Annotated in this window: 61 protein-coding genes, 1 tRNA gene and 1 riboswitch (2 of these 63 cut by a window edge); of the genes, 46 read left to right on the plus strand and 16 right to left on the minus strand. The window is 64.1% G+C overall.

Features of this window, described 5'->3' with window-relative positions; translation table 11 throughout:
- The 7 genes from uca to ACEN98_RS17230 all read right to left on the minus strand — a co-directional run.
- Positions 1-275, minus strand: partial view of an urea carboxylase gene (gene uca, locus ACEN98_RS17200; protein WP_413386083.1) — the beginning only. Its footprint begins 3334 nt before the window's first position; 275 of the gene's 3609 nt are visible here — the first part of the coding sequence; its start codon is at positions 273-275; its stop codon lies beyond the left edge, outside the window.
- Positions 276-284: 9 nt separating this feature from the next.
- Positions 285-956 (minus strand): urea amidolyase associated protein UAAP2, encoded by a 672-nt coding sequence (locus ACEN98_RS17205; protein ID WP_413386084.1) that lies wholly within the window; start codon positions 954-956, stop codon positions 285-287.
- A 10-nt stretch (positions 957-966) separates the two neighbouring features.
- Positions 967-1722 carry an urea amidolyase associated protein UAAP1 gene (locus tag ACEN98_RS17210; RefSeq protein ID WP_413386086.1) on the minus strand — a complete coding sequence of 252 codons (756 nt, stop codon included), beginning with the start codon at positions 1720-1722 and terminating at the stop codon, positions 967-969.
- A 17-nt stretch (positions 1723-1739) separates the two neighbouring features.
- On the minus strand, positions 1740-2573 hold the full coding sequence (locus tag ACEN98_RS17215) for an ABC transporter ATP-binding protein (protein WP_413386088.1): 834 nt from the start codon (positions 2571-2573) through the stop codon (positions 1740-1742).
- Between the two features lie 3 nt (positions 2574-2576).
- Complete coding sequence (locus ACEN98_RS17220; RefSeq protein WP_413386090.1) at positions 2577-3413, minus strand: ABC transporter permease; 837 nt, start codon at positions 3411-3413, stop codon at positions 2577-2579.
- Positions 3414-3416: 3 nt separating this feature from the next.
- Positions 3417-4418 carry an ABC transporter substrate-binding protein gene (locus ACEN98_RS17225; protein ID WP_413386092.1) on the minus strand — a complete coding sequence of 334 codons (1002 nt, stop codon included), beginning with the start codon at positions 4416-4418 and terminating at the stop codon, positions 3417-3419.
- Positions 4419-4472: 54 nt separating this feature from the next.
- Positions 4473-4582: riboswitch (guanidine-I (ykkC/yxkD leader) on the minus strand.
- 400 nt (positions 4583-4982) lie between these two features.
- Complete coding sequence (locus tag ACEN98_RS17230; RefSeq protein ID WP_413386094.1) at positions 4983-6713, minus strand: phosphoethanolamine transferase; 1731 nt, start codon at positions 6711-6713, stop codon at positions 4983-4985.
- A gap of 377 nt (positions 6714-7090) precedes the next feature.
- Between ACEN98_RS17230 and rpsL the strand changes: the two genes are divergently transcribed.
- The 5 genes from rpsL (at position 7091) to rpsJ (ending at position 12135) form a co-directional block, all read left to right on the plus strand.
- Complete coding sequence (gene rpsL, locus ACEN98_RS17235; RefSeq protein ID WP_036240557.1) at positions 7091-7474, plus strand: 30S ribosomal protein S12; 384 nt, start codon at positions 7091-7093, stop codon at positions 7472-7474.
- A gap of 127 nt (positions 7475-7601) precedes the next feature.
- Complete coding sequence (rpsG, locus tag ACEN98_RS17240; RefSeq protein WP_036240559.1) at positions 7602-8072, plus strand: 30S ribosomal protein S7; 471 nt, start codon at positions 7602-7604, stop codon at positions 8070-8072.
- A gap of 135 nt (positions 8073-8207) precedes the next feature.
- Complete coding sequence (gene fusA, locus ACEN98_RS17245) at positions 8208-10313, plus strand: elongation factor G (protein WP_413386096.1); 2106 nt, start codon at positions 8208-8210, stop codon at positions 10311-10313.
- Positions 10314-10456: 143 nt separating this feature from the next.
- Positions 10457-11647, plus strand: a complete 1191-nt coding sequence (gene tuf, locus ACEN98_RS17250) for an elongation factor Tu (RefSeq protein ID WP_160406738.1) — start codon at positions 10457-10459, stop codon at positions 11645-11647.
- Positions 11648-11817: 170 nt separating this feature from the next.
- On the plus strand, positions 11818-12135 hold the full coding sequence (gene rpsJ, locus ACEN98_RS17255) for a 30S ribosomal protein S10 (protein ID WP_005663509.1): 318 nt from the start codon (positions 11818-11820) through the stop codon (positions 12133-12135).
- Between the two features lie 117 nt (positions 12136-12252).
- Here the strand turns inward: rpsJ and ACEN98_RS17260 are convergent, their stop codons facing one another.
- Positions 12253-13626 (minus strand): 8-oxoguanine deaminase, encoded by a 1374-nt coding sequence (locus ACEN98_RS17260; RefSeq protein ID WP_413386098.1) that lies wholly within the window; start codon positions 13624-13626, stop codon positions 12253-12255.
- Between the two features lie 77 nt (positions 13627-13703).
- Positions 13704-15056, minus strand: a complete 1353-nt coding sequence (locus tag ACEN98_RS17265; protein WP_413386100.1) for a nucleobase:cation symporter-2 family protein — start codon at positions 15054-15056, stop codon at positions 13704-13706.
- A gap of 434 nt (positions 15057-15490) precedes the next feature.
- On the opposite strand from ACEN98_RS17265, the gene ACEN98_RS17270 reads away from it, so the two are divergent.
- Together ACEN98_RS17270 and ACEN98_RS17275 are read left to right on the plus strand one after the other, a co-directional pair.
- Positions 15491-16510: a LacI family DNA-binding transcriptional regulator gene (locus ACEN98_RS17270; RefSeq protein ID WP_413386102.1), complete on the plus strand. Its 1020-nt coding sequence runs from the start codon at positions 15491-15493 to the stop codon at positions 16508-16510.
- A gap of 47 nt (positions 16511-16557) precedes the next feature.
- On the plus strand, positions 16558-17883 hold the full coding sequence (locus ACEN98_RS17275; protein WP_413382907.1) for an ISNCY family transposase: 1326 nt from the start codon (positions 16558-16560) through the stop codon (positions 17881-17883).
- Between the two features lie 134 nt (positions 17884-18017).
- On the opposite strand, the gene ACEN98_RS17280 is transcribed toward ACEN98_RS17275, so the two are convergent.
- Together ACEN98_RS17280 and ggpS are read right to left on the minus strand one after the other, a co-directional pair.
- Positions 18018-19058, minus strand: coding sequence for a mechanosensitive ion channel family protein (locus tag ACEN98_RS17280; protein ID WP_413386104.1), 1041 nt, complete (start codon positions 19056-19058; stop codon positions 18018-18020).
- 35 nt (positions 19059-19093) lie between these two features.
- On the minus strand, positions 19094-21400 hold the full coding sequence (ggpS, locus tag ACEN98_RS17285) for a glucosylglycerol-phosphate synthase (RefSeq protein ID WP_413386106.1): 2307 nt from the start codon (positions 21398-21400) through the stop codon (positions 19094-19096).
- A 342-nt stretch (positions 21401-21742) separates the two neighbouring features.
- On the opposite strand from ggpS, the gene ACEN98_RS17290 reads away from it, so the two are divergent.
- The 31 genes from ACEN98_RS17290 to dsbD all read left to right on the plus strand — a co-directional run bounded on the left by ACEN98_RS17290 (position 21743) and on the right by dsbD (position 40466).
- A tRNA-Val gene (locus ACEN98_RS17290) sits at positions 21743-21819 on the plus strand.
- Between the two features lie 288 nt (positions 21820-22107).
- Positions 22108-22764, plus strand: a complete 657-nt coding sequence (rplC, locus tag ACEN98_RS17295) for a 50S ribosomal protein L3 (protein ID WP_036240330.1) — start codon at positions 22108-22110, stop codon at positions 22762-22764.
- A gap of 3 nt (positions 22765-22767) precedes the next feature.
- Positions 22768-23388, plus strand: a complete 621-nt coding sequence (gene rplD, locus ACEN98_RS17300) for a 50S ribosomal protein L4 (protein WP_056126492.1) — start codon at positions 22768-22770, stop codon at positions 23386-23388.
- Entirely contained in the window at positions 23385-23702 is a 318-nt protein-coding gene (gene rplW / locus ACEN98_RS17305) for a 50S ribosomal protein L23 (RefSeq protein WP_036240333.1), read from the plus strand. The genes rplD and rplW overlap by 4 nt, the downstream gene beginning before the upstream one ends.
- Entirely contained in the window at positions 23702-24529 is an 828-nt protein-coding gene (gene rplB / locus ACEN98_RS17310) for a 50S ribosomal protein L2 (protein WP_105378895.1), read from the plus strand. Before rplW ends, rplB begins: the two co-directional genes overlap by 1 nt.
- Positions 24530-24538: 9 nt before the next feature.
- Positions 24539-24814, plus strand: coding sequence for a 30S ribosomal protein S19 (rpsS, locus tag ACEN98_RS17315; protein WP_056449183.1), 276 nt, complete (start codon positions 24539-24541; stop codon positions 24812-24814).
- Positions 24811-25143: a 50S ribosomal protein L22 gene (gene rplV, locus ACEN98_RS17320; protein ID WP_179966292.1), complete on the plus strand. Its 333-nt coding sequence runs from the start codon at positions 24811-24813 to the stop codon at positions 25141-25143. The genes rpsS and rplV overlap by 4 nt, the downstream gene beginning before the upstream one ends.
- An 11-nt stretch (positions 25144-25154) precedes the next feature.
- Positions 25155-25949 (plus strand): 30S ribosomal protein S3, encoded by a 795-nt coding sequence (gene rpsC, locus ACEN98_RS17325; RefSeq protein ID WP_036240339.1) that lies wholly within the window; start codon positions 25155-25157, stop codon positions 25947-25949.
- A 2-nt stretch (positions 25950-25951) separates the two neighbouring features.
- Positions 25952-26371: a 50S ribosomal protein L16 gene (gene rplP, locus ACEN98_RS17330; RefSeq protein ID WP_005663456.1), complete on the plus strand. Its 420-nt coding sequence runs from the start codon at positions 25952-25954 to the stop codon at positions 26369-26371.
- A 12-nt stretch (positions 26372-26383) separates the two neighbouring features.
- Positions 26384-26575 carry a 50S ribosomal protein L29 gene (gene rpmC, locus ACEN98_RS17335; protein WP_036240341.1) on the plus strand — a complete coding sequence of 64 codons (192 nt, stop codon included), beginning with the start codon at positions 26384-26386 and terminating at the stop codon, positions 26573-26575.
- Positions 26572-26844 (plus strand): 30S ribosomal protein S17, encoded by a 273-nt coding sequence (rpsQ, locus tag ACEN98_RS17340; protein WP_036240344.1) that lies wholly within the window; start codon positions 26572-26574, stop codon positions 26842-26844. The genes rpmC and rpsQ overlap by 4 nt, the downstream gene beginning before the upstream one ends.
- A gap of 288 nt (positions 26845-27132) precedes the next feature.
- Positions 27133-27501, plus strand: a complete 369-nt coding sequence (gene rplN / locus ACEN98_RS17345) for a 50S ribosomal protein L14 (RefSeq protein ID WP_056126494.1) — start codon at positions 27133-27135, stop codon at positions 27499-27501.
- 10 nt (positions 27502-27511) lie between these two features.
- Entirely contained in the window at positions 27512-27826 is a 315-nt protein-coding gene (gene rplX / locus ACEN98_RS17350) for a 50S ribosomal protein L24 (protein ID WP_036240348.1), read from the plus strand.
- Positions 27827-27832: 6 nt separating this feature from the next.
- Positions 27833-28372 (plus strand): 50S ribosomal protein L5, encoded by a 540-nt coding sequence (gene rplE, locus ACEN98_RS17355; protein ID WP_036240349.1) that lies wholly within the window; start codon positions 27833-27835, stop codon positions 28370-28372.
- Positions 28373-28376: 4 nt separating this feature from the next.
- Positions 28377-28682, plus strand: a complete 306-nt coding sequence (gene rpsN / locus ACEN98_RS17360) for a 30S ribosomal protein S14 (protein WP_036240351.1) — start codon at positions 28377-28379, stop codon at positions 28680-28682.
- A 14-nt stretch (positions 28683-28696) separates the two neighbouring features.
- Complete coding sequence (gene rpsH, locus ACEN98_RS17365) at positions 28697-29092, plus strand: 30S ribosomal protein S8 (RefSeq protein ID WP_036240352.1); 396 nt, start codon at positions 28697-28699, stop codon at positions 29090-29092.
- Positions 29093-29102: 10 nt separating this feature from the next.
- The gene (rplF, locus tag ACEN98_RS17370; protein WP_056126497.1) at positions 29103-29636 is read left to right on the plus strand and encodes a 50S ribosomal protein L6; all 534 of its coding nucleotides are present in this window, start codon (positions 29103-29105) and stop codon (positions 29634-29636) included.
- Between the two features lie 12 nt (positions 29637-29648).
- Positions 29649-30011: a 50S ribosomal protein L18 gene (rplR, locus tag ACEN98_RS17375; RefSeq protein ID WP_036240357.1), complete on the plus strand. Its 363-nt coding sequence runs from the start codon at positions 29649-29651 to the stop codon at positions 30009-30011.
- Between the two features lie 12 nt (positions 30012-30023).
- On the plus strand, positions 30024-30542 hold the full coding sequence (gene rpsE, locus ACEN98_RS17380; protein ID WP_036240359.1) for a 30S ribosomal protein S5: 519 nt from the start codon (positions 30024-30026) through the stop codon (positions 30540-30542).
- 11 nt (positions 30543-30553) lie between these two features.
- Positions 30554-30733, plus strand: coding sequence for a 50S ribosomal protein L30 (gene rpmD, locus ACEN98_RS17385; protein WP_036240361.1), 180 nt, complete (start codon positions 30554-30556; stop codon positions 30731-30733).
- A gap of 27 nt (positions 30734-30760) precedes the next feature.
- Positions 30761-31192, plus strand: coding sequence for a 50S ribosomal protein L15 (gene rplO, locus ACEN98_RS17390; protein ID WP_036240364.1), 432 nt, complete (start codon positions 30761-30763; stop codon positions 31190-31192).
- Positions 31193-31221: 29 nt separating this feature from the next.
- Positions 31222-32556 carry a preprotein translocase subunit SecY gene (secY, locus tag ACEN98_RS17395; RefSeq protein ID WP_413339836.1) on the plus strand — a complete coding sequence of 445 codons (1335 nt, stop codon included), beginning with the start codon at positions 31222-31224 and terminating at the stop codon, positions 32554-32556.
- Between the two features lie 32 nt (positions 32557-32588).
- Positions 32589-32807, plus strand: coding sequence for a translation initiation factor IF-1 (gene infA / locus ACEN98_RS17400; protein ID WP_005663428.1), 219 nt, complete (start codon positions 32589-32591; stop codon positions 32805-32807).
- Between the two features lie 37 nt (positions 32808-32844).
- Positions 32845-32958: a 50S ribosomal protein L36 gene (gene rpmJ, locus ACEN98_RS17405; protein ID WP_005663407.1), complete on the plus strand. Its 114-nt coding sequence runs from the start codon at positions 32845-32847 to the stop codon at positions 32956-32958.
- Between the two features lie 15 nt (positions 32959-32973).
- A complete protein-coding gene (gene rpsM, locus ACEN98_RS17410) occupies positions 32974-33339 on the plus strand; it encodes a 30S ribosomal protein S13 (RefSeq protein WP_036240369.1) in 366 nt (121 codons plus the stop codon).
- A gap of 14 nt (positions 33340-33353) precedes the next feature.
- Positions 33354-33758: a 30S ribosomal protein S11 gene (gene rpsK, locus ACEN98_RS17415; RefSeq protein WP_036172227.1), complete on the plus strand. Its 405-nt coding sequence runs from the start codon at positions 33354-33356 to the stop codon at positions 33756-33758.
- Between the two features lie 239 nt (positions 33759-33997).
- On the plus strand, positions 33998-34621 hold the full coding sequence (rpsD, locus tag ACEN98_RS17420) for a 30S ribosomal protein S4 (RefSeq protein WP_036240371.1): 624 nt from the start codon (positions 33998-34000) through the stop codon (positions 34619-34621).
- 242 nt (positions 34622-34863) lie between these two features.
- Positions 34864-35841: a DNA-directed RNA polymerase subunit alpha gene (locus ACEN98_RS17425; protein WP_056449152.1), complete on the plus strand. Its 978-nt coding sequence runs from the start codon at positions 34864-34866 to the stop codon at positions 35839-35841.
- Positions 35842-35955: 114 nt separating this feature from the next.
- The gene (gene rplQ, locus ACEN98_RS17430; protein WP_413344803.1) at positions 35956-36351 is read left to right on the plus strand and encodes a 50S ribosomal protein L17; all 396 of its coding nucleotides are present in this window, start codon (positions 35956-35958) and stop codon (positions 36349-36351) included.
- A 173-nt stretch (positions 36352-36524) separates the two neighbouring features.
- On the plus strand, positions 36525-38498 hold the full coding sequence (locus ACEN98_RS17435; RefSeq protein WP_413386108.1) for a methyl-accepting chemotaxis protein: 1974 nt from the start codon (positions 36525-36527) through the stop codon (positions 38496-38498).
- A gap of 96 nt (positions 38499-38594) precedes the next feature.
- Positions 38595-40466 carry a protein-disulfide reductase DsbD gene (gene dsbD / locus ACEN98_RS17440; RefSeq protein WP_413386110.1) on the plus strand — a complete coding sequence of 624 codons (1872 nt, stop codon included), beginning with the start codon at positions 38595-38597 and terminating at the stop codon, positions 40464-40466.
- An 80-nt stretch (positions 40467-40546) separates the two neighbouring features.
- Here the strand turns inward: dsbD and ACEN98_RS17445 are convergent, their stop codons facing one another.
- On the minus strand, positions 40547-41041 hold the full coding sequence (locus ACEN98_RS17445) for a Spy/CpxP family protein refolding chaperone (RefSeq protein WP_413386112.1): 495 nt from the start codon (positions 41039-41041) through the stop codon (positions 40547-40549).
- A gap of 228 nt (positions 41042-41269) precedes the next feature.
- On the opposite strand from ACEN98_RS17445, the gene ACEN98_RS17450 reads away from it, so the two are divergent.
- From ACEN98_RS17450 to ACEN98_RS17470, 5 genes are all read left to right on the plus strand, one after another.
- The gene (locus ACEN98_RS17450; RefSeq protein ID WP_413386114.1) at positions 41270-41998 is read left to right on the plus strand and encodes a response regulator; all 729 of its coding nucleotides are present in this window, start codon (positions 41270-41272) and stop codon (positions 41996-41998) included.
- The gene (locus ACEN98_RS17455) at positions 41995-43362 is read left to right on the plus strand and encodes an ATP-binding protein (RefSeq protein ID WP_413386116.1); all 1368 of its coding nucleotides are present in this window, start codon (positions 41995-41997) and stop codon (positions 43360-43362) included. Before ACEN98_RS17450 ends, ACEN98_RS17455 begins: the two co-directional genes overlap by 4 nt.
- Before the next feature lie 148 nt (positions 43363-43510).
- On the plus strand, positions 43511-44686 hold the full coding sequence (locus ACEN98_RS17460) for an efflux RND transporter periplasmic adaptor subunit (protein ID WP_413386117.1): 1176 nt from the start codon (positions 43511-43513) through the stop codon (positions 44684-44686).
- A 5-nt stretch (positions 44687-44691) separates the two neighbouring features.
- Positions 44692-47808 carry an efflux RND transporter permease subunit gene (locus ACEN98_RS17465; RefSeq protein ID WP_413340544.1) on the plus strand — a complete coding sequence of 1039 codons (3117 nt, stop codon included), beginning with the start codon at positions 44692-44694 and terminating at the stop codon, positions 47806-47808.
- Positions 47809-47973: 165 nt separating this feature from the next.
- Positions 47974-48870, plus strand: a complete 897-nt coding sequence (locus ACEN98_RS17470) for a cell envelope integrity protein TolA (protein ID WP_413386119.1) — start codon at positions 47974-47976, stop codon at positions 48868-48870.
- A gap of 19 nt (positions 48871-48889) precedes the next feature.
- Here the strand turns inward: ACEN98_RS17470 and ACEN98_RS17475 are convergent, their stop codons facing one another.
- Complete coding sequence (locus ACEN98_RS17475; RefSeq protein ID WP_413386121.1) at positions 48890-49387, minus strand: Lrp/AsnC family transcriptional regulator; 498 nt, start codon at positions 49385-49387, stop codon at positions 48890-48892.
- A gap of 92 nt (positions 49388-49479) precedes the next feature.
- Positions 49480-50865, minus strand: coding sequence for an aspartate aminotransferase family protein (locus ACEN98_RS17480; RefSeq protein WP_413386123.1), 1386 nt, complete (start codon positions 50863-50865; stop codon positions 49480-49482).
- Between the two features lie 185 nt (positions 50866-51050).
- Here ACEN98_RS17480 and ACEN98_RS17485 point away from each other — a divergent pair, with 185 nt between their 5' ends.
- Together ACEN98_RS17485 and ACEN98_RS17490 are read left to right on the plus strand one after the other, a co-directional pair.
- Complete coding sequence (locus tag ACEN98_RS17485) at positions 51051-52625, plus strand: methyl-accepting chemotaxis protein (RefSeq protein WP_413386125.1); 1575 nt, start codon at positions 51051-51053, stop codon at positions 52623-52625.
- 7 nt (positions 52626-52632) lie between these two features.
- The gene (locus ACEN98_RS17490) at positions 52633-53574 is read left to right on the plus strand and encodes a 2-hydroxyacid dehydrogenase (protein WP_413386126.1); all 942 of its coding nucleotides are present in this window, start codon (positions 52633-52635) and stop codon (positions 53572-53574) included.
- 4 nt (positions 53575-53578) lie between these two features.
- On the opposite strand, the gene ACEN98_RS17495 is transcribed toward ACEN98_RS17490, so the two are convergent.
- Together ACEN98_RS17495 and ACEN98_RS17500 are read right to left on the minus strand one after the other, a co-directional pair.
- On the minus strand, positions 53579-54424 hold the full coding sequence (locus tag ACEN98_RS17495) for a GNAT family N-acetyltransferase (protein ID WP_413386127.1): 846 nt from the start codon (positions 54422-54424) through the stop codon (positions 53579-53581).
- 15 nt (positions 54425-54439) lie between these two features.
- Positions 54440-55303, minus strand: coding sequence for a GNAT family N-acetyltransferase (locus ACEN98_RS17500; protein ID WP_413386129.1), 864 nt, complete (start codon positions 55301-55303; stop codon positions 54440-54442).
- 215 nt (positions 55304-55518) lie between these two features.
- Here ACEN98_RS17500 and ACEN98_RS17505 point away from each other — a divergent pair, with 215 nt between their 5' ends.
- A protein-coding gene (locus ACEN98_RS17505; protein ID WP_413386131.1) for an aldehyde dehydrogenase family protein crosses the window boundary here: on the plus strand, positions 55519-55826 show its start. 1177 nt of this gene lie beyond the right edge of the window; the window shows 308 of its 1485 coding nt (coding positions 1-308); the start codon lies at positions 55519-55521; its stop codon lies off the right edge, out of view.

Below are 55826 nucleotides of genomic sequence, written 5' to 3' on the forward strand. Positions count from 1 at the left end.
GCGAAGCCCGCGTTCTCGCTCATGAAGCCGTAGCCGGGGTGGATCGCTTGCGCGCCCGTGTTACGCGCCGCCGCCAGCACACGCTCGGCCGACAGATAGCTGTCGCTGGCGGCGGCCGGGCCCACGCACACGGCTTCGTCGGCCAGGCGCACGTGCAGCGATTCGACGTCGGCCTCGGAATAGATGGCCACCGTCTTCATGCCGAGGCGGCGCGCGGTGCGGATCACGCGGCAGGCGATTTCGCCGCGGTTGGCGATCAGGATCTTGTCGAACATGGCGGTCTTTCAGGCGGAGGGGGAGGACCCCCAGATCACGAAGCGGACCGGGGTGGGGTTGTAGGCATTGCACGGGTTGTTCAGCTGCGGGCAGTTCGACACGAGCACCAGCACGTCCATCTCGGCGCGCAGCTCGACGTACTTGCCCGGCGCGGACAGGCCGTCCTCGAACGACAGGCCGCCTTGTGCCGTCACCGGCACGTTCATGAAGAAGTTCACGTTGGGGACGAGGTCGCGCTTGTCCATGCCGCTTATTTCAGCTCCATTTTTGGCGCGGGCGAGGGCCAGGAGATAGTTGTCGCGGCAGCTGTGCATGAATTTCTTTTGCAGCGCGTAGCGCACCGTGTTGCTCTCGGCCGCGCAGGCGCCGCCCAGCGTGTCGTGGCGGCCGCACGTGTCGGCCACGATGGACAGCATGGGCCGGCCGCGGTTCGAATACAGCACGGAGCCGGCGGACAGGTAGATGCCGCCCTGGCGCTGCAGCGTGTCGGTGACGCTGTAGCTTTCGGCCGTGTCGGCGGCGTTGTAGAAGATCGTGTCCACGGCCTGGTTGCCTTCCAGGTCGACGATGCGCAGCGTCTGGCCGCGTTTGACTTCGTGCAGCCACGGTTCGCCGGCCGGCAGGTCGTGGATGGCCAGGGCGGCGGCGGGATCGAGCGTGCTCTCGCGCAGGGTGTGCATGACGGTCTCCTCAGCGGTAAATCAGTTCGGTGTTATGAAAGCCGCGGCCGTTTTCGGCGCACGACAGGCGGCACGCATCGTCGGCGCCGGCCGGGCCGGAATCCCAGGCCACGATGGCGACCTTGCCCGGCGCGTACTCGGGGCGCGGGTCGAGCGGATGCGGCGCGGTCGACACGAGGACCAGCGTGTCCATCTCGAAGCGCAGTTCGACGAAGTCGCCGGGCTTTGCGTGGTGTTCGGCGAAGCGGAAACGCCCGTCGGCATCGACCGCCACCCTGGAAAACAGGTTCACGTTCGGCACGAGGTCGCGCAGGCCCAGGCCCCATTTGCCCATCTCGACGAGCAGGCTGTCCTTGCCGTTGCGGTGCATGGCGTTGCGGTGTTCCTGGTAGCGCTTGACGCCGTGGCGGCGGGCGATGCCTTCGGCGTCCGACAGGCCGCACAGCGGGTCGTGCCAGCCCACCGTGTCGCGCGGGATCGACGCGAGGATGCGGCCCATGTCCGAGTACAGCACGTGGCCCGCGGTGAGATGTGCCGTGTGCTGGGCCTTCAGCGTGTCCGGCACGTTCAGGCGCTCCATGCGTTCGTCGGCGCGGTACAGCAGCACGGCCGCGTTGGCGCCGGCTTCCATCGCGATGAAGCGCAGCGTGGTGCCGCGCCGTACGCGGTACGACCAGTGCGCGCCGCCGGGGAAGCGTTCGGTCCACAGCACGCGGGCCGGGTCCAGGTCCGGTGCCAGTTCGAGAGTGTGTTCGGTGAGGGTCATGGTGGCTCCGTCAGTCGTTAGTCTTGTGCTGTGCGGGTGAGTTTTTCGAGCTGTTCCAGGTCGGTCTTGACGCCGGACGTCTCGCGGATGCGGTTCAGGATCCGGCGCTTCAATGCCGAGAATTCGGGCGCGAGCTTCAGGTCCTGGTGGCGCCTGGCGCCGAACGGCACGTCGACGATCGAATCGATGCGGCCCGGCCGCGGCGCCATCACGACGACGCGCTCGCCCAGGTAGATCGCTTCCTCGACGTCGTGCGTGACGAACACGATGGTGGTCTTTTCCAGGTGGTGGACATGGCGGATCAGGTCGTGCATCACCTCGCGCGTCTGCGCGTCGAGCGCGCCGAACGGCTCGTCCATCAGCAGCACGTCCGGCCGCGCCATCAGCGCCCGCGCGATCGCCACGCGCTGCTGCATGCCGCCCGAGAGTTCGGCCGGATACGCATGCGCCACGTGGGCGAGGCCCATCAGGCCGATGAGGGCGTCGGCGCGGCCGGATGCGATTTCGACGTCGCTCGACGTGGCGGCGGCGTGGTGCCCGAGGCGGCGGCAGAAGCGGATGTTGTCCTTCACCGTCAGCCACGGATACAGGCTGTAGCTCTGGAAGACCATGGCGCGGTCGGCGCCCGGGCCGTCGACGTCGCGGCCGTTGCAGACGATGCTGCCTTGTCCGTATTCCTCCAGGCCGCAGATCGTGCGCAGCAGCGTCGACTTGCCGCAGCCGGACGCGCCGACGAGGGTCACGAATTCGCCGGCGGCGATGTCCAGGTCCACGTGCTGCAGCGCGAGCGTGCGCCGGGCGCCGCGGCCATAGTGTTTGTACAGGCCGCGTACGGTTATCTTGGGTGTCATGGTTCAGCCTCGCAGGTGATGCCAGGGAAAGCAGCGCTTGTGCAGCCAGCGGAACGCCTGGTCCGTGAGCAGGCCCACGAGGCCGATCAGCAGGATGCCGGCGAAGATCTTGTCGGTCTGCAGGAAGCGCTGCGCCTTCAGGATCGCGTAGCCCAGGCCCGAGTTCGCGGCCACCAGTTCGGCCACGACGAGGTACGTCCACGCCAGGCACATCGCGCCGCGCAGCGTCGTCAGGATCGCGGGACGGGCGGCCGGGATCAGCACGTACTTGATGATCTCCTCGTTGGTCGCGCCCATCGTGCGCGCCGCTTCGATCGGCGCGTCCGGCACGCGCGCCACGTCGGCGGCGACGAGCAGCAGCATCTGGAAGAACACGCCGACCCAGATCACGGCGACCTTCGCGCTTTCCTCGATGCCGACCCACAGCATGATCAGGGGGATGAACGCGACGGCCGGCAGGTAGCGGGTGAATTCCGTCAGCGGCTCGAGGAACGCGCGCACCGGCGCATACGTCCCGACCAGCACGCCGAGCGGCACGGCGACGAGGGCCGCGACGCAGAAGCCGCCCAGCACGCGGCCGATGCTGACGATGACGTCGCCCAGCAGGTCGCCGTCGCGGTACCACTCGCCCAGCTGGGCCAGCACCTGCCACGGCGGCGGCAGGAACACGGGATCGGCCCAGCCGTTCAGCGAGACGAGGATCCACACGGCGAGCGGCAGCACGAAGCCGGCGACGGCCAGCGCGAGCGCGCTGCGGCGGCGCAGGTCGCCGCGCACGTCCCAGGGGGAGCGGCGGTTGCGCGTGACCGCGCGATCGGGAGGGGACAGGTCGTCGCGCATGGCTTACTTCTTGAGGGCGTCGGCCAGCAGCGAGGCATCGATGCCGGCGGCGTAGTCGACCGGGCCGGCGACCAGCTTGTTCGTGCTGAGGAATTTGTGGATCTCGGGACCGGCCGCGACGAGCGACTGCGGTTTGCCGGCATCGAGCGCGGCCTGGTTGTCGGCGCGGTCGAAGAAGCGCGTGCCCGGCAGGAAGACCTTGTACTCGGCCGGCTTGATGCCGACGACTTTCGCCATGATCTGCACCGCTTCGTCCGGATGGTCGTGGATGAAGGCCTGCGTGTCGAACCACGCCTGGATCATGCCGACGAGGTCCTGGCGCTTGGTCTTGTCGCGCAGGGCCTTGCCGTGGGCGACGAGCAGGTCGGGGACGAGGCCCGGCATGTCGCGCGACGTGAACAGCGCGTGGCCCTTGCCGCTCGCCTGGATCTTGTTGACCCACGGGTTCCACACGACGGCGGCGTCCACGCGTCCCGCCACGAACGCGGCGGCCGCATCGCCGGCGGACAGGTTGACGACCTTGACGTCATTCATGCTCATGCCGTTGCGGGCCAGCGCCGTGGCCAGCACGAAATGCGAAATGCTGAACTGCTCGAGCGCCACCGTGCGGCCCTTCAGGTCCGCGAACGACTTGATCTTCGGGCCGACCATCAGCGCGTCGTTGCCGGCCGAGTTGTCGTTGACCAGCACGGCCTTCACGTCGACCTTCTTCGCCAGCGGCGTCATGGTGTCCGACCACGTCTGCGCATTGGCATCGAGCTGGCCCGCCGACAGCGCGGCGACGGAATCCGTGTAATTACCGAACCAGACCAGCTTGACGTTGGCGCCGTGCCGCTTGAAGAACCCCTTCTGGTCCGCGACGTACCAGGCCACCCAGCCCGGCCAGTCGGACAGGCCGACCTTGACCTCGGCGTGCGCGGGCCCGGCGGCCGACAGCGCCGCGCACAGGGCGAAGACCGTTGCGATGGAACTGCGAAGGATGCGGTGGTGCTGGAAGAAACGCATGATGGAGCTCCCGAAGTGGATAAAAACGAGAGGCAAGCGATTGCGGCGCAATCGTCCTCCCGGGCTTTTATCCCTCCGTGTAGCTCCTTGCCGCGGCGCGGCGGGGAACCGGCAGCTCTCGGACCAGCACCGCTCGCGCGGTCGGAACCCTAGCCACCTTGTCGAGATGTGCGCGATGCCGACATCGGCCCACCTCTCGTTGCAGGTTCAATTTGCAAGAACGGTGCCAGCCGGGTCCGGCCGGGCTTTGCCTGTGTGAGGGCCGCGGGCGCACGTTCGCGGCGCGCCGCAGTGGTGCGTCCATGCGCCGATCTGGTGCGTATTTCGCGCAGGCCGTGCGCCACGGCGGTAGACGCGGGCGGGCATCGACCTTGCATGGGATGGATCACGATCACGCCGCGGAGCACCGATGCCCACCTTTGCCAGCACCTTGTGTCGCCGTCTCGCCCGGCTCGCCTGGGCGTTCCTGTACCTGCTGGCCTCGCGGCCGGCACCACCGGGGTCAGAGCCCGATTTTTGGAAATTTCCCAAAAAAGGGCTCTGACCCCGGTTTGAGATGGCGCATCAGTCGCGCGGCAATGGCTTGCCCTTGGCGATGACTTCGTGGCAGTCGCCCTTGATGGTGGCATTGTCGTAGTCGGTCCAGCCGTAGCTGTCGACGTAGCGCTTGTGCTGCTTGAAGGCGGCGTTGACGAAGCTCCACTCCAGGCGCTCGTCCGGGTAGCGCACGTCGCCCAGGTCGAGCAGGGTGTGGAACATGTTTTCCGTCGCCAGCTTCGCCTTGCGGTGGCGGCGCAGTTGCGTGACCTTGTCCGGGAAGCGCTCCGCGTACGTATCCGAATACCAGGCGAACGCGGGGACGTGGAATTCGTATTGCGTGTTGTGGCCATGGAAGGCGAGGCGGCAGCTGTTGTCGTACAGCGTCTGGCCGTGGTCGGCCACGTACAGCATGGCGGCCGGCTTGTCGGCTTCCTTCAGCGTGCCGATGACGTGGTCGAGGAACCAGTCCGTGTACAGGATCGAGCTGTCGTAGCTGTTGTTCAGCTTGTCCTTGATGCGGATGTCCGTGTAGACGGGCTTGTCGATGCCGTACAGCGACGGCAGCCATTGATCGAACTGCTTCGGGTAGCGGTGGCTGTAGTTCCAGTGGCTGCCCAGCGTGTGCAGCACGATCAGTTTCTTCGGCGCCGGATCCGCGACGGCATGCTTCAGCGGTCCGAACAGGATTTCGTCGTAATTGGAATTGTCCGTGAAGCCGCCCAGGTTCAGGAAGTCGACGACGTCCGCTTCCTTCGCGAACACGGACACGGGCGTGTCGAATTTGCCGAACGAGATCTGGTTCGATAGCCAGAACGTTTTATAGCCCGCTTCCTTGAACGCGGTCAGGAACGATTTTTCCGAGAACCCGTCCTTGAGGCTTTGCGTGGCCGGCTTGCGCGAGATGATGACGGGGACGCTCAGGCGCGTGGCCGACACGGACGTGATCACGTCGCGCAGCGGCACCAGGTTGTCTTCCTTGGACAGCAGCGGGTTCGTTTCGCGGTCGTAGCCGTTCAGGCTCCAGCGGTCGTAGCGCGACGATTCGCCGATCACCATCACGATCACCTGCGGGTCGTCGTTCGGCTCGGCCAGGTGCGCGTGGAAGCGGAAGTTGGCGCTGCGCCGGTTCAGGTTGGCGAGATAGACCCGCTCCTTGTAGAAATCGACGCCGCGCGCGGCCAGGCCGAACGGCCAGGAGTGGGCGAACGTGTCCAGGTCGAACGGCAGCTTCATCCAGTGCGCCAGCGGCGGCAGCGGCGCGACGCCGTACTTCAGGCCGTAGGCGAACACGACGGCCACGACCGCCAGTACGCCCACCACGACGGGGCGCGACACGTCGGCCCAGTCGAGGTCGCGCGTGCGCCAGGCGGCGATCCAGCTCGTGACGAACCACGCGAGCACGCCGACGAAGACGCCGGCCAGCAGCCAGACTTTGCTGCCGAGGAATTCCATGGCCTCGGCCGGGCTCGTCTCCGCGATGATGCCGAGGTGGTGCGTGGAAATGCCCTGGCCGTAGAACGCATATAAATAAAGCTCGACGGGCAGCGCGACGAACGCGGGCAGCAGCAGCCAGTGGAAGTACGCCGGGCGCTTGAACACGCCCCACACGCCCAGCCAGGCCAGCAGTTCGATGCCGGCCACCTGGCCGGGGTGCGACAGCGGCTGGCCGAACAGCGGCGCCACGTACGGCACGCAGGACAGGAGCAGATAAGTGAGCGCGACGTACAGGTTGCGCGGGCGTAGCAGGAATGACATCGAACGGACGTGTGCGGCAGCGCGGAGGCGAAGTCCGCTATTATCCGATTTTTGCCAGGGGTAACGCCATTCCCTCTGCACAACGGATGAAATCCGGCGTACACTGGCTGTGTCGTTATCACGACATCTACTGAGCAATTACACAATCTTCCGCCGCTGTCGCGGTGCCCGGTCAGCAAGTTTGTTGACCCGGTCCCGCTTCAGGTCTATACTCGCGAGTTCTCGAATTATTCTGCGCATGGTTTACGCATAACAGCCGCTCCCGCTGGTGAGTGGCTTTCGTCGCCTGTACGGAAAGTAGCGGGACAAGGTTTCAGCCCCCGGAAGCAAGAACCCCGGGTCATTAACTAGTAGTCATTTTGTTGGATTTTTGAACGATGCCAACCATCAATCAACTGATTCGCAAGCCGCGTGAAGCCGCGGTTGTGAAGAGCAAGTCGCCGGCACTGGAAAACTGCCCGCAAAAGCGTGGTGTCTGCACCCGTGTCTACACGACGACCCCGAAGAAGCCGAACTCGGCACTGCGTAAAGTCGCCAAAGTTCGCCTGACCAACGGTTTCGAAGTCATTTCGTACATCGGCGGTGAAGGCCACAACCTGCAGGAACACTCGGTCGTGCTGATCCGCGGCGGTCGTGTGAAAGACTTGCCGGGTGTGCGTTACCACATGGTCCGCGGTGCGCTGGATACCCAGGGCGTGAAAGACCGTAAGCAGGCCCGTTCGAAGTACGGTGCCAAGCGTGCCAAGGCTGCCAAGAAGTAATCTTCTTGCAATCTGGGTAAATTAATATTGAGTTAGTTGAGGCGGCCGGAAGGCCGAGTAAGTGAAGGGCTTTGATGGCCTTTCGCGAGTGCGATAAGCGCTCAACTGAAGACAAAAAGGAATTGAAATGCCACGTCGTCGTGAAGTACCCAAGCGCGAGATTCTGCCGGATCCGAAATTCGGCAACACCGATGTCGCCAAGTTCGTCAACGTTCTGATGCTGTCCGGTAAGAAATCGGTCGCTGAGAACATCATCTACGGTGCATTCGACTACATCCAGTCCAAATCGGGCAAGGACCCGCTGGAAGTGTTCGCAACCGCGATCAACAACTGCAAGCCGATGGTCGAGGTGAAATCCCGCCGCGTCGGTGGCGCCAACTACCAGGTGCCGGTTGAAGTGCGTCCGGTCCGCCGTATGGCCCTGTCTATGCGTTGGTTGCGCGAAGCCGCAAACAAGCGTAGCGAAAAATCCATGCCGCATCGCCTGGGTGGCGAGCTGATGGAAGCAGCAGAAGGCCGCGGCGGCGCGATGAAGCGTCGTGATGAAGTTCACCGTATGGCTGAAGCGAACAAGGCGTTCTCGCACTTCCGCTTCTAAGCAGATGGCCCAATCGCTTCGGGGGCAGAACGCCTCCGGGGTGGTGCGGCCATGCAGTATCCGTTGTTCAGGCCGAGCTCATTTTGATCACCAGAATGCTGCTCGGTTTTGTCCATTCAAAAGTTAGGAAAATTTATGGCACGCACTACCCCTATTGAGCGCTACCGTAACATCGGTATCTCCGCTCACATCGACGCCGGTAAGACGACGACCACCGAGCGCATCCTGTTCTACACCGGTGTCAACCACAAGATCGGTGAAGTGCACGACGGTGCAGCAACCATGGACTGGATGGAGCAGGAGCAAGAGCGCGGCATCACCATTACCTCGGCAGCGACGACCTGCTTCTGGAAGGGTATGGCCAACAACTTCGAGCCGCACCGCTTCAACATCATCGATACCCCGGGCCACGTCGACTTCACCATCGAGGTGGAGCGTTCGATGCGCGTCCTGGACGGCGCCTGCATGGTCTACTGTGCAGTCGGCGGCGTGCAGCCGCAGTCGGAAACCGTGTGGCGTCAGGCTAACAAGTACAAAGTCCCGCGTCTGGCCTTCGTCAACAAGATGGACCGTACCGGTGCGAACTTCTTCAAGGTGTACGAGCAGATGCGCGCCCGCCTGAAGGCCAACCCGATCCCGCTGCAGATCCCCATCGGCGCCGAAGACAACTTCAAGGGCGTGGTCGACCTGGTCAAGATGAAGGCGATCTACTGGGACGACGCTTCGCAGGGCATGAAGTTCGACTACCGCGACGTGCCGGCCGAGCTGGTCGACCAGGCTAACGAATGGCGCGAGAAGCTGGTCGAAACGGCCGCCGAAGCGACCGAAGACCTGATGAACAAGTATCTCGAAGAGGGCGAACTGTCCGAAGAAGAGATCAAGAAGGCACTGCGCACGCGTACCATCAACGGCGAAATCGTCCCGATGATGTGCGGCACCGCGTTCAAGAACAAGGGCGTGCAGGCGATGCTGGACGCCGTCATCGAATACCTGCCGTCGCCGGTCGACATCCCGCCGGTCGCAGGTACCGACGAAGACGACCAGCCGGTGACCCGCAAGGCCGACGACAGCGAGAAATTCGCTGCGCTGGCATTCAAGATCATGACCGACCCGTTCGTCGGCCAGCTGATCTTCTTCCGCGTGTATTCGGGCGTCATCAACTCGGGCGATACCGTCTACAACCCGATCAAGGGCAAGAAAGAACGCGTCGGCCGTATTCTGCAGATGCACGCGAACCAGCGCGAAGAGATCAAGGAAGTTCGTGCGGGCGACATCGCCGCAGCCGTGGGCCTGAAAGAAGCGACCACCGGTGAAACGCTGTGCGACCCGGCCGCCCCGATCATCCTGGAAAAGATGGTGTTCCCGGAGCCGGTGATCCAGCAGGCCGTCGAGCCGAAGACCAAGGCCGACCAGGAAAAAATGGGTCTGGCACTGAACCGTCTGGCTCAGGAAGACCCGTCGTTCCGCGTGCGTACCGACGAAGAATCGGGCCAGACCATCATCGGTGGTATGGGCGAGCTGCACCTGGAAATTATCGTCGACCGCATGAAGCGTGAATTCGGCGTGGAAGCGACCGTCGGCAAGCCGCAGGTTGCATACCGTGAAACGATCCGCAAGGCCGTCACCGACGTCGAAGGCAAGTTCGTCAAGCAGTCGGGTGGTCGTGGTCAGTACGGTCACGCCGTCCTGAACATCGAACCGCAAGAGCCGGGCAAGGGCTTCGAGTTCGTCGACGCCATCAAGGGCGGTGTGGTTCCGCGCGAATACATCCCGGCAGTCGAAAAGGGTGTGCGCGAGACGCTGTCGAGCGGTGTCATGGCTGGCTACCCGGTCGTGGACGTCAAGGTCACGCTGGTGTTCGGTTCGTACCACGACGTGGACTCGAACGAAAACGCGTTCCGCATGGCCGGTTCGATGGCATTCAAGGACGGCTGCCGTAAAGCCAGCCCGGTCATCCTCGAGCCGATGATGGCCGTGGAAGTCGAGACGCCGGAAGACTACGCCGGTACCGTGATGGGCGACCTGTCGTCCCGCCGCGGTATGGTGCAGGGCATGGACGAAATCCCGGGCGGCGGCGGCAAGATCATCAAGGCCGAAGTCCCGCTGTCGGAAATGTTCGGTTACTCGACCGTGCTGCGTTCGGCAACCCAGGGTCGTGCGACCTACACGATGGAATTCAAGCACTATGCTGAAGCACCGAAGCATGTGATGGACGCCATCGTGACGGCTAAGGCCAAGTAATAGTCAGTTGGGGACAGAGCAGAAGGCGGTAAACCCTGCTCTGTCCCACAAAGCGTTACAAATAGTTGGGGACAGAGCAGAAGGCGTAAACCCTGCTCTGTCCCACAAATAAATAAAATATTGTCTTTTAAAGGAAGATCAAAATGGCAAAGGAAAAATTCGAACGGACCAAGCCGCACGTGAACGTCGGCACGATCGGTCACGTTGACCACGGCAAAACCACCCTGACGGCTGCAATCGCAACCGTTCTGTCGAAGAAATTCGGCGGTGAAGCCAAGGCCTACGACCAGATCGACGCGGCTCCGGAAGAAAAAGCACGCGGCATCACCATCAACACCGCGCACGTCGAGTACGAAACGGCCAACCGCCACTACGCACACGTCGACTGCCCGGGCCACGCCGACTACATCAAGAACATGATCACCGGCGCAGCGCAGATGGACGGCGCGATCCTGGTGTGCTCCGCTGCTGACGGCCCGATGCCGCAGACCCGCGAACACATCCTGCTGGCTCGCCAGGTGGGTGTTCCGTACATCATCGTGTTCCTGAACAAGTGCGACCTGGTCGACGACGCGGAACTGCTGGAACTGGTCGAAATGGAAGTGCGCGAGCTGCTCTCGAAGTACGAGTTCCCGGGCGACGACCTGCCGATCATCAAGGGTTCGGCTCGTATGGCGCTGGAAGGCCAGCAGGGCGAAATGGGCGAAGACTGCATCATCCGCCTGGCTGAAGCCCTGGACACCTACATCCCGACCCCGGAACGTGCTGTTGACGGCGCCTTCCTGATGCCGGTGGAAGACGTGTTCTCGATCTCGGGCCGCGGTACCGTGGTGACCGGTCGTGTCGAGCGCGGCATCATCAAGGTCGGCGAAGAGATCGAAATCGTCGGTATCGTCGATACGGTCAAGACGACCTGCACCGGCGTGGAAATGTTCCGCAAGCTGCTGGACCAGGGTCAAGCTGGCGACAACGTCGGCCTGCTGCTGCGCGGTACCAAGCGTGAAGACGTCCAGCGTGGCCAGGTTCTGGCCAAGCCGGGTTCGATCAAGCCGCACACCGACTTCACGGGCGAAGTGTACGTCCTGTCGAAGGACGAAGGCGGCCGTCACACCCCGTTCTTCAACAACTACCGTCCGCAGTTCTACTTCCGTACGACTGACGTGACCGGCTCGATCGTTCTGCCGGCCGACAAAGAGATGGTCATGCCGGGCGACAACGTGTCGATCACCGTCAAGCTGATCGCTCCGATCGCGATGGAAGAAGGTCTGCGCTTCGCAATCCGCGAAGGCGGCCGTACCGTCGGCGCCGGCGTGGTTGCCAAGATCATCGCCTAATAGCGATATCGTAGCAACGAGACAGAGGGGCAGAGCGGAAGTTCTGTCCCTTCTGTTTGTGCAGTAAGGGGTGAATCGGTGTTATACTGCCGTCCCCTCCGCAGTATCCGCAGTACCTGACACATGATTGCCGGCCCGTGTGCCGGTTCGTTCTTTTTTAAGGAAATAGCATGTCCGCTCCGAATCAGAAAATCCGTATCCGCCTGAAAGCGTTCGACTACAAGCTGATCGACCAGTCCGCCCTGGAAATCGTCGACACCGCCAAGCGCACCGGCGCAGTCGTCAAGGGCCCGGTTCCGCTGCCGACCCGCATCCAGCGCTTCGACGTGCTGCGTTCCCCGCACGTGAACAAGACCTCGCGCGACCAGTTCGAAATCCGTACGCACCAGCGTCTGATGGACATCGTGGACCCGACCGACAAGACCGTCGACGCGCTGATGAAGCTGGACCTGCCGGCTGGCGTTGACGTCGAAATCAAGCTGCAGTAATCGTTTCAAGCGCCCTGGCGGCCTTGCCGCCGGCGCATGCAAAACGGCCCATCTACTTCGCGGTAGATGGGCCGTTTGCTTTTGCCGTCGTTCCCGCCCGCGCGGGAACGACGGCGTTTAAATTTTCCGCACTTCACCTTTCAGCGCCAGTTCCTGCGCCAGCCGGTTGTGCCGCTCCAGCACCACCGGCAGATCGACGGTCCGCAACACCCCATCCTTCACGACGACCTTGCCGTTGATGACGCTGTAATTCACGTTGGCCGGCGTGCAGAACACGAGTGCCGCGACGGGATCGTGCAGCGCCCCCGCGAAGCCCACGCCATCCAGCTTGAACATGACGACGTCCGCCGACATGCCCGGCGCGATGCTGCCGATGTCGTCGCGATCGAGCACTTTCGCGCCGCCCAGCGTGGCGAGTTCCAGCGCCTGGCGCGCCGTCATCGCATCCGGGCCGAAGCCCACGCGCTGCAGCAGCATCGCCTGGCGTACCTCGCCCAGCATGTGCGCGCCGTCGTTCGACGCGCTGCCGTCCACCCCGAGGCCCACGGGCACGCCGGCGTCGACCATCTTGCGCACAGGCGCGATGCCGGACGCGAGGCGCATGTTCGAGCACGGGCAGTGCGCGACGCCGGTGCCGGTCCGTGCGAACAAATGAATGCCCGCGTCGTCCAGCTGCACGCAGTGCGCGTGCCACACGTCGTGGCCGACCCACCCGCAGTCTTCCGCGTATTCGGCCGGCGTCATGTTGAATTTCTCGCGGCTGTAGGCAATGTCGTTGACGTTTTCCGCGAGGTGCGTGTGCAGCGACACGCCGTGGCTGCGCGCCAGCAGCGCCGCTTCCTTCATCAGGTCGCGCGACACGGAGAACGGCGAGCAGGGCGCGACGACGATCCGCTGCATCGCATGGCGCGAAGCGTCGTGGTACGTCTCGATGAGGCGCTGCGTGTCCTTCAGGATCGCCGCTTCGTCTTCCACGACGCTGTCCGGCGGCAGGCCGCCTTTCGAGCGGCCCACGCTCATCGCGCCGCGCGCCGCGTGGAAGCGCATGCCGATGGTGTGCGCCGCTTCGATGCTGTCGTCGAGGCGGCAATCGTTCGGGTAGATGTACAGGTGGTCGCTGCTCGTCGTGCAGCCCGACAGGATCAGTTCCGCCATCGCGGTGAGCGCCGACACGTGGACCATCTCGCCCGTCAGGTTCGCCCACACGGGGTACAGGTTCGTCAGCCAGTTGAAGAGTTCGCCGTCCTGCGCGGCCGGGATGACGCGCGTGAGACTCTGGTACATGTGATGGTGCGTGTTGACGAGCCCGGGGATGACGACGTGGCCGGCCGCGTCGATCACCTCGTCGGCGTCCTGGGGGAGTGCGTCCGTCGTGCCCACGCTGACGATCACGTTGTCGCGGATGAAGACGGCACCGTCTTCGATTTCGCGGCGTTGCGCGTCCATCGTGACGAGGACGCGCGCATTCTTGATCAGGAGAGTTTTGCTCATAAGTTCCACTTTTTTGGATTTCAACACTGCGGAAACAATGCGCGGGCACTGCGGAAACAATGTCGGGAGTATCCCCGTCAGACCGCCTCCAGGTCTTTGACCAGCAGCGGCTGGGGGACGTCTTCTTCGTCGTCATGGACTTCCACGGGACGGTTCGGCAGCACCAGGTTCAGCAGGACGGCCATGATGGCGCCCGTGCTGATGCCCGAGCCGAAGATTTCGTTCACGAATGACGGCAGCTTGGCCAGCAGTTCCGGACGCACGCTGACGGCGAGGCCGCAGCCGATGGAGACCGCGATGATGAGGCCCGTGCGTTTGTCGTGCTCGACCTGGCCCAGCATCTGCACGCCGGCGGTAAGAATCATCGCGAACATCATGAGGCCCGCGCCGCCCAGCACGGGCTGCGGGATGGTGACGACGACGGCGCCCAGCACCGGGAACAGGCCCGCCAGCGCCAGCATCACGCCGGTGAGGGCGACGACGTGGCGGCTCGCGACACCGGTCAGCGAGATGACGCCCACGTTCTGCGCGAACGTCGACATCGGCGGCGCGCCCAGCGTCGAGGCGAACGCGGAACCGACGCCGTCGCACAACACGCCGCGCTTGAGCAAGGTGCCGCGCATCCTGGTTTCCGTCGCGGCGCCCAGCGCCATGAAGGTGCCGGTCGTTTCGACCATCGTCACGACGTAGGCGAGGGCCATCGCGAGGATGCCGCTCGGCGGGAAGCTCATGCCGAAGTGCAGCGGCTGCGGCAGCGCGAACACGGCGGCCTTCTGCACGCTCGAGAAGTCGACGAGGCCCAGGCCCAGGCAGACGGCGTAGCCGATCGCGATGCCGATCACGATGGCGGACGCGGAGATGATGCCCTTGCCGAACTGGACGAGCGCGACGACGATGGCCAGCACGAACAGCGCGATGCCCAGGTTCGCGGGCGCGCCGTAGTCCGCACCCGGCGCCTTGCCGCCGGCCGCCCAGTCGACGGCGACGGGGACGAGCGACAGGCCGATCATCGTCACGACGACGGCCGTCACCTGGTGCGGGAACAGTTTGCGGATCTGCGGCATGAAGAAACTGCCGACGATCATGACGACGGAGCCGGCGAGCGACGAGCCGAGGATGCCCGCCACGCCATGCTCGAAACCGATGCTGATGGCCGCGCCGACGAAGGCGAAGCTGGTGCCCATCACGCACGGCAGCCGGATGCCGACGGGGCCGATGCCCTTGCACTGGATGATCGTGACGATGCCCGAGCCCAGCAGCGCCGCGTTGACGAGCGCGACGATCTGGTCCGCGGGCAATTTGAGGATGGCGCCGACGACGAGCGGCACGGCGATGATGCCGCCGAGGGCGGCCAGCATGTGCTGGGCGGCGAGCAGGGTCGTGGTGATGAGGGGAGGGCGGTCGTCGACCTTGTACAGCAGATTGTTCATGTATGTCTCCGTCGATGTGTCCTGAACTGCGTCGGGTGGTTCGATGATTTCCGGACGGTGGAGACGGTCGACCACGGCAGGCAATCCGGGATCCGGATGCAACCGATTGCGCTGTCTCCACAATGCTTGGGCCACTCTGCGGCGGCTTGTTTTCAAATCATGATGCCCCTGCCTGCCGGCAGTGTCAACGAATTTGTATACAGTTTCTATCGAATAATTTGTACGAGAATCTGCTGTCTCGCAGAGGGAAAGCAGGGAATTTTGGCGTCCTCTGTATACAATTTTTCAAAACCGTTTTGCGTGGAAATATCAGATCGGCTGGCCGGTCGTGGCTCTCTTGATAAGCCCGATAGCGACCTGATCTTGAAGAATGAATGGCCGGGAGTTGTAATTACTGAAACACATCGGTAATAATCGCGCCTCAGGAGGAAGCGATGGCGACCATGAAACAGGTAGCGGAGCGTGCCGGAGTGTCGATCTCCACGGTCTCGCACGTGATCAACAACACGCGCGTCGTCAGCAACGACGTGCGCCAGCGCGTGCTCGGCATCATCGACGAGATGCGCTACATCCCCAGTGCCGTCGCCCGCAGCCTCAAGAACGACAAGACCCACACCATCGGCGTGCTCGTGCCGAACTCGTCCAATCCATACTTCGCCGAACTGATCCGCTGGATCGAGGACGCCGCGTTCGAGCTCGGCTACAACATCATCCTCTGCAACGCGCACGGCGGCGCACGGAAGCAGGCCGCCTATCTGCGGCTGCTGATGGAAAAGCGCATCGACGGCCTGGTCCTCGTCGCCAGCGGTGCCGACGACGAACAGGATCTGTTGCTGGGCCATGAAGCGGTCCCGATCGTCCAGCTGGAGCGGGCGCTGCCGGGGCTCGATGCCGACCTGGTCCAGGCCGGCCAGGAAGACGGCGGGTACGAGGCGACGCGCCACCTGATCGAGCTGGGGCACCGGGACATCGCCTGCGTATCCGGCCCGGCCGACCTGCCGCGCACGCGCGAACGCGTCGGCGGCTTCCTGCGCGCGATGGCGGAAGCGGGGCTGGCGGTAACGCCGGACGGCATCGTGCACGAGGAATTCACGAGCGCCGGCGGCCACGCGGCATTTACGCGCCTGCTGGGACGGGAGCACCGGCCAACGGCCGTATTCGTCACGAGCGACCTGATGGCGCTGGGCGGCCTGTGCGCCGCCGGTGCGTCCGGGGTGCGCGTGCCGGCGCAATTGTCCGTGGTGGGCTATGACGATATTGCCGGCGCGGGCTATACGCTGCCGCCGCTGACGACGGTGGCGCCGCCCAAGCGCGCCATGGCGCAGCTTGCGATCGAGCTGCTGATCGATCGCATCCGCGGCCAGTACGCGCCGCTGCGCAACACGGCGCTGGCCAGCACGCTCGTCGTGCGGGCCTCCACGGCGCCCGTAGGGTGTGTAAGAGCAAAGTTGTAATGTCCGCTTCTAGCAAAGTAGAAATGTCCGCTTTTGCTAGATAGTTCATGCTGTCGATTCCGAACGGTTTGGAGTCGAGTGTGGGCAAAGTCGGGAGCATTACGATGGAAGAGTTGGAGCGCGCCGATATCATCGCGGCTTGTGCCAAAGGTGAGATCACGGCGGTCATTGCAGCGAAGCGGTTGGGAATCACGACGCGGCAGGTTCGACGGCTGCAAAAGCGATTTGACGAAGACGGCGAACGTGGAATGATCTCCAGGCACAGGGGCAAGCCGAGCAATAATCGGCTTGCGCCCGAGTTGGCGCAAAAGGCATTGCAGCTGGTGCGCGAGCGCTATGCCGATTTTGGGCCGACGCTGGCGTGCGAGCAGTTGCGGGAGCGGCACGACTTGTGCCTATCGAAGGAAACTTTACGCAACTTGATGATTGAGGCCGGCTTATGGATTCCGAAAGCGGCCCGAAGTGCACGCTTGTACCAGCCGCGGGAACGACGGCCTTGCGTCGGCGAGTTGGTCCAGATAGACGGTAGCCGTCATCACTGGTTTGAAAAGCGCGACAACGCTTGTACCTTGCTGGTTTATGTCGACGACGCGACGGGAAAGATCCTGCATCTGCACTTCGCGGAGACTGAAACGACCGCCAGCTATTTCGCGGCCACTCGGCGATACATCGAACAGCATGGCAAGCCGCAAGCCTTCTATGCTGACCGAGCAGCGGTGTTCCGCTCGCCGTCGGCAACGAGTCGTACGAAGACCCAGTTCCAGCGTGCGCTCGACGAACTCGGCATCGAACTGATCTGTGCGAATTCCCCGCAAGCCAAAGGCCGCGTGGAACGTCTCAACCGTACTTTGCAAGACCGGCTGGTCAAGGCCCTGCGATTGGACGGCATCAGTGACATCGAAGCCGCCAACGTCTGGAGTGGCGACTTCATTCAACGTTACAACGCGACCTTCTCCCGGGTTCCGCGCAGCTCGCTCGACGTCCATGCGCCACTGCGTCCCGACGAGGATCTGGCGCTGATTCTGTCACTGTGCGACCACCGTAAGCTCACTGCCAAACTCACCCTGCAGCATGGCAAGCGGCTCTATCGCCTCGAAGACAAGCCAGCGTTACGTCAGCTGATCGGGCAGTCCATCAATATCCATACGTATGCCGATGGCCGAGTTGAGATTCGGGCAGACAGTCACGTACTCGCATACACCGCTATCGAGCAGCCTGACCGGGCCAACGTGACTTATGTCGATAGCAAAACTATTCATCACACCCTCGACAAGAAGGCGCGCAATCGTAACTACCGCCATGACCAACCTGCTACCGTCATCGCACAGGGTGTGACGGCAGCAAAGAAAATGTCCGCTCAAAAGCGCATTTGAACGCCCCAAAAAGCGGACATTTCTACTTTGCTGAAAGCGGACATTTTAACTTTGCCTTTACAGGGTGGGCACCCCGTGCCCACGCGTGACGTAGGCGGTTTGTTGGCGTTACGCGTGGGCGGGGGCCGCCCACCCTACCGCGCGTCGTGCAGATGTAGCCGCTGCGTCGGAAATGCGAACTCGATCTCCAGCGCGGCGAAACGGTCCATCAGCTGCAGATAGATCTCCTGCTGGATATCCATGTAGCGAACGTAATCTGCCGACTCCACCCAGTACACGACGTCGAAGTTCAGCGATGGTGCCACCATGCCGGCGAAGTGGGCGCGGTCGAACGTCACCCCTTCCTGCGCCTTGACGAGTTCCGTCAGCAGCGGCGGGATCTGGCGCAGCTTGTCCGTGGGCGTGTCGTACGCGACGGCGACCGTGAATACGACGCGGCGCCGGCTCATGCGCGTCATGTTCTGCAGCCGGCTCTTGAGCAGGTCCGCGTTCGAGAACACCAGCTGCTCGCCGCCCAGGCTGCGCAGCCGGGTCGTCTTCAAACCCACGTATTCCACGGTGCCCAGGTATTTGTCGACGATGATGAAGTCGCCGACGACGAAGGGCTTGTCGAGCACGATGGACAGCGACGCGAACAGGTCGCCCAAGATGTTCTGGACGGCCAGTGCCACCGCGATACCGCCGATCCCCAGCGAGGCGACGAGGGTCGTGATGTTGACGCCGAGATTGTCCAGCACCATCAACAGCAGCACGGTCCACAGCACGGTCTGCGCGATGAAGCCGACGGCCGCCGCCGACGTGGCGCGGGCCGGGTCGCCGGCGCGGTTCTGGTAGTAATCCGTCAGCCAGGCCCGTAGGGCGCGATGTCCCCAGACGGCGGCCTGAATCAGGCCCGTGACGATGGCGGCCCGTGTCGCGAACGAATGCACTTCGGGCGGCAAGATAAGAAACTTGCTGCCGGCGAACAGGCCCATGATGACGATGGCCAGCAGCCGCGTGCCGTCGAGCGCTTCGACGACGATGTCGTCCAGCCGCGTCTCCGTGCGCTCGGCCAGCTTGCGCATGTGATGCACGCCCAGTCGTTTCGTGATGTACAGCGCCAGCGCGACGCCGGCCGCGATGCCGAGGGCCGTGAGCCAGGCCAGCGTCGTGTTATCGAAAAATACTACATTCATCCGATCATCCTTTCCGGTGGTTGCGGTGGGATTGCTCAGGCGGCTTCGGGCAATGCGTCGGTGCCGGCCGCCGCGTCGGCGACGGCGGCGAGGAACTCCCCGCCCCAGCGCGCGACGTCATGGTCGGCGACGATGGCGGCCATGCGTTCCGCGCGGTAGGCGGCCTCGTCGGGCCCCATTGTAATGGCGCGGTACAGCCTGTCCGTCATCGAATGCGCGTCGTAGGGATTCGTCAGCAGGGCGCCATGCAGTTCGACCGCGGCGCCGGCAAATTCCGACAGGATCAATACGCCCGGCTTGCCGACCGCGTGGCGTGCCGCGATGTATTCCTTCGCGACGAGGTTCAGGCCGTCGCGCAGCGGCGTGATCCACGCGATGTCGCAGGCCGCGTAATGGGCCAGCACGGCCTCGAACGGCAGCGAGCGATAAAAATAGCGTACCGGCACCCAGTCCAGCGTCGAGAAACGCCCGTTGATCCGGCCCACCGTGCGGTCCAGTTCTTCGCGCAGCGTGTCGTAGATCTCCATGCCGGGCGCGGCGGGCGTGATGATGTTCAGCAGCGTGACCTTGCCTGCCAGCGCCGGATGCTGTTCCAGCAGGCGCTCGAACGCCTGCAGCTTTTCCAGCGACCCTTTTACGTAGTCCAGGCGCTCGATCGAGACGATGCCGGTGCGGCCGGCCAGGTAGCCGTCGATCTCGGCGCGATCCGCCGCGACCTGCGGCGTCTGCATCAGGCGCCCGATCAGCGCGACGTCCGTGCCGACCGGATGGGCGCCCAGCGCGACGCGGCGGCCGCCGGCCTCGATCGCCGTCGTCGTCGTGTCGACGCCCAGCGCGCAGCCATAGGTGAGGAAGCGGGGCGCGCACGGGGCGCTGGCGACGACCTCGACCGGTGCACAGGAGCGGGCCGCATCGACGAAGTTCTCGACGTAGCGGGGGATGTGGAAGCCCACGTAGTCGCATTGCAGCAGGCTGGCGACGATGTCGCGGCGCCACGGCAGGATGTTGAAGACGTCGCTGGACGGGAAGGCGGTGTGGTGGAAGAACGCGATCTTCAGGTCCGGGCGCAGCGGGCGCAGGAACGCGGGCACCATCCACAGGTTGTAGTCGTGCACCCAGACCGTGGCGCCTTCCGCCGCCTCGCGCGCGGCCTGCTCGGCGAACAGGCGGTTCACGTCGAGGTAGCGTTCCCAGTGGTCCTGGCGGAATTCGGCGCGGTCCGGGAACGAGAAGATGATCGGCCAGAACGCCTCTTTCGAAAACTTTTTATAGAACAGGTCCACGTCCTCCCCGGTCAGCGCGATGCGCGCCGCCTGCAGGTTCGGATACTGCTCCGGATCGACGGGGACGTGGCTTGCGAAACCGTCCGGATCGCGCGAGTCCTGCTGCGACCACGCGACCCAGGACCCCGTGCGACCGCCCGAAAACAGGCTCAGCAGGGTCGGCATGATGCCGTTCGGGCTTTTCGGGCGGCGCCGCACGGCCACGCCATCCTCGACCGCCTCGTCGAACGGCAACCGGTGGTAGACCATCACGAGTTCCGCCTTGCCGGGCAGGTGCGCGACGTCCGCCGTGCCCGCGTGATGGGCGCGCAGGCCGTGGTGGGCGAGGCCGTCGAGGATGCCGCCGCAGCCGGCATTTTCCGCGATGAACACGCTGGGCATGCGGCGCACGCGCGCGACGAGCGCGGGCTCCGCGCCGCCCACGACCACGCCGCGCAAGCCCGTCTCGAACAGCGACAGGTCGTTCAGGGTGTCGCCCGCCACGACGACGTGGGCCGGGTCGAAGCCGGCCGCATCGATCAGCCGGCGCAGCGCGGGACCCTTGCCGACGCCGCGCGGCAGCACGTCCAGGTAGCGCCCGGCGGAGAACAGCAGCTCGCAGCCGAGCGCCGCCACGGCGCTGCGCAGCGCCGGCGTGACGGCACCCTCGGGCGCGATGAACGAGCAGCGCCGCTCCTGCGGCACGCTCTGGCGTTCCAGTTGCGGAAAGCCAGCCAGCGCCTTCAGCACGGTCTGGCTGCCGGGCCAGCGCGCCGCGATCTCATGGTGCAGCGGTTCCACGGGACGCAGGTTGCCGTGCACGATGGTGGCGCCCACGTCGGCGATGATGTAGTCGGGCGTGGGAATGGTCGGATCGGCCAGCAGGGGCATCACGGATTCCAGTCCGCGGCCCGTGACGAACACGAGCGTGGCGCCCTCCAGGCCGCCGCCGAACAGCTCGCGCACTCTCCGGCGCGCCTCCTGCGGGCCGGCGAGCAGGGTGCCGTCGAGGTCGGTGGCGAGCACGAGCTTGCGCGGATCGAGGTAAGGGGTACGGGAACGGAAAGGCAATGCGGTCATGGTCATCCTTGTCGAGCGATGTCCGCCACGCGGCCCGCTCGAGCGCGGACGTGGCAGGGAGTGAGGCGTGCAGGGCCGCGGCCGGTGGCCGGGTGCGCGCGCAGGAAAGCGGATGCGGCTTGGCATCCACGCGACGGGGACGGTGAGCTTGAAACGGGGCGCCAGCGTGAGGGTAGTATTTATGGTGTGAGACGGCGCACGTCCCCGGTGGAACCCGTCAAGGATAACATTGCAAAATAACATCGACAACCTGTGAGATGATTGCACCGAATCACGGAATGACGAGTTTTTTGGATTGGGTATTGCGCTTTGCTAAAACATCCTCGTATAATGCGGCTCCCCGGGCGGTTAGTTCAGCTGGTTAGAATACTTGGTCGACATCCAAGGGGTCGCAGGTTCGAATCCTGCACCGCCCACCAGAATTCCTCCATATCGCAGGCCTCGAGCCTGTAGAGAAAAGATGCCAAGGTGTCTTTTCTGTGCCGTTCAGCTTGAACGGATTCTCTGATCTCCACGACTCTAGCGTAAAGCGCAACAGGCCGCGTCAGCTTCGCATTTTCCTGTTGCGTCCATCCGTTGCGCGCGCTATACTAGCCGGCTTCGGTGTGGGCCTATCTTTTTTTGGCCCATGCGTTTAAGAGGAAGTTTTTTTAAAACTTCCGATAGTCAACTAGCCCCGCCCAATCGCAGGTGGGAATGGAGAAAAAATGAGCCTGGGCCTTCTCGGTCGCAAGGTTGGCATGATGCGCATCTTCACGGATGACGGTGATTCGATCCCCGTTACCGTGCTGGACGTGTCGAACAACCGTGTTGCGCAAATCAAAACTCCTGAAACTGATGGTTATGCCGCAGTTCAGGTCGTCTTCGGTCAACGTCGCGCTTCCCGCGTGAACAAGGCCGCTGCCGGTCACTACGCCAAAGCTGGCGTCGAAGCTGGCACGATGCTGAAGGAATTCCGCGTCGAAGCCGCTCAAGCCGCTGGTTTCAAAGCTGGCGACGCAGTCAACGTCTCGCTGTTCGAAGTGGGCCAGAAGATCGACGTGCAAGGCACCTCGATCGGTAAGGGCTACGCCGGTACCATCAAGCGTTACAACTTCTCGTCGGGCCGCGCCACCCACGGTAACTCGCGTTCGCACAACGTGCCGGGTTCCATCGGTATGGCACAGGATCCGGGCCGCGTGTTCCCGGGTAAGCGCATGACCGGTCACATGGGTGACGTCACTGTCACGACCCAGAACCTGGAAATCGCCCGTATCGACGCCGAGCGTCAACTGCTGCTGGTTAAGGGTGCCGTTCCTGGCGCCAAGAACGGTCAAGTGATCGTCAAGCCGGCAGTCAAGGTCAAAGCCAAGAAAGGAGCATAAGCGATGGAACTCAAGCTCCTGAATGAGCAAGGTCAAGCTGGCGCCGCAGTCAACGCCGCCGACACCGTGTTCGGCCGTGATTACAACGAAGCCCTGATCCACCAGATCGTGGTCGCCTACGCCGCCAACGCGCGCTCGGGCAACCGCAAGCAGAAGGATCGTGAAGAAGTCTCCCACACGACCAAGAAGCCGTGGCGTCAAAAAGGTACGGGCCGTGCTCGTGCCGGTATGTCGTCGTCGCCGCTGTGGCGCGGTGGTGGTCGTATCTTCCCGAACTCGCCGGACGAGAACTTCTCGCACAAGGTCAACAAGAAGATGCATCGCGCAGGTATCTGCTCGATCTTCTCGCAGCTGGCCCGCGAAGACCGCCTGAGCGTCATCGAGAACCTGACCGTCGAAGCACCGAAGACCAAGCTGCTGTCGCAAAAGCTGCAGGGCATGGGTCTGGACTCGGTCCTGGTGATCACCGACACCATCGATGAAAACCTGCTGCTGGCATCGCGCAACCTGCCGAACGTGCTGGTTGTCGAGCCGAAGCACGCCGACCCGATGTCGCTGGTGTTCTACAAGAAAGTCCTGGTCACCAAAGCTGCTCTGGCCAAGATCGAGGAGATGTACGCATGAGCGCCGCAATCAAATTCAGCGAAGAGCGCCTGATGAAGGTGCTGCTGGCTCCGGTCATTTCCGAAAAGGCGACCTTCGTCGCGGAAAAGAACGAACAGATCGTGTTCAAGGTCCTGCCGGACGCGACCAAGCCGGAAATCAAAGCCGCCGTCGAGCTGCTGTTCAAAGTCGAAGTGGAATCGGTGCAGACCGTGAACCGCGAAGGCAAGCAGAAGCGTTCGGGCCGTTTCACCGGTCGCCGCAACCACACCAAGCGCGCTTTCGTGGCCCTGAAACCGGGCCAGGAAATCAATTTTGTCGAGGAGGCTAAATAATGGCACTCGTTAAGATGAAGCCAACCTCCCCAGGCCGCCGCGGCATGGTGAAGGTTGTGAACCCCGACCTGTACAAGGGTCGTCCGTTCGCAGCCCTGGTTGAGAAGAAATCGAAGACCGCTGGCCGTAACAACAACGGTCACATCACCACCCGCCACATCGGCGGTGGTCACAAGCACCACTACCGCGTGGTCGACTTCAAGCGCAACAAGGACGGTATCCCGGCCAAGGTCGAGCGCATTGAATACGACCCGAACCGCAGCGCGCACATCGCTCTGGTGTGCTACGCCGACGGTTTCCGCGCGTACATCATCGCCACCAAGGGCATGGCCGTGGGCGATACCGTCATGAACGGCTCGGAAGCGCCGATCAAGTCGGGTAACTGCCTGCCGATCCGCAATATCCCGGTCGGTACCACCATGCACTGCGTCGAAATGCTGCCGGGTAAGGGTGCCCAGATGGCCCGTACCGCAGGCGCCGGCGTCGTGCTGATGGCTCGCGAAGGCACCTACGCCCAGGTTCGCCTGCGCTCGGGTGAAGTGCGCCGCGTGCACATCGAGTGCCGCGCAACGGTGGGCGAAGTCGGCAACGGCGAGCACAACCTGCGCAAGATCGGTAAAGCCGGTGCAATGCGTTGGCGCGGTGTCCGCCCGACCGTTCGCGGTGTCGTGATGAACCCGATCGACCACCCGCACGGTGGTGGTGAAGGTCGTACGGCTGCGGGTCGTCACCCGGTGTCGCCATGGGGCCAGCAGACGAAGGGCAAGAAGACGCGTTCGAACAAGCGCACGTCGTCGATGATCGTCTCGCGCCGCGGCAAGAAATAAGGATAAGACATGACTCGTTCATTGAAAAAAGGGCCGTTCATTGACGCCCACCTGGTGAAAAAAGTCGAAACCGCGCAAGCGAACAAAGACAAAAAGCCGGTCAAAACCTGGTCGCGCCGCTCGACGATCACCCCGGACTTCATCGGTCTGACGATCGCCGTCCACAACGGCAAAGTGCACGTGCCGGTGTACGTGTCCGAGAACATGGTGGGTCACAAGCTGGGCGAATTCGCCCTGACCCGCACGTTCAAGGGCCACGCCGCTGACAAGAAGGCGAAGAAATAATGGAAACTAAAGCTATCCTCAAAGGCGTCCGCCTGTCGGAACAGAAAGGCCGCCTCGTCGCCGATCTGATCCGCGGCAAGAAAGTCGACGCCGCGCTGAACATCCTGCAGTTCAGCCCGAAAAAAGGCGCGACCATCATCAAGAAAGTGCTGGAGTCCGCAATCGCGAACGCCGAGCACAACGATGGTGCCGACATCGACGAACTGAAAGTGGTTCAGATCTATGTCGAAAAGGGCCCGATCCTGAAGCGCTTTACGGCACGTGCCAAAGGCCGCGGCGATCGCATTTCCAAACAATCCTGTCACATCTTCGTGACTGTCGGTAACTAAGGAGTCACACGATGGGTCAGAAAATCCACCCAACCGGCTTCCGCCTGGCGGTCACCCGTAACTGGGCATCGCGCTGGTACGCTGGCAACGGCAACTTCGCCGACATGCTGAAGGAAGACCTGGAAGCCCGCGCTTTCCTGAAGAAGAAACTGAAGAACGCCTCCGTCGGCCGCATCGTCATCGAGCGTCCGGCCAAGAACGCGCGCTTCACGATCTACTCGTCGCGTCCGGGCGTCGTCATCGGCAAGAAGGGCGAAGACATCGAAGTCCTGAAGTCGTCGCTGACGAAGATCATGGGCGTGCCGGTGCACGTCAATATCGAAGAAATCCGCAAGCCGGAAATCGACTCGCAGCTGATCGCCGATTCGATCGCCCAGCAGCTCGAAAAACGTATCATGTTCCGTCGCGCCATGAAGCGTGCGATGCAGAACGCGATGCGTCTGGGCGCTGTCGGCATCAAGATCATGTCGTCGGGCCGCCTGAACGGCATCGAGATCGCACGTACCGAATGGTACCGCGAAGGCCGTGTGCCCCTGCACACCCTGCGCGCCGACATCGACTACGGCACCAGCGAAGCCTCGACCACGTACGGCATCATCGGCGTGAAAGTCTGGGTCTACAAGGGTGACCGTTCGCCGACCGGCGAAGCACCGGTGATCGACGTTCCGGCCGACGAGAAAAAGCCGCGCGGTCCGCGTCGTGACGATGGCAAACCGGCTGGCCGTGGCCGCCCGGGCGCCAAGCCAGGTACCGCACCCGCAGGCCGCCGTGCTGCCAAGCCGGCCGCTGAGAAAGCAGGAGAATAAGCATGCTGCAGCCATCCCGCAGAAAGTATCGTAAAGAGCAGAAAGGCCGCAACACCGGCATTTCGCACACCCGCGGCACCGCGGTCTCGTTCGGCGAATTCGGTCTGAAGGCAGTTGCCCGCGGCCGTATCACCGCACGCCAGATCGAAGCTGCACGTCGTGCCATGACCCGTCACATCAAGCGTGGCGGCCGTATCTGGATCCGTATCTTCCCGGACAAGCCGATCTCGAACAAGCCGGCTGAAGTCCGTATGGGTAACGGTAAAGGTAATCCGGAGTACTACGTGGCCGAGATCCAGCCGGGCAAGGTCCTGTACGAAATGGACGGCGTCGCTGAAGAACTGGCGCGCGAAGCCTTCCGTCTGGCTGCCGCCAAACTGCCGCTGGCGACGACGTTCGTCGTGCGTCAAGTCGGTCAATAACAGGAGTTAAGAATGAAAGCAACGGAACTCCGCGGCAAGGACCAGGCAGCTCTGCAACAAGAGCTGAATGAGCTGCTGAAGGCACAGTTCGGCCTGCGCATGCAAATCGCTACGCAGCAACTGACGAACACCGCCCAGCTCAAGAAGGTGCGCCGCGATATCGCGCGTGTCAAGACTGTGATGAACCAGAAGGAAGCCAAATGAACGACACCACTAAAACGGCGCTGAAGCGTACGCTGGTCGGCAAAGTCGTGTCCGACAAGATGGACAAGACGGTGACCGTGCTGATCGAACGTCACGTCAAGCACCCGCTGTACGGCAAGATCATCGTGCGCTCGAACAAGTATCACGCGCACGACGAGACCAACCAGGCGAAAATCGGCGACACCGTCGAGATCGCGGAAGGTCGCCCGATCTCGAAGACGAAGGCTTGGACCCTGACCAAAGTTCTGCAGGTCGCTCCGGTTCTCTGATCCAAAACCGGGGCCTTGTAAAACCGTAGCGAGCTTTGCGCAGTAGGTTTTACAACGCCCCCGGAAAATTTGTCTTGCGTGGCCCGCTGGTATGTGGAATACTAGCGGGCTTCGTTCATGTGTTGCCGCAGTTTGTCCTTCGGTAACTGCGGCCTGCAACGAACATTGGAAAGTCCAATCACCCAAACGTACGCGCTTGCAATGAGTGCGGACGGCGGGACCAAGACTGACCGCAGGCCTACGGTTTTCCGTGGGGTTTCTTCGGCTTAAGTTGGGAAAGAAAATATCATGATTCAAACCGAAAGCCGGCTCGAAGTGGCCGACAATACCGGTGCAAAAGAAGTTCTGTGCATCAAGGTATTGGGCGGCTCCAAGCGCCGTTACGCCAGCATTGGCGACGTGATCAAGGTCACCGTGAAGCAAGCTGCTCCGCGCGGCCGCGTCAAGAAGGGTGAAATCTACAACGCCGTGGTCGTGCGTACCGCTAAAGGTGTGCGCCGCCAGGACGGCTCCCTGGTGAAGTTCGACGGCAATGCCGCCGTCCTGCTGAACAGCAAGCTGGAGCCGATCGGTACCCGCATCTTCGGACCGGTGACGCGCGAACTGCGTACCGAGAAGTTCATGAAGATCGTGTCCCTGGCACCTGAAGTTCTGTAAGGGAGCAGCAATGGATAAGATTCGTAAAAACGACGAAGTCATCGTTCTGGCCGGTAAAGACAAAGGCAAGCGCGGTGTCGTTCAGCAGCGCGTAGATGCTGAGCACGTCATCGTCGAAGGCGTGAACGTGGCCAAGAAGGCCGTCAAGCCGAACCCGATGACCGGCGTAACTGGTGGTATCGTCGACAAGACCATGCCGATTCACGTGTCGAACGTCGCGCTGTTTAACGCAGCGACCGGCAAGGCTGATCGCGTTGGCTTCAAAGAAGTGGATGGCAAAAAAGTCCGCGTCTTCAAGTCGAACGGCGAAGTAGTGAAAGGGTAATGAGAAATGGCCCGTCTCCAACAAGTTTATAAAGACAAAGTCGTTGCCGAACTGACCGAAAAATTCGGTTACAAGTCGGTGATGGAAGTGCCGCGCCTGACCAAGATCACCCTGAACATGGGTCTGTCGGAAGCTGTCGCCGACAAGAAGATCATCGAGCACGCAACCGGCGACCTGACGAAGATCGCTGGCCAGAAGCCGGTCGTGACCAAGGCTCGCAAGGCAATCGCAGGTTTCAAGATCCGCGAAGGCTACCCGATCGGCACGATGGTGACCCTGCGTGGCGCCCGCATGTACGAATTCCTGGACCGTTTCATCACCGTGGCCCTGCCGCGCGTGCGTGACTTCCGTGGCGTCAGCGGCAAATCGTTCGATGGTCGCGGCAACTACAACATCGGCGTCAAAGAGCAGATCATCTTCCCGGAAATCGATTACGACAAGATCGATGCGCTGCGTGGCATGAACATCTCGATCACCACGACCGCTAAGACCGACGAAGAAGCCAAAGCGCTGCTCGCCGCATTCAAATTCCCGTTCCGGAACTAAGAACATGGCAAAACTTGCACTGATTAACCGCGAACAGAAGCGTGCAGACCTGGTGGAGAAATTCGCCGCAAAGCGTGCCGCTCTGAAAGCAATCATCGACGACCAGTCGAAGACCGAAGAAGAGCGTTACGAAGCACGCCTGAAGCTGCAGGCCCTGCCGCGTAACTCGGCGCCGACCCGCCAGCGTAACCGCTGCGCCATGACCGGCCGTCCCCGTGGCACTTTCCGTAAATTCGGTCTGGCCCGTACCAAACTCCGCGAATTCGCCATGAAAGGCGAAATCCCGGGTATGACCAAAGCTAGCTGGTAATAGGAGAATAAGCAATGAGTATGAGCGATCCTATCGCCGATATGCTGACCCGTATTCGCAACGCGCAAGGCGTGCAGAAGACCACCGTCGAAATGCCGTCGTCGAAGCTGAAAGTTGCGATTGCCAACGTCCTGAAGGATGAGGGTTACATCGAAGATTACGCCGTGTCCACCGAAGGTGGCAAGGCTGAACTGAAAATCGGTTTGAAGTACTACGTCGGCCGTCCGGTTATCGAGCGCATCGAGCGCGTCTCCCGTCCTGGCCTGCGCATCTACAAGGGCAAAGACGAGATCCCTCAGGTCATGAACGGCCTGGGCGTGGCGATCGTCTCGACCCCGAAGGGTGTGATGACCGACCGCAAAGCACGCGCTACCGGTGTCGGTGGCGAAGTGATTTGCTACGTGGCTTAAGGAGTAGACGATGTCTCGAGTAGCTAAGATGCCAATCGCCGTCCCGGCCGGTACCGATGTCGCGATCAACGCGTCGTCGATCACCGTCAAGGGCCCGCTGGGCACCCTGACCCAGCCGCTGAACGGCCTGGTCAAAGTGGAAAACAACAATGGCACGCTGACCTTTGACGTGATCGACGATTCCCGCGAATCGAACGCCATGTCGGGCACCCTGCGTGCACTGGTGAACAACATGGTGACCGGTGTCACCAAAGGTTTCGAAAAGCGCCTGACCCTGGTCGGCGTGGGTTACAAGGCCGCCGTCCAAGGCAACGCCCTGAACCTGTCGCTGGGCTTCTCGCACCCTGTGCTGCACGCGATGCCGGAAGGCGTCACCGCAGCGACCCCGACCCCGACCGAGATCCTGATCAAGGGTATCAACCGTCAACAGGTCGGTCAGGTTGCCGCAGAAGTGCGCGCTTACCGCTCGCCTGAGCCGTACAAAGGCAAGGGTGTCCGTTATGCGGACGAAGTGGTGAAGCTTAAAGAAACCAAGAAGAAATAATCGGAGCTGACGATGGACAAGAAAGAATCGCGTCTGCGTCGCGGACGCCAAACCCGCATCAAGATCGCGCAGCTGGGCGTGAACCGCCTGTCGGTGCACCGCACGAACCTGCACATCTATGCGAACCTGATCAGCCCGGATGCGAAGGTCCTGGTTTCGGCTTCGACGCTGGAAGCAGAAGTGCGCGCCGAGCTGGGCGGCAAGTCGGGTGCCGGCGGCAACGCCGCTGCAGCCGCACTGGTTGGCAAGCGCGTCGCAGAAAAAGCACTGAAAGCAGGGATCACCGAAGTCGCATTCGACCGTTCGGGTTTCCGTTACCACGGCCGTGTGAAGGCGCTGGCAGAAGCCGCGCGCGAAGCTGGTCTGAAGTTCTAAGGAAGAATCGTCATGGCAAAAATGCAAGCGAAAATGGCAAGCGACAAGCCGGATGATGGCATGCGCGAGAAAATGATCGCGATCAACCGTGTGACCAAAGTGGTCAAGGGTGGTCGTATCATGGGTTTTGCAGCGCTGACCGTTGTCGGTGACGGCGATGGCCGCATCGGCATGGGCAAAGGCAAGTCGAAGGAAGTTCCGGTCGGCGTGCAAAAAGCGATGGAAGAAGCCCGCCGCAACCTGATCAAGGTGCCCCTGAAGAACGGTACGCTGCAGCACTCCGTCACCGGCCGCCACGGCGCGTCGTACGTGATGATGTCGCCGGCCAAGCCGGGTACCGGCGTGATCGCAGGTGGCGCAATGCGCGCAATCTTCGAAGTCATGGGCGTGACCGACGTCGTCGCCAAGTCGACCGGTTCGTCGAACCCGTACAACCTGGTTCGCGCGACCCTCGACGGTCTGGCAAAAATGAGCACTCCGGCCGACATCGCTGCCAAGCGCGGCAAGTCGGTGGAAGAGATCCTGGGTTAAGGGGAATAACTATGGCAAACACCATCAAAGTCAAGCTGGTCAAAGGCCTGATCGGTACCCGCCAGGATCACCGCGCCACCGTGCGCGGTCTGGGTCTGCGTCGTGTCAACTCGGTTTCCGAGCTGCAGGACACCCCGGCGATCCGCGGCATGATCAACAAGGTCAACTACCTCGTGAAAATTGTCGACTAAGCTGCGGCTTGGTCAACGGAGAAAATAATGCAACTCAATACCATCCAACCCGCTGAAGGCGCGAAACACGCCAAGCGCCGCGTCGGTCGCGGTATCGGCTCGGGCCTGGGCAAGACCGCCGGCCGCGGCCACAAGGGTCAGAAATCGCGTTCGGGCGGCTTCCACAAAGTCGGCTTCGAAGGCGGTCAGATGCCTCTGCAGCGCCGTCTGCCGAAGCGTGGCTTCAAGTCGCTGAACGCTACGTTCAAGGCTGAAGTGCGTCTGTCGGACCTGAACAACCTGGCCGTTGCCGACGTCGACGTCCTGGTGCTCAAGCAAGCCGGCGTGCTGCCGGTCGTCGCTCGCGACGTGCGCGTGATCCTGTCGGGCGAAATCACCAAAGCGGTGAACCTGAAAGGCATCAAGGCAACCGCTGGCGCGAAAGCAGCGATCGAAGCAGCTGGCGGCTCGGTCGCCTAAACGCGACCGCTGCCTGATCGGAGCAAAAATTGGCGACTAATTCACAACTTGGTAAAAGCGCTGCATCCGGTTTCCCCTGGGGCCGGTTGTGGTTCTTGCTTGGCGCATTGGTCGTGTACCGTATCGGAGCTCATATCCCGGTCCCCGGGATTGATCCGGTCGCCATGGCCCAGCTGTTCAAGCAGAACGAGGGCGGCATTCTCGGCATGTTCAACATGTTCTCGGGCGGTGCCTTGTCTCGTTTTGCCGTGTTCGCACTTGGCATCACGCCGTACATTTCGGCTTCGATCATCATGCAGCTGGTGTCGATCGTCTCGCCGCAGATGGAGGCACTGAAGAAGGAGGGCGAGGCCGGCCGCCGCAAGATCACCCAGTACACCCGTTACTTCACGGTCGTGCTGGCTCTGTTCCAGGCGTTCGGTATCGCCGTCGCGCTCGAGGCGCAGCAAGGCCTCGTGCTCGATCCGGGCATGGGCTTCCGCCTCGTGACCGTCGTGACCCTGCTGACCGGCACCATGTTCCTCATGTGGCTGGGCGAGCAGATCACCGAGCGTGGTCTTGGCAACGGTATCTCGATCATCATTTTTGCCGGTATCGCAGCTGGTCTGCCGGGCGCACTGAGTGGCTTGTTCACCCTGGTGTCGAACGGTTCGATCGGTAGCTTCTCCGCGATCGTCATCGTGATTCTGGTAGCCCTGGTGACTTACGCTGTCGTGTTCGTCGAACGCGGCCAGCGCAAGATCCTGGTGAATTACGCGAAACGCCAGGTCGGTAACAAGATCTATGGTGGCCAAACCAGCCACCTGCCGCTGAAGCTGAACATGGCTGGGGTGATCCCGCCGATCTTCGCTTCGTCGATCATCCTGTTCCCGGCCACGATCGTCGACTGGTTCACGCGCGGCAAAGATGTCAACAGCCCCGTCGTCGGGTTCCTGAAAGACCTCGCTGCCTCGCTGAGCCCGGGCGAACCGATCCACGCGTTGCTGTATGCGGTGGCCATCGTGTTCTTCTGCTTCTTCTACACGGCGCTGGTATTCAACAGCAAGGAAACGGCGGACAACTTGAAGAAGAGCGGCGCGTTTGTACCGGGCATCCGTCCGGGCGAGCAGACCGCACGCTACATCGACAAGATCCTGATGCGCCTGACCCTGGCCGGTGCAGTCTATATCACGCTGGTGTGCCTGGTGCCGGAGTTCTTCCAGAGCCAGTGGAAAGTACCTTTCTACTTTGGCGGAACCTCGCTCCTGATCATCGTGGTCGTCACGATGGATTTCATGGCGCAGGTGCAGAACTACGTCATGTCGCAGCAATATGAATCGCTGCTGCGCAAGGCTAATTTCAAGGGCGGTATCCCGTCGCGTTGAGCGGCTGGCGCCCCCAGGAGTGAATAGACCGAATGGCAAAAGACGACGTCATCCAAATGCAAGGGGAGATTCTGGAGAACCTCCCGAACGCGACCTTTCGCGTGAAGCTGGAAAACGGGCACGTGGTGCTTGGACATATCTCGGGTAAAATGCGGATGAATTACATCCGCATTCTTCCGGGTGACAAGGTAACGGTGGAACTGACCCCTTACGACTTGTCCCGGGCCCGCATCGTGTTCCGCACCAAGTAAAACTAATCAAGTTATCGAATCTGGAAGAGAGTGCAAAATGAAAGTTAACGCTTCAGTCAAGCGGATCTGCCGCAACTGCAAGATCATCAAGCGCAAGGGCGTGGTCCGTGTGATCTGCGTCGAGCCGCGTCACAAGCAGCGTCAAGGTTAATACGAGGAATATCGAATGGCACGTATTGCAGGGGTCAACGTCCCCAATCACCAGCACACCGTCATCGGCCTGACGGCGATCTATGGTATCGGCCGTACCCGCTCGAAGCAGATCTGCGAATCGACCGGCGTTGCGACCAACAAGAAGGTCAAGGACCTGGACGACAACGAGCTGGAAAAGCTGCGTGATGCAGTCGGCAAGTTCGTGGTCGAGGGCGACCTGCGCCGTGAGCTGTCCATGAGCATCAAGCGTCTGATGGACCTGGGCTGCTACCGCGGCATGCGTCACCGCAAGGGCCTGCCGGTCCGCGGTCAACGCACCCGTACCAATGCACGTACCCGCAAGGGCCCGCGCAAGGCAGCTCAATCGCTCAAGAAATAATCTAGGAACTGACCATGGCTAAGCAACAAAGCTCGGCGGCTGCAGCCCGCATCCGCAAGAAAGTCAAAAAGAACGTCGCCGAAGGCATCGCACACGTCCACGCATCGTTCAACAACACCATCATCACGATCACCGATCGTCAGGGCAATGCCCTGTCGTGGGCGACGTCCGGCGGCGCAGGTTTCAAGGGTTCGCGTAAATCGACCCCGTTTGCGGCTCAGGTCGCAGCTGAAGCAGCTGGCAAGGTTGCTCAGGAATACGGCGTGAAGAACCTGGAAGTCCGCATCAAGGGCCCGGGCCCGGGCCGTGAGTCGGCTGTGCGCGCGCTGAACAACCTGGGTATCAAGATCACCGAGATCCAGGACGTGACGCCGGTTCCGCACAACGGCTGCCGTCCGCCGAAGCGTCGTCGTATCTAATGTTGCCCGGGCGGTTCGCCGCCCGCCGCAGCATTGATGCGCCACACGCCGTGGTGTAAAGAATCGCCGGTGCAGTTAACCCAGAAATGGGTTATACTGCCCGGCTATTGTCGCCTCGGGCCGTCCTGGCCCTGAGGTATTTTGTAAGCCACGTCCGGTCTCGTCGAAGAACTGGACTAGCGCCTGTTGCGACACGAGTCGCATCCGGGGCGTGATCATTCAAACAAAGGAAGTTTAACGTGGCACGTTATATCGGACCTAAAGCAAAACTGTCGCGCCGTGAAGGCACCGACCTGTTCCTGAAGAGCGCACGCCGCTCGCTCGACTCCAAGTGCAAACTGGACGTCAAACCGGGCCAGCACGGCGTCAAGTCGGGCCAGCGTACGTCGGACTACGGCAACCAGCTGCGTGAAAAGCAGAAGGTCAAGCGTATCTACGGCGTGCTGGAGCGTCAGTTCCGCCGCTACTTCGCCGAAGCGTCGCGCCGCAAGGGCAACACCGGTGAGACCCTGCTGAAGCTGCTGGAATCGCGCCTGGACAACGTCGTCTACCGCATGGGCTTCGGCTCGACCCGCGCCGAAGCACGTCAGCTGGTCAGCCACAAAGCGCTGACCGTGAACGGCAACGTCGTGAACATCGCTTCGTACCAGGTCAAGACCGGCGACGTCATCGCCGTCCGCGAAAAGGCCAAGAAGCAGACCCGTATCGTCGAAGCGCTGTCGCTGGCCGAGCAGGTTGGTTTCCCGAGCTGGGTGTCGGTCGATGCCAAGAAAATGGAAGCAACCTTCCGCGCCTATCCGGAGCGTAACGAGATCGCTGCCGACGTCAACGAAGCGCTGATCGTCGAACTGTACTCGCGTTAATTGACAAATGGAGCGGCGCGCCGCTCCATTTGTCATCCCCGCGAAGGCGGGGACCCAAGTTTTGCATGAGCTGACGTAACGCTAGCAAACTTGGGTTCCCGCCTTCGCGGGAACGACGGGGGTTTTATCCTCCGTCTAATACCGAATTCGCCTTACCGCCTGCTCCCAGAAGCAGGCGTTTCCACTACTGATGCCATCAGCCTTATCGGTGTAACGAGCCGAGGGTATTGAAGAGGACACTCATGCAAAATAGTTTGTTGAAGCCACGTATTATCGATGTCGAAACGCTCGGCGCCGGCCACGCGAAAGTCGTGATGGAACCGTTCGAACGTGGTTATGGCCACACGCTGGGTAACGCGCTGCGCCGCGTGCTGCTGTCGTCGATGATCGGCTACGCGCCGACCGAAGTGACGATCGCCGGCGTCGTGCACGAGTACTCGTCGCTGGACGGTGTGCAGGAAGACGTCGTCGACCTGCTGCTGAACCTGAAAGGCGTCGTGTTCAAGGTGCACAACCGCGACTCCGTGACGCTGACCCTGAAGAAGGAAGGCGAAGGCCCGGTCCTGGCATCGGACATCGACCTGCCGCATGACGTGGAACTGATCAACCCGGACCACGTGATCGCCCATCTGACCGCCGGCGGCAAGCTGGACATGCAGATCAAGGTCGAAAAAGGCCGCGGCTATGTGCCGGGTAACGTGCGCCGCCTGTCGGAAGACACGAACAAGACCATCGGCCGCATCATCCTGGACGCATCGTTCTCGCCGGTCCGCCGCGTGTCGTATGCCGTGGAATCGGCCCGCGTCGAACAGCGTACCGACCTCGACAAGCTGATCATCAACATCGAGACCAACGGCGTCATCACGCCGGAAGAAGCGATCCGCCAGTCGGCCCGCGTCCTGGTCGACCAGCTGAACGTGTTCGCTGCCCTGGAAGGCACGGAAGCCGCCGCGGAAGCACCGTCGCGTGCACCGCTGGTCGATCCGATCCTGCTGCGCCCGGTGGACGACCTGGAGCTGACCGTCCGTTCGGCAAACTGCCTGAAGGCCGAGAACATCTACTACATCGGCGACCTGATCCAGCGTTCGGAAAACGAACTGCTGAAGACGCCGAACCTGGGCCGCAAGTCGCTGAACGAGATCAAGGAAGTCCTGGCTTCCCGTGGTCTGACCCTGGGCATGAAGCTGGAAAACTGGCCGCCCGCAGGTCTGGAAAAGTAATTCGTAGTACCCGCCCGGGGCAGGTGTCCCGGGCGTTTTATCGCCAACCGGCCCGCGTCGCACACAGCGGCGATCGAAGAGCTCGGATTTAAACTTAACTCGAAAGGAATTACCATGCGTCACCGTCACGGCCTTCGCAAGCTGAACCGTACCTCGTCCCACCGCCTCGCCATGCTGCGCAACATGACCGTTTCGCTGCTGCGTCACGAAGCGATCAAGACCACCGTTCCGAAAGCCAAGGAACTGCGCAAAGTCGTCGAGCCGATCATCACCCTGGGCAAGAACGACACCCTGGCCAACAAGCGCCTGGCATTCGCCCGTCTGCGTGACCGCGAAATCGTCCAGAAGCTGTTCGCTGAAATCGGCCCGCGCTACAACGCGCGTCCGGGCGGCTACATCCGCATCCTGAAGATGGGCTTCCGCGTTGGCGACAACGCCCCGATGGCCTTCGTCGAGCTGGTCGACCGTCCGGAAGTCACCTCGGCTGAAGACGCGCCGACCGCCGAGTAATCGCGGTTCAAGCATCATGAAAAACCAGGCCTCGCGCCTGGTTTTTTTTCGCCATGACGCCTATCGACCTGTCGTATCTCCGCCCGAACTAGTAAATACGTATTGCGGTTTAAGTGAAGGGCAATTATTGTTTCCGTTTGGATACAAACCATCATTCAACGGTAGACAAGATCATGGGCCTGCAACATCGACTCGAGCACCTGCTGCTCTGGCATAAATTCGCGATCCTCAGCGTGGTGGGCGTCATCGTCGCCGCGATCCCGGCCTCGCTCTACCTGCGCGAGACCGGCAAGGCGCTCGATGCCCTGGAACTCGAAGCGAGGGCGCGCACGCCGGTGGCCACCATCCTCGATACCATCCAGACCACGCAACAGCATCGCGGCCTGGCGGCGCTCGTCGTCGGCGGCGTCGCCGAGTCGATCCCGAAGCGGGACAAGAAGCAGGTTGAGGTGGACGCCAACTATGCGGCCATGTCGGCCATCGTCGCCGGCCTGCACGATCCGCGCATCGACCGGGCGTGGTCGGAGGCGAAGCGCGACTGGGAAGCGCTGCGCGGACGCGTGGTCGCGGGCACGATCACGGTGCCCCAGAGCTATGAGGCGCATACGGCCCTCGTGCCGAAGCTGCTCGACGTGGAGGACCAGTTGGCCGATCATTACGGCCTGAACCTGGACCCCAGCGTGGATTCGTACCAGCTGGTCCAGGCCATTTATTACCAGCTGCCATATCTTTCCGAAGAGCTCGGCAAGATGCGGGCGAAGGGCGCCGGCCTGCTGGCCGCCGCTGCCGCCAGCCCGGAAGAGCGACTGGCGTTGTCCGCGATCGTGGCGCGCGTCGCCGACCGGTTGCACCAGATGACGAGCCAGTACGACAAGGCCGCGCGCGCCAACCCGGCGTTCGCTGGGCCGCTGGGCGATTCGATCCGGGACATGCGCGAGCAGGCGCAACAGACGATGAAGCTGGCGATGGATGAGATCGTGAAGGCGGAGTCGCTCACGTTCTCCGGACCGGAATACGTCAAGCGCACGACGGCCGCCATCGACGCCCAGTACGCGTTCGCACACAAGGCTACGGAGCGATTCGACGGCCTGCTCGACGCACGGATTTCCGCCCTCCAGCGCACACGGCTGGGCATGCTGGCCGCCGTCACCGTCCTGTTTGCCTTCGGCGGCCTGATGCTCTACGTCATCGCACGCTCCGTGACCCAGCCGCTGAACAGTGCCGTCGAAATCGCGGAACGCGTTGCCGCCGGCGACCTGACGGCGCGCATCGCGGCCGAAGGTCGCAACGAAACGGCGCGGCTGCTGGCTTCCCTCGGGCGCATGAACGACAACCTGCGCAACATCGTGAGCGAGGTCCGGGTCGGCGTCGATACCATCGGTGCGACGACCGGCGACATTGCGCTCGGCAATGCGGATTTGTCGGCCCGCACCGAGGCGCAGGCATCGAGCCTGGAAGAGACGGCGGCGTCCATGGAAGAGTTCATGTCGACCGTGAAGGAGAATGCGCAAAATGCCGACCAGGCCAGCCTGGTGGCGATCCAGGCTTCCACCGTGGCCCAGCAGGGCGGCAAGGTCGTGTCCGAGGTGGTGGCGACCATGGAAGCGATCAACGACAGCGCCCGCAGGATCGTCGACATCATCGGCGTCATCGACGGCATCGCATTCCAGACCAATATCCTCGCGCTCAATGCTGCTGTCGAGGCCGCCAGGGCGGGAGAACAGGGGCGCGGCTTTGCGGTCGTCGCCGGCGAAGTGCGCAGCCTGGCGCAGCGCAGCGCGGCGGCGGCGAAGGAAATCAAGCAGCTCATCGATGAAAGCGTGGAGCGTGTCGCGGCCGGCAGCCGTCTCGTGAGCCAGGCCGGCACGTCGATGGACGATATCCTCGCCAGCGTGCAGCGCGTGTCGGCCTTCGTAGCGGAAATCGTCGTGGCGTCGCGCGAACAGGCGTCGGGCATCCACCAAGTGAATGACGCGATCACGGTGCTGGACGGCACCACCCAGCAGAACGCGGCGCTCGTGGAACAGGCCGCGGCGGCGGCGTCCAGCCTGGACGAGCAGGCCCGGCACCTCGCGCGCATCGTGAGCGTTTTCCACACCGGCAATGAGTCGCGCAAGCCGGTGCCGGCCGTCCGCCTCGCTGCTTGAGCGATCACACGGCGGCCGTGCCGTTTCGCCGGCCGCCGTGCAATGGAACAGCGCCCGGTGTACCATGCCCGTTGCGTTGAACCAATTTGCCGATCCATGCTCCGATCTTCCCTATCGCCCGCCGCGCGCCTGCTGGCCGCCCTGTGCACGTTGCTGCTGGCCTGCGCCGCCTTCGTCTCCACCGCCCACGCCGACGACGATTTCCTGCCGCCCGAGCAGGCATTCAAGTTCTCCGCGCAGATGGCCGACGCGCACACGATCGTCGTGAACTATGCGATCGCCGACGGCTACTACATGTACCGCGAGCGCTTCCGCTTCACGGCAAGCGGCGCGAAGCTGGGCGAGCCCGTCATACCGCCCGGCAAGATCAAGTACGACGAAACGTTCCAGAAAAACGTCGAGACCTATCACAACGGCGTCGAGATCCGCATCCCTGTCGAGGCCGCGGGACCGTTCACCCTGACCGCCACCGGCCAGGGCTGTGCCGACAAGGGCCTGTGCTATCCGCCGCAGGATGCGTCCGTTCAGCTCACGCCGGGTGCCGGCGGCAGCGAACCGCAGATGAGCGTCGCGCCGGGGCAGGGCGGCGGTTTCAACTTCCCGGGCCAGGCCCCGCAGCCCGCGCCGCAGGTCGACACCCCGACCGCACCTGCCGCGCCGCCCGTGAAACCGGCGGCACCGTCCGAACTCTCCGGCATCGCCTCGCTGCTGCAAGGCGGCCGCCTGCTGGCCATCGTCCCCGCGTTCATCCTGCTGGGCCTGGGCCTCGCGTTCACGCCGTGCGTGCTGCCGATGGTGCCGATCCTGTCGTCGATCATCGTGGGTGAAGGCAAACAGGTGCACCGCACGCGCGGCTTCGTGCTGTCGCTCGCGTACTCGTTCGGCATGGCGATCGTCTATACGGCGCTGGGCGTGGCGGCCGGCCTGCTCGGCGAAGGTCTCGCCGCGGCGCTGCAGAACCCGTGGGTACTGGGCGGCTTCGCGCTGCTCATCGTCGTGATGGCGTTGTCGATGTTCGACGTCTACCAGCTGCAGGTCCCCGCGGTGTTGCAGACGCGGCTATCCACCGTCTCCGGCCGCCAGTCGTCCGGCAAGCTGGCCGGCGTGTTCGTGATGGGGGCGATCTCCGCATTGATCGTCGGCCCGTGCGTGGCGGCGCCGCTCGCGGGTGCGCTCGTGTACATCAGCCAGACGCGCGACGTCGTCATCGGCGGCGCCGCGCTGTTCGCGATGGCGGTCGGGATGAGCATTCCGCTGCTGCTCGTGGGGGTGTCCGCCGGCTCGCTGCTGCCGCGCGCCGGGCTGTGGATGGAATCGGTGAAGCGCTTCTTTGGCGTCCTGATGCTGGCGATGGCCTTGTGGATGGCCGCGCCCGTCCTGCCGGGCATCGTGCAGATGGTCTTGTGGGCCGCCCTGCTGCTGGGATACGGATTTTATCTGGTGAGCGGCTCCTGGATGCGTGTCCGCGTGGGCGCGGGGCGCCCACCCTACGCCGGTCTCGCTTTAGGCGCCGCCAGCGTCGTGCTGGGCGCCACGCAGCTCGTCGGCGTGGCCAGCGGTGCGCGCGACCCGCTCGCGCCGCTGGCCCGCTTCACGGGCGGCGCGCCCGCGCAGCCGCTCGCGTTCACGCGCATCAAGACCGTCGACCAGCTCGACGCCGCGCTGGCCGCCACCGGTGGCCGCACCGCGATGCTGGATTTTTACGCCGACTGGTGCGTGTCGTGCAAGGAAATGGAAAAGCTGACGTTCGTCGATCCGGCCGTCAAGGCGCGGCTGGCGAACACGGTGCTGCTGCAGGTCGACGTGACGGCCAACGATGCGGATGACCGGGCGCTGCTCAAGCGCTTCGGACTGTTCGGGCCGCCGGGCATCATCCTGTTCGACAAGCAGGGGAAAGAGATTCCTGATAGCCGGGTGATCGGCTATCAGGATGCGAGCAAGTTCCTTGCATCGTTGAGCAAAATGTAGGGTGGGCACCTGTGCCCACGCGTAACGCCGGCAATGTGCAAGCATCGCGCGTGGGCGGGGGCCGCCCACCCTACGCCTGATCAGCCTTGTGCGGTGTGGCCGCGATGCTGCCAGCCACCGTGGCCGCGGTGGCCGAAGCGCGCCGCCTTCTCATCGAACGTCTTCTTCTGGTCCGCGCTCAGGACCGAATAGAAGGTGTTCAGCGACGCCTGGCGCTGCTCGAGCGCTGCGGTGCGCTGCTTCTGCCGCTCGATCATCTTCGCCATGCGTTCCGGCGCCGTCAGGTTGGCCCGGGCGGCCCGGTCGTGGGGCTGGCGTGCAGGCGGCTGCATCGACGCCACGAACGCGTTCCAGGCGTTTTCCTGCGCCGGCGTGATCTTCAGCTGGTCGTGCAGCTTCGCGATCCGCTTGGCGCGGAATTGCGCGCGCTGTTCCGGCGTCAGCTTCTGGTGCTGCATGCCGTGGCGGGCCTGCGGTGCGGGCTGGTCCGTCGTCTGTGCATGAGCGCCCAGTGCGGCAGCGCCGAGGGTCAGCGCGGACAGGGCGGCGAGGAGGTGTTTGCGATAGGTTTTCATCTCAGGTTTCCTAGTAGGGTTAAAGTTGGCAAACCGCCAAACGTTGTCTTCATGCTCCGATCTGCGTGCATCGCGTCGTCTTCGCACGGTTCCCATCATGGGCGCAAGATGTAAGCGCAGCGTTTCCCGTCTCTCGTTCTTTGTATCAATTTGTTTCCCTGGAAGATCCATATACAAGCCGATACAAAGTGACTGTTCAGGGGTCGAACAACTCGCGATAATGGCGATATGGACAATCCATCTACCATCCTGATCGTCGACGACGACCGCGATATCCGCTCGCTGCTGGCCGATTACCTCGAAGCGAACGGCTACCGCGCGCTTGCCGCGGCCGACGGCACCGCCATGTGGAAACTCCTGGACGAGTCGCGTCCGGACCTGATCGTGCTCGACCTGAACCTGCCGGGCGACGACGGGCTCACGCTGTGCCGCAAGCTGCGCGCGCATTCGACCATGCCCGTCATCATGCTCACTGCCCGCAGCGAGCCGCTGGACCGCATCCTCGGCCTCGAAATGGGCGCGGACGACTACCTGCCGAAGCCCTTCGAGCCGCGTGAACTGCTGGCGCGCATCCGCAGCGTGCTGCGCCGCAGCCACGCGATGCCGCCGAGCTCGCAGGTCGAGAACGTGCAGCAGATGAAATTCTCGGGCTGGACGCTCGACCTCACCGCGCGCCACCTCGTCAATCCGCAAGGTGTCGTCATCATGCTGTCGGGCGCCGAGTTCCGCCTGCTGCGCGTTTTCCTGGAGCACCCGAACCGCGTGCTGAACCGCGACCAGTTGCTGAACCTCACGCAGGGCCGCGACGCCGATCCGTTCGACCGCTCGATCGACATCCAGATCAGCCGCCTGCGCCAGAAGCTGGGCGAGGATGCGCGCATGCCCCAGATCATCAAGACCGTCCGCAACGGCGGCTACGTGTTGGCCGGCCAGGTCACGGTGGAGCCGAGCGCGTGAGAGCTTTCCTCGGCTCGATGACGGGCCGCGTGTTTGCTACCCTGCTGCTGGGCATCGTGCTCACGGCCGCGCTGACCCAGCTGCTGGCCGACGCCGAACGTGCGCGCGTCATCGACGAGTTCCGCGACCTGCACAACCTCGACCGGGCCGAACAGCTCATCATGGCCACCGAGATCGTCCCCGAGTCCGCGCGCAAGGCCTACCTCGACGTCGCCAACCGTCCCGGCATGCAGCTCGCCGACGTCGACACCCATCCGGCGGCGCTTGCCCCGACCAACTCCGAATTCACCCAGGCGCTCGCCGCCCGCATGGGCAAAGGCTATATGATGCGGTCGCTGGCCGCGCGTCCCGCCGCGTGCTCGACGGCGCGCGAACAGCCCGTCGTGTTCGGCCTGTTGCGCATGAAGTGGCGCGGCACGTGCGAGAGCATCGCCGTACGCCTGCGCGACGGCGACGACCTCGTGCTGTCCGTGCTGCCGCCGCGCTCGGCCACGTCGCCGCAACGCACCGATTACACGTGGACGATCTCGATGTTCCTCGTCAGCGTGGCCTTCCTCGCCTACCTCGTGGCGCGCATGACGACGCGGCCGCTGAAGCAGCTGGCGCAGGCCGCGAAAGACCTCGGCAACGACATCAACCACCCGCCGCTCGACCTCACGGGCGCCGACGAGATCCGCCAGGCCAGCGCCGCCTTCAACGCGATGCAGGCGCGCATCCGCCAGTACATCTTCCAGCGCACGCAGATGCTGGCCGCCATCACGCACGACCTGCAGACGCCGCTCACGCGCATGCGCCTGCGCCTGGAAAAGGTCAACGAGCCGGAACTGCAGGAGCGCCTGATCGGCGACCTGTCCGCGATGCAGGCGATGGTGCGCGAAGGCCTCGACCTGGCGCGCAGCATGGACACGAACGAAGCCATGCAGATGCTGGACCTCGACTCGCTGCTGGACTCCGTCGTCGCCGACGCGGCCGAGAGCTGCCAGCGCGTGACCTTGACGGGCCACGCCGGCATGGCGCTGCTGGGCCGGCCGATGGACCTGCGCCGCTGCCTGGTGAACCTGATCGACAACGCCGTCAAGTACGGCCACGCGGCCAGGGTCAGCGTCGACCGCATCAACGGCGCGGCGCGCATCCGCATCCGGGATGCCGGCCCCGGCATCCCGGGCGCCGAGCTGGCCCGCGTGTTCGACCCGTTCTACCGGGTGGAGACGTCGCGCTCGCGCGAATCGGGCGGCACGGGCCTCGGGCTCACCATCGCCCGCAACATCGCCGAGCAGCACGGCGGCAGCATCAACCTCGCCAATCATCCGGAAGGCGGGCTCGAAGCGACCCTGATGTTGCCGGAGTTTTATCCCGGCAAATAAGCACGCTGAAAAATCGCACGGGCAGAAACATTACTGTTACACCCGTGTGGGACAATCTCCGGCGGAGACTCGGTCTTGCGGCCGGCGTCACCCTCATCGCATAAATACACAAAGAGAAAGACCGCGGACAGGCGGCACAGGGAGTGGAATGAAGACCAGGAATATCGCGATCGTCGCCGGCATTGTCGTTGCCGTCGGCGCCGGCACGTGGGCCGTAAACCGCGGTTCCGATGCGCATGCCGACGGGGCCGCCGCCCCGGGCGGCAAGGGTAAAGGGGCGCAGCCGCCGGCCGTCGTCAACGTCGTGGCGCCGCACCGCCAGGACGTGGCCGTCGTGCAGCAGGCCAACGGCACCGTGACGCCGATCCGCGCCGTCGACCTGCACCCGCAGACGACCGCCACCATCCGCCAAGTCCACATCAAGGAAGGCCAGTTCGTCAAACAGGGCGAGCTGATGTTCTCGCTCGACGACCGCGAAGACCGCGCCAACCTCGACAAGGCCCAGGCCCAGGTCGCACGCGACCGCGCGTCGCTGGCCGACCTCGAGCGGCAATACAAGCGCAGCCAGGACTTGTTCGCGCAGCACTTCATCGCCCAGAGCGCCGTCGATACGCTGCGTGCCCAGGTCGACCAGGCCCGCGCCACCCTGCAGGCCGACAGCGCCGCCGCGCGCGCGAGCAGCGTCACGACGAGCTACACCGCGATCCGCGCGCCGATGTCCGGCCGCGTGGGCGGCATCAACGTCTATCCGGGCAGCCTCGTGCAGCCGGCGACGTCGCTCACGACGATCACCCAGCTCGACCCGATCACCGTCGCGTTCACGTTGCCGGAATCCAGCCTGCCGTCGCTGCTGGCGGCGCAGAAGCGGGGCAAGGTCGAGGTCGAGGCGCTGCCGGGCGCCGACCTGGCACCGGTGAAGGGCCTGCTGAGCTTCGTCGACAACACGGTCGACCCGCAAGCCGGCACGATCAAGGTGAAGGCCGAGTTCGACAACCGCGAGACCACGCTGTGGCCCGGCCAGTACGTGAACACGAAGGTCATCGTGCAGACCTTGAAGGATGCCGTCGTGATCCCGCAGAACGCCATCATCACCAATGCCCAGGGCACGTTCGTCTACGTTCTCGAGAAGGACCACTCGGCCCGCCTCGTGCCCGTGCGCCGCGTGTACGGCGCGGGCGTCGATGCGGCCGTCAGCGGTCTCGCCGGCAGCGAGCAAGTCATTACCGACGGCAAGCAGAACGTGCGCCCGGGTGCCAAGGTCCGCCTGGCGTCCGAAATGGGTAAAGGCAAGGGCAAAGACGTCCACGTCGCCGACAAGGGCTGAACACGATGAACCTGTCCGAACTGTGCATCCGCCGGCCCGTGATGGTCGTGCTGCTGTCGATCAGCCTGATCCTCGTGGGCATCCTGGCGTATTCGCACATCCCCGTCGCGGCGCTGCCCAGCTATAACACGCCCGTCATCAACGTCAACGCCAACCTGGACGGCGCCAGTCCCGAGACGATGGCGTCGTCCGTCGCGCTGCCGCTCGAAAAGCAGTTCTCGACCATCGCCGGCATCAACCTGATCACGTCGACGAGCACGCAGGGCAGCACGTCGCTCACCCTGGAATTCGACCCGTCGATCGACGTCAACGCGGCCGCCGTCGACGTCCAGGCCGCACTCCTTGCCGCCCAGCGCCAGCTGCCGCAGGAAATGACGACGCTGCCGTCGTACCGCAAGGTCAATCCGGCCGATGCGCCCGTGCTGTTCATGACGATGACGTCGCCGTCGATGAACCTGTCCGAGCTGAACGACTACGCGGAAAACCTCGTGTCGCCCGCGATCTCGACGTTGCCGGGCGTGGCGCAGGTGTCCGTCAACGGCGGCAAGCGCTTCGCCGTGCGCGTGCGCGCGAAGACCGATCTCATGAATGCCCGCAACATCACGATGGACGAGCTGGCGACGGCGCTGCGCTCGGCCAACTCGAATTCGGCGCTGGGCATCCTGGACGGCCCGCAGCAGACCATGACCATCCAGGGCCCCGCCCAGATGATGAAGGCGGCCGATTTCGAAAACCTGATCGTCGCCACGCGCGACGGCCTGCCGGTGCGCCTGCGCGACGTCGCGACCGTCGAGGACAGCTACCAGTCGACCCGGGCCTTCGGCGCCTACAACGGCGAGCGCGCCATCGTGCTGCTCGTGCAGCGCCAGCCGAACGCGAACACGGTCGAAGTGGTCGACGGCGTGCGCCGCCTGCTGCCGCGCTTCCAGTCGCAGCTGCCGGCGTCCATCAAGATCAACCTCGTCAACGACCGCTCCAGATCGATCCGCGAGGCGATCCACGACGTGAACTTCACGCTGGCGCTGACGGTGGGCCTCGTCGTGCTCGTGATCTTCCTGTTCCTGCACCGCGCGTCCGCCACATTCATCCCCGCGATCACGATGCCGATCTCGCTGCTGGGCGCGCTGGCGCTGCTGTTCTGGCTCGGCTACAGCCTCGACAATATTTCGCTGCTGGGCATCACGCTCGCCGTCGGCCTCGTCGTCGACGATGCGATCGTCGTGCTGGAAAACATCGTGCGCCACATCGAGATGGGCAAGAAGCCGCTGCGCGCCGCGCTCGACGGCTCGGCCGAGATGGGCTTTACCATCGTGTCGATCTCGGTGTCGCTGATCGCCGTGTTCATCCCGATCTTCTTCATGCCGGGCGTGATCGGCCTGCTGTTCCACGAATTCGCCGTCATCGTCGGCCTCGCGATCCTCGTGTCGGCCGCCGTGTCGCTGACCCTCGTGCCGATGCTGGCATCGCGCCTGCTCCCCGCGCATGGCCACGACCACACGGAAGAGAAAACCTTCATCGGCCGCCATTTCGAGCGCGGCTTCACGGCGCTGCGCAATGCCTACGAGAAGACGCTCGACGTGGCGCTGAAGCACCGCTTCGTCGTATTGATCGTCGCGTTCGGCACGTTCGCGCTGACCGTCGTGCTGTACACGACCATCCCGAAAGGCTTCTTCCCCGAGGAAGACATCGGCCAATTGCGCGTGACGACCGAGGCCGCCGAGGACATTTCGTCGTCCGCGCTTGTCGTGCTGCAGACGAAGGTGGCGGAAGTCATCCAGGCCGATCCTGCCGTGCAGGACGTCACGTCGTTCACCGGCGGCGGCAACAACGGCCGCATGTTCATCGTGCTGAAACCCCGCAACCAGCGCGACAAGATGCCGCAGGTCGTCGACCGCCTGCGCAAGTCGCTGCGCGGGATCGCCGGCGTCAACGTCTACATGGCACCCGTGCAGAACCTGCAGCTGGGCGGCCGCCAGAGCAAGAGCCGCTACCAGTACACGCTGCAGAGCGTGTCCGGGGCGGACATCGGCCAGTGGGCCAACGAGTACCAGGAACGCATGCGCAACAACCCGTTGTTCCGTGACGTGACGAGCGATACGCAGGAAAAGGGCTTGCAGGCCAAGCTCGACATCGACCGCGACAAGGCGAACCTGCTGGGCGTGCAGCTGGGCGACATCCGCACGGCGCTGTACGCGGCGTTCGGCGAGCGCCAGGTGTCGACGATTTATTCCAGCGCGGCCAGCTACTACGTGATCCTGGAAACGGCGAATGAAGACCGCCAGTTCGAGGATGCGCTGTCGCGCCTGTCCGTGCGCAGCAAGACGGGCCAGCTGGTGCAGCTCTCCAGCGTGGCGACGGTGAAACGCACGGTCGGCCCCATCGCCGTCAACCACCAGGGCCAGCTGCAGGCGATCACGCTGTCGTTCAACCTCGCGCCGGACGCGCCGCTCGGCGACGCCACGGCCGCCATCGAGCAGATGGGCCGCGACATGAAGCTGCCCGCGTCGATCATCACGAAATACGGCGGCGACGCGGCCGTGTTCCAGGATTCCCAGTCGAGCCAGCTGATCCTGATCGTCGCCGCGGTCGGCGTCATCTACGTGCTGCTGGGCGTGCTGTACGAGAGTTTCATCCACCCGATCACGATCCTGGCCGGCCTGCCGTCCGCCGCGGTGGGCGCGCTGCTGACCTTGCGCCTGTTCGGCCTGGACCTGACGATGATCGCCATCATCGGCATCCTGATGCTGATCGGCATCGTGAAAAAGAACGCGATCATGATGATCGACTTCGCCCTCGACGCCCAGCGCAACCGGGGCATGGCGCCGGAGCAGGCGATCCGCGAGGCGTGCATCCTGCGCTTCCGCCCGATCTTGATGACGACGCTGGCCGCGCTGATGGGCGCGCTGCCGATCGCCCTGGGCCTGGGTGCCGGCGCCGAGTTGCGCCAGCCGCTGGGTCTCGCGGTATGCGGCGGCCTGATCTTCTCGCAAGTCATCACGCTGTACATCACCCCGGTGATTTATTTGTACCTCGACAAGTACAGCGGCAGCGGCCCGATGACGGATACGCAGCTCGTGGATGTGGAGCAGGGGCGGAAGCCGGTATTGACGAAGGTGGCGTAACGATTCTGCTGGGCAAGTTTGATACACACTGTAACAACCATTAAGCTACCCAGCTTGTACTCTCATTACAGATCCTTAACAGCGCGTGCGCGGCTAATCCAAACGGGTTAGACTGCGCCTCGTCAATATCATTTATTTGTCCTCCAACCGGAGGCGTTCATTATCTTGCGTGACCATTCCCATATCCCGCTGGAAGACAGCGATGTCTGCGCACATTGCGGCCAGCCGCTGCCCGGACGGAAAGTGGTCATCTATGGGCAGAAGGGCCCGAACCGGACCGGCATCGCGATCACGATCGGGCTGCACCTGCTGCTCGTGGCCGTCTGGCTGTTCCAGCCGAAAATCGAAAAGCACGCGCCGCCGAAAGCCGGCGAAGCCGTCGTGTGGCTGCCGCCGCTGAAGCAGAACAAGCCCGCCGCCAAGCCGGCCGAGCAGGCACCGAAGCACACCGCCAAGGCAGCGGCCGCGCCGAAGTTCACGCCGCCCCGCATCACGATGCCGCGCCTGCCGAACACGATCACCGTGCCGGAGGTCAAAACGGTGGAGGAAAAGCCGCAGCCGCCGAAGGAAGAGACGAAGGCGCCGCCGCAGGAAGTCGACATGCAGGCGTATATCGAGGCCCAGCGCAAGCGCCGCGGCGCCCCGGCGCAGACGGACCAGGCCGAGGAAAGCGAAGCCGCGCGCGGCACGCGCAACGCGCTCGCGAACATCGCCGCCATCAACGGCCGCGGCGGCCAGGATCCGAACGAGACGGGCGGCGTGTTCAGCATCTCCAACAAGACGTTCAGCCGGGCGGACCTGAAATTCCGCGGCTGGAACCCGAACTTCAAGCGCCGCTGGCTGACAGCCGTGACGGTCGAGCGCGGCAGCGACCCGGACATCGAGACGGCCATCGTCAAGAAGATGATCGAGCTGATCCGCAAGGAAAAGACCGGCGACTTCGAGTGGGATTCGCACCGCCTGAACCGCGTCGTCACGCTGTCGGCCCGGCCGCAGGATACGGACGAACTGATGGCCTTCCTGTACAAGGAAATGTTCCCGGAATATAAGCCGCCGCGCTAAGGCCGCGGCCGCCGTCTCGTCACTCGTGCGAGGAGAACAGCTTCTCGATCGGATAGTGGTGCTTGACGAAGGGCGACTGGATCACGATGTAGCTGAAGTATTTCTCGATGTTGATGCTCTGCCGGAGCACGTCCTCGGCGATGCTGTGGTAGTGGGCGACGCTGCGGGTGATGAACTTGAGCAGGTAGTCGAAGCCGCCGCTGACCAGATGGCATTCGACGATCTCGTCGATGCTACGGATGGCGGCCTCGAACTTGGCGAAGTCCTCGCGGCGGTGGTCCGACAGGGTGACCTGCGTGAAGACCACCTGCATGTCGCCGAGTTTCTCGAGCTGCAGATGGGCCCCGTAGCCGTTGATGTAGCCCGCCTTCTCCAGGCGCTTCACGCGGATCAGGCACGGACTGGGAGACAGGCCCACGGCATCGGCCAGGTCGACATTCGTGACCCGGCCGTTACGCTGCAGGTGGCTGAGGATGCGGATGTCGATCCGGTCCAGCTTGAGGGTATCAGGGATCATCGTGGCCTGCCATTTCTGTCTCGCCGTTGATGCTAATCATCATACTATCAGCGTCTCTGTAATGCATATGATGATTTTTCCCTGAGGCCACATCAAATTGTCTTGAGTGCGCGGCGCACGTCGGCCTGGTCGAGCACCTCGTCGAGGGTCCGGGTCAGGCGCTCGAACATCAGGTCGAAGTCATCCGCCGTATAGCACAGCGCCGGGGCGAAGCCGAGCACGTTGTCGCCGAAGGCGCGGAACACGAGGCGGTTGCGGTAGGCCGCGACGGCGATGCGCTCGTGCAGCTTCAGCGCGGGGTCGAAGCGGGTCTTGTCGGCCTTGTCGGCGACCAGTTCGAGCGCGCCGAGCAGCCCGCGGCTGCGCGCGTCGCCGACGAGAGGGTGCGAGAGCAGGTCGCGCAGGCCTTGTTCGAAGCGCGGTGCCTGGGCCTGGCCGTTGGCCAGCAACCCGCCTTCGGTGTACAGGCGCAGCACTTCGAGGCCGACCGCGGCGCTCACCGGGTGGGCGGAATACGTATGGCCATGGCCCACCGGTACGCCGGCCGGCATGTGGTCGGCGATGCCGCGGTACACCGCGTCGGACATCAGCACGGCGCCCATCGGCGCATAGCCTGCCGTGAGACCCTTGGCCACGACCATCAGGTCCGGCTCCACGCCTTCCTCCTCGCACGCGAACATCGGGCCCGTCCGGCCGAAGCCCGTGATGACTTCGTCGACGACGAACAGGATGTCCAGTTCGCGGCAGGCGTCGCGCATCGCTTTGAGCCAGCCCTTGGGCGGCACGAGCACGCCGCCGGAGCCCTGGATCGGTTCGCAGAAGAACGCCGCTACATTGTCCTGGCCCAGCTCGCGGACCTTGGCGCGCAGCGCCTCGACCGACGTGCGGATGATGGTGTCCGGATCGGAACCGGCCGGATTGCGGTACGGGTAAGGTGAGGGAATCTTGTGCTGCTGGGGCAGGGGCAGGTCGAAATTGTGGTGGAACACGGCCAGCGCGGTCAGGCCCGCGCCCATCGTGGACGAGCCATGGTAGCCGCGCTCGAGCGAGATGAACTGCTTCTTGGTCGGACGGCCGGTCGAGTTGTAGTAGTGCGTGACGAAGCGGATGGCGGAATCGTCCGCGTCCGAGCCGCCCAGCGTGAAATACACGTGGCGCAGCGAGGCCGGCGCCAGTTCCACCAGGCGTGCGGCAAGGCGGATGGCGGGTTCGGAACCGAAATGGAAATAGCCGGTCGCATAAGGCAGCTTGCGCATCTGCTCGGCGGCGGCCCGGACCACGCTCTCCTGGCCATAACCGACGTTGACGCACCACAGGCCGGAAAACGCGTCCAGCAGTTCCGTGCCCTGCGCGTCGCGCAGGTAGGCGCCGTGGCCCGATTCGAGGATCGTGACGCCTCTTTGCTCATGGACCTGGTAATTGACGAGGGGGTGGATCAGGTGGTCGCGGTCCAGCGCGACGAGGGAATGGGTAGGCATGAAGGGCTCCAGATGAAAGGGGAAGACAGCGACATGGTAGCCACGGGCACGCAGCGATAGCTGCCGCCGGCGCGGTGGAAAAGATCGCGCGCATTGCGTATTTGCGAAGGATTCGGAATTTCCTGCTGCGCACCCGGTGCGATACTGCCTGCCCGACGCAGCCCGTAACCCACCAGGAGATTGCCTTGACCCTCACCATCAAGACCCGCCTCGGCATCGTGATCGCCTTCCTGTCGGTCCTCGCGGCCGGCATCGGCGTGCTCGGCCTGCACGGCATGCAGCTGGCCAACCAGGGCCTCAAGGAGGTCTACGAGAACCGCGCACTGATGCTGGAGCGGATCTCGCGCATCGACGCGCTGCTGCTGCAAAACCGCCTGTCGCTGGCGCAGGCCATCAACGACCCGATGGCCGACATCAAGGCCGAATCGGCGCGCATCGAGCGCAACGCCGCCGAGATCGACGAGGCCTGGCGCGCCTGCCTGCCCGCCGCCATCCTGCCGGAGGAGCGGCGCCTGGCCGACCGCTTCGGCGCCGCCTGGACGCGGATGCGGGACGAGGGGCTGCGGCCGGCCATGGCCGCCCTGCGGAGCGGCGATGTGGAAGCGGCCAAGGCCGCGCAGGAGCACATGCGTCCGATGGCGGTGGCGGTCGCGGAGGACATGCACGGCTTGCGCCGGCTGCAGGTGGACGCGGCACGGCGCGAGTACGAGCGGGCCGCCGCGCGCTACACGGTATTGCGCAACGGCGCGGCAGCGGCCATTGCACTGGGCACGCTTGCCGCCGCGCTGTTCGGCGGCTACCTGATCCGCCACATCTATCGCGATCTCGGCGGCGAGCCGGCGTACGCCGCCGCCATCGTGCGCCGTATCGCGGCAGGGGACTTGAGCGGCGCGGTCGCCCTGCGCGCGGACGACCGGCGCAGCCTGCTGGCCGCGATGGATTCCATGCAGCGCAGCCTGACCCGGACCATCGGCCGGATCGACGCCACGGCGGTGACGATCGGCGCCGCGTCGACCCAGGTCGCCGGCGGCAGCGCGGATTTGCGCGGCCAGATCGAGGAGCAGGCCAACGCCCTGCGGCAGACGGCGGCATCGATGGACCAGGTGGCCAGGGCCGTGAAGCAGAACGCCGACAGCGCGCGCGACGCCGACCGGCTGGTGGCCTCGGCCGCCGCGACCGCGCAACGGGGCGGCGCGGTCGTGACCGGCGTGGTCGACAGGATGGAGTCGATCAACGCGTCGGCGAACCGGATTGTCGACATCATCGGCGTCATCGACGGCATCGCCTTCCAGACCAACATCCTGGCGTTGAATGCGGCGGTGGAGGCGGCGCGCGCCGGCGAACAGGGGCGCGGCTTCGCCGTGGTCGCGGGGGAGGTGCGCAGCCTGGCCCAGCGCTCCGCCGGCGCGGCCCGGGAAATCAAGGCGCTGATCGACGCGTCGGTGGGCCAGATCGGCGCCGGCACCGCGCTGGTGCGCCAGGCCGGCCAGACGATGCGGGACATCGTGGACAGCGTCGATCGGGTCACGCACATCGTGGGCGACATCGCCGCCGCCAGCCAGCGGCAGAGCGCGGGCATCGACCGGATCAGCGCGGCGATCGGCCATCTCGACGAGGTCACGCAGCGCAACGCGCTGCTGGTCGACGATGCCGCCGGTGCCGCGGCCTCGTTGCGCGACCAGGCCGGCGCGCTGGGCGAACTGGTGGCCGTCTTCCAGCTCGACCGGCAACCGGCGGCCGGCAACGCACGTCTGGCGTGAGGCGCACATGGATATCCTCGTATGCCTGCCGGATGGCGACGTCGCGTCCTGGATCGACGAACTCGCCGCCGTGCTGCCGGCGGCCCGCGTGCGCCCATGGCGGCCGGGCGACCGTGCCGCCGCCGACTATGCGCTGGTCTGGAATCCGCCCATGGAGGCGCTCGCCGGACGCGCGCGGCTGAAGGCCGTGTTCAACCTCGGCGCGGGCGTGGATGCCGTGCTCGCGCTGCTGGCGGCGCAGCCGGACCTGTTGCCGCCCCACGTGCCCCTGATCAAGCTGGACGATGCCGGCATGGCACCGCAAATGGTGCAGTACGTGCTGGCCGCCGTGCTGCGCCACGCGCGCCGCTTCCCCGAGTACGCCGCGCTCCAGCGGGCCCGGCGCTGGCAACCCCTGCCCGGACGCGACGCAGCTACGCACGCGGTCGGAGTCATGGGCCTGGGCGCGCTCGGCACGCCCGTGGCCGGCGCGCTGGCCCAGCTGGGATTCGCGGTGCGCGGCTGGAGCCGCGGACCGCGCGCGGTCGGCCAGGTCGCCTGTTTTGCCGGGCCGGACGCGTTGCCGGACTTTCTCGATGGCCTGGACGTGCTGGTGAACCTGCTCCCGTTGACGCCGCACACGGCGGACATACTCGACCGGACGCTGTTCGCGCGGCTGGCGCCGGGCGCACAGTTGATCAACATCGGACGAGGCGCCCACCTGGTCGAGGAAGACCTGCTGCGCGCGCTCGACAGCGGACAACTGGCCCAGGCCACGCTGGACGTGTTCCGCGAGGAGCCGCTGCCGCCCGATCACCCGTTCTGGCGGCATCCGCGCATCGAGATCACGCCGCACGTGGCCGCGCTGACGCTGCGCCGGGAAAGCGCGTGCCAGATCGCGGCCAGGATCGCCCGGATCGAGCGCGGACTGCCGGTCGACGGCGTCATCGACCGGACCAGCGGTTATTGACCGGTCAGCAGAGCGCCTGGCTGACGATGGCGAACTGCCGGACCGTAGCGTCCTGCGCCGGCACGCCATGGCGGGCCATCGTCACCGCGGTGTCCACCTCGGCCAGCCCGGCCTGCGCCAGCCATTCGCCCAGGCCGCTCGACCCCGTCACGTCCAGGCGCACGAAGGCGCCGGCGTAGGCATCGCCCCACGTCGCGATCAGCGCCTGCGCGCACGCGGCGTCGGCCGCGACCACCGGCCCGATCACGTGGCCGCGGCCGAACGGCCGTATCAGCGAAAAACCGGTCACGGCGCCATCCTGCTCCAGCACGGCGCCGTCGGCCACGCCGATCAGGTGTTTCAGCAACTCGTCGCGCACCATCCCGGTGCCGCGGTTCGCCAGTGCGACGATGGCGGGGATGTCGGCGGCGGTGGCCGGGCGCGCACGCGGTCCCGCCGATGCCGCCGGGGGGGCAAATATGCCCTGGTGCTGGTGGAGCGTGCCGATGGCACGGAAGCCCAGGCTTTCGTACAGCGGCTGCCCGGCCACGGTGGCGTTGAGCACCGTGCAGCGGTCGCCGAGCTGGTCGAGCACCAGGTGCATCAGCCGGCGGCCGATGCCCTTGCCCTGGTGGGCCGGGGCCACGATGATCAGCCCCAGCGAACCGTGGTGCGCGCCCTGATGCCAGCACAGCGCGGTGCCGGCCACGGCGCCGTCTTCCTCGGCCACGAAGCCGGTGCCCAGGCGCAGGGCGAACTGCCAGTCCTCGGGACGATGCGGCCAGCGCACGGCTTGCGACAGCGCGAGCGCTGCGGGCAGGTCGTCCTCGCGCATCGGGCGGCAGGTGATGGCGGTATATGTCGTTGTCATGATCTGTCCTTCCGGTCAGCCGAGCGACTGGCTGAGCAGGGCGAAGCGCTTGACGGGACCCGCGGGCCGCGGCGGGTCGCCGCGCATCATCGCGTGTACCGATTCCTCGACCTGGACGAGGCCCATTTCGGTGAGCCAGGGACTGAGGCCGCTGCTGTCCGGCACGTCGACGCGGACGAATGCCCCCGCCTGCGTGCCGGCCCAATGGGCGATCAGCGCCTTGGCGTGCCCGGCGTCGGCCGCGACGACGGGGCCGATCACATAGCCGTGGCCGAACTTGCGCAGCGCCGCGAAGGCGACGAGGTCGCCGTAGCGGTCGATGGCGACGACGTCCGCCACGGTCAGCAGGTGCTTGATCACGGTGGCGCGCGGCACGCCGGTCGAGCGCGTGGCCAGATCGGCCAGCACCGCCTCGTCGCGTGGACCGACCGGCCGGATCCGTTCGCCCGGGCCGAGCGGCACGAACGGGGCGCGGAACACGCTGCCCTGGTGCTGGTGCACCCAGCCCGTCTGGACGAAACCTTTGTGTTCGATGAAGCGCACCCCGGTCGCGGTGGTATGCAGCAGGATGGTGCGGTCGCCGATCTCCGTCAGGATGCGCTCGAGCAGCGCGCTCGCGATTCCCCGGTCCCGGTGGCCGGGTGCGACGATGGTCATGCCGAGCGACGCGTAGTCGGGGCCGTGCAGCCAGCACATGATGGTGCCGACGATGCCGGACGTGTCTTCGGCGACGATGCCTTCACCGAGTGCGTGGATGAACTGCCAGTCTTCCAGGCGGTGCGGCCATAACACGGACAGCGACAGCTTGTGCGCCGCCGGCAGGTCGGCGGCCGTCATCCTGCGGTACCGCACCTGGCTTTTTGGGTTTCGATCTTTCATGTGATGGCTCCTCGCCGAGTGGCTATCCGGCCGCATCATGCCACACACGAATCCGTCCGGCGACGGGGTAAATGCAATTCGAAACGATCCACCATTTGCCGCTTCAATACGAAAGCTTGTGCCGTTCCGGGCCGGCCGGACCACATAAAATGCTTGGGGAACGCTCCTACAATCTTTTCAGAGTCGCACATGACGCAACACTGAAAGGACACACGATGGAACGTTTCGATCCCGACCGGGTGGCAGTACGCAGCGCCCACTTCATCGGCGGGCAGTATGTGGCGGGCGGCGCGCAGACGATGGACGTCAGGCGCCCGTCCGATGGCCGGGTGTACGCCGGCGTGCCGCTGGCCGACGCCGACCTGGTCGACCGCGCGGTACAGGATGCGTGGCGCGCCTGGAAGACCAGCAACTGGGCGCGCTGCGCGCCGCGCGAGCGCGCGCGCGTGCTGCGCCGCTGGGCCGACCTGATCGACGCCGACGCGCAGGCCCTGGCGCAATTGGAGGCGGTCGGCTCGACCCG

This window comes from Massilia sp. CT11-137 (assembly GCF_047302885.1).
Classification (GTDB): Bacteria; Pseudomonadota; Gammaproteobacteria; order Burkholderiales; family Burkholderiaceae_D; genus Telluria; species Telluria orientalis.

Coding starts and splice junctions, on each gene's coding strand:
- ACEN98_RS17205 (WP_413386084.1), bottom strand. CDS start 956: ATGCACACCCTGCGCGAGAGCACGCTCGATCCCGCCGCCGCCCTGGCC.
- ACEN98_RS17210 (WP_413386086.1), bottom strand. CDS start 1,722: ATGACCCTCACCGAACACACTCTCGAACTGGCACCGGACCTGGACCCG.
- ACEN98_RS17215 (WP_413386088.1), bottom strand. CDS start 2,573: ATGACACCCAAGATAACCGTACGCGGCCTGTACAAACACTATGGCCGC.
- ACEN98_RS17220 (WP_413386090.1), bottom strand. CDS start 3,413: ATGCGCGACGACCTGTCCCCTCCCGATCGCGCGGTCACGCGCAACCGC.
- ACEN98_RS17225 (WP_413386092.1), bottom strand. CDS start 4,418: ATGCGTTTCTTCCAGCACCACCGCATCCTTCGCAGTTCCATCGCAACG.
- ACEN98_RS17230 (WP_413386094.1), bottom strand. CDS start 6,713: ATGTCATTCCTGCTACGCCCGCGCAACCTGTACGTCGCGCTCACTTAT.
- rpsL (WP_036240557.1), top strand. CDS start 7,091: ATGCCAACCATCAATCAACTGATTCGCAAGCCGCGTGAAGCCGCGGTT.
- rpsG (WP_036240559.1), top strand. CDS start 7,602: ATGCCACGTCGTCGTGAAGTACCCAAGCGCGAGATTCTGCCGGATCCG.
- fusA (WP_413386096.1), top strand. CDS start 8,208: ATGGCACGCACTACCCCTATTGAGCGCTACCGTAACATCGGTATCTCC.
- tuf (WP_160406738.1), top strand. CDS start 10,457: ATGGCAAAGGAAAAATTCGAACGGACCAAGCCGCACGTGAACGTCGGC.
- rpsJ (WP_005663509.1), top strand. CDS start 11,818: ATGTCCGCTCCGAATCAGAAAATCCGTATCCGCCTGAAAGCGTTCGAC.
- ACEN98_RS17260 (WP_413386098.1), bottom strand. CDS start 13,626: ATGAGCAAAACTCTCCTGATCAAGAATGCGCGCGTCCTCGTCACGATG.
- ACEN98_RS17265 (WP_413386100.1), bottom strand. CDS start 15,056: ATGAACAATCTGCTGTACAAGGTCGACGACCGCCCTCCCCTCATCACC.
- ACEN98_RS17270 (WP_413386102.1), top strand. CDS start 15,491: ATGGCGACCATGAAACAGGTAGCGGAGCGTGCCGGAGTGTCGATCTCC.
- ACEN98_RS17275 (WP_413382907.1), top strand. CDS start 16,558: ATGCTGTCGATTCCGAACGGTTTGGAGTCGAGTGTGGGCAAAGTCGGG.
- ACEN98_RS17280 (WP_413386104.1), bottom strand. CDS start 19,058: ATGAATGTAGTATTTTTCGATAACACGACGCTGGCCTGGCTCACGGCC.
- ggpS (WP_413386106.1), bottom strand. CDS start 21,400: ATGACCGCATTGCCTTTCCGTTCCCGTACCCCTTACCTCGATCCGCGC.
- rplC (WP_036240330.1), top strand. CDS start 22,108: ATGAGCCTGGGCCTTCTCGGTCGCAAGGTTGGCATGATGCGCATCTTC.
- rplD (WP_056126492.1), top strand. CDS start 22,768: ATGGAACTCAAGCTCCTGAATGAGCAAGGTCAAGCTGGCGCCGCAGTC.
- rplW (WP_036240333.1), top strand. CDS start 23,385: ATGAGCGCCGCAATCAAATTCAGCGAAGAGCGCCTGATGAAGGTGCTG.
- rplB (WP_105378895.1), top strand. CDS start 23,702: ATGGCACTCGTTAAGATGAAGCCAACCTCCCCAGGCCGCCGCGGCATG.
- rpsS (WP_056449183.1), top strand. CDS start 24,539: ATGACTCGTTCATTGAAAAAAGGGCCGTTCATTGACGCCCACCTGGTG.
- rpsC (WP_036240339.1), top strand. CDS start 25,155: ATGGGTCAGAAAATCCACCCAACCGGCTTCCGCCTGGCGGTCACCCGT.
- rplP (WP_005663456.1), top strand. CDS start 25,952: ATGCTGCAGCCATCCCGCAGAAAGTATCGTAAAGAGCAGAAAGGCCGC.
- rpmC (WP_036240341.1), top strand. CDS start 26,384: ATGAAAGCAACGGAACTCCGCGGCAAGGACCAGGCAGCTCTGCAACAA.
- rpsQ (WP_036240344.1), top strand. CDS start 26,572: ATGAACGACACCACTAAAACGGCGCTGAAGCGTACGCTGGTCGGCAAA.
- rplN (WP_056126494.1), top strand. CDS start 27,133: ATGATTCAAACCGAAAGCCGGCTCGAAGTGGCCGACAATACCGGTGCA.
- rplX (WP_036240348.1), top strand. CDS start 27,512: ATGGATAAGATTCGTAAAAACGACGAAGTCATCGTTCTGGCCGGTAAA.
- rplE (WP_036240349.1), top strand. CDS start 27,833: ATGGCCCGTCTCCAACAAGTTTATAAAGACAAAGTCGTTGCCGAACTG.
- rpsN (WP_036240351.1), top strand. CDS start 28,377: ATGGCAAAACTTGCACTGATTAACCGCGAACAGAAGCGTGCAGACCTG.
- rpsH (WP_036240352.1), top strand. CDS start 28,697: ATGAGTATGAGCGATCCTATCGCCGATATGCTGACCCGTATTCGCAAC.
- rplF (WP_056126497.1), top strand. CDS start 29,103: ATGTCTCGAGTAGCTAAGATGCCAATCGCCGTCCCGGCCGGTACCGAT.
- rplR (WP_036240357.1), top strand. CDS start 29,649: ATGGACAAGAAAGAATCGCGTCTGCGTCGCGGACGCCAAACCCGCATC.
- rpsE (WP_036240359.1), top strand. CDS start 30,024: ATGGCAAAAATGCAAGCGAAAATGGCAAGCGACAAGCCGGATGATGGC.
- rpmD (WP_036240361.1), top strand. CDS start 30,554: ATGGCAAACACCATCAAAGTCAAGCTGGTCAAAGGCCTGATCGGTACC.
- rplO (WP_036240364.1), top strand. CDS start 30,761: ATGCAACTCAATACCATCCAACCCGCTGAAGGCGCGAAACACGCCAAG.
- infA (WP_005663428.1), top strand. CDS start 32,589: ATGGCAAAAGACGACGTCATCCAAATGCAAGGGGAGATTCTGGAGAAC.
- rpmJ (WP_005663407.1), top strand. CDS start 32,845: ATGAAAGTTAACGCTTCAGTCAAGCGGATCTGCCGCAACTGCAAGATC.
- rpsM (WP_036240369.1), top strand. CDS start 32,974: ATGGCACGTATTGCAGGGGTCAACGTCCCCAATCACCAGCACACCGTC.
- rpsK (WP_036172227.1), top strand. CDS start 33,354: ATGGCTAAGCAACAAAGCTCGGCGGCTGCAGCCCGCATCCGCAAGAAA.
- ACEN98_RS17425 (WP_056449152.1), top strand. CDS start 34,864: ATGCAAAATAGTTTGTTGAAGCCACGTATTATCGATGTCGAAACGCTC.
- rplQ (WP_413344803.1), top strand. CDS start 35,956: ATGCGTCACCGTCACGGCCTTCGCAAGCTGAACCGTACCTCGTCCCAC.
- ACEN98_RS17435 (WP_413386108.1), top strand. CDS start 36,525: ATGGGCCTGCAACATCGACTCGAGCACCTGCTGCTCTGGCATAAATTC.
- dsbD (WP_413386110.1), top strand. CDS start 38,595: ATGCTCCGATCTTCCCTATCGCCCGCCGCGCGCCTGCTGGCCGCCCTG.
- ACEN98_RS17445 (WP_413386112.1), bottom strand. CDS start 41,041: ATGAAAACCTATCGCAAACACCTCCTCGCCGCCCTGTCCGCGCTGACC.
- ACEN98_RS17450 (WP_413386114.1), top strand. CDS start 41,270: ATGGACAATCCATCTACCATCCTGATCGTCGACGACGACCGCGATATC.
- ACEN98_RS17460 (WP_413386117.1), top strand. CDS start 43,511: ATGAAGACCAGGAATATCGCGATCGTCGCCGGCATTGTCGTTGCCGTC.
- ACEN98_RS17465 (WP_413340544.1), top strand. CDS start 44,692: ATGAACCTGTCCGAACTGTGCATCCGCCGGCCCGTGATGGTCGTGCTG.
- ACEN98_RS17475 (WP_413386121.1), bottom strand. CDS start 49,387: ATGATCCCTGATACCCTCAAGCTGGACCGGATCGACATCCGCATCCTC.
- ACEN98_RS17480 (WP_413386123.1), bottom strand. CDS start 50,865: ATGCCTACCCATTCCCTCGTCGCGCTGGACCGCGACCACCTGATCCAC.
- ACEN98_RS17490 (WP_413386126.1), top strand. CDS start 52,633: ATGGATATCCTCGTATGCCTGCCGGATGGCGACGTCGCGTCCTGGATC.
- ACEN98_RS17495 (WP_413386127.1), bottom strand. CDS start 54,424: ATGACAACGACATATACCGCCATCACCTGCCGCCCGATGCGCGAGGAC.
- ACEN98_RS17500 (WP_413386129.1), bottom strand. CDS start 55,303: ATGAAAGATCGAAACCCAAAAAGCCAGGTGCGGTACCGCAGGATGACG.